Source organism: Nocardia sp. NPDC004654, from assembly GCF_040609595.1.
In the GTDB taxonomy this organism is placed as follows: Bacteria; Actinomycetota; Actinomycetes; order Mycobacteriales; family Mycobacteriaceae; genus Nocardia.
On record NZ_JBEXKI010000012.1, the window covers coordinates 1 to 56,131 of the forward strand.

The window sequence follows — 56,131 nt, forward strand, 5'->3', positions numbered from 1 at the left end:
TCAGATCTAAACTAGAGTCCGAAAACCTAGCAAAACAATCGCCAGCCGGAAATTAGCTGACTTAAATGTCCAGCCCTCCACACGGGGGGTGAAGAACCGGAACCAAATTTCAAAATTTGGCACTGACATTCATCGACACACTATTGAGTTCTCAAAGAACAGGCGCACACCCGTCCGCGCCGGTCTCACCCGGTGCTTCTGAGAGGCAACTTTCCCAGCCTAACCGGCCTCTCGTCTGGAGTCAAGTCCATTCGATTGTCCTGGTTCTTGCGGGCCGTCAGGCGCTCCTCGTCCTACCTCGTGTCCCGGTCCACGCTCAGCCTCTCGGCTTGGCGTCTCGGCTCCGGGTCGGTGTCCGTGTCGCTCTGACGTTGAATAAGTTACGCGGCGACGAACGCGGCGTCAAATCCGCACTACACCGATGTAATTCCGCAGGTCAGAGGCTTGCGATCCGGCAGAAAACGGGCTTGGGCCACACGAATGTGACCCAAGACACCAAGATCAACTGGCGGTGGCCCGCCGGACGCCCGCGATATTGCGCTTGCCCCTGCGCACCACCAACCAGCGTCCGTGCAGGTAGTCGCCCTCGGCGGGGGTCCATTCGAGGTCGGAGATCTTCTGGTTGTTGACCGACGCGCCGCCCTCGTTGACCGCGCGACGGGCGGCGCCGCGGCTCTCGGACAGCCCGGTGGCGACGAGCAGATCGACGATCGTGTCGGGCTGGCCGGGCCCGACCTCGGCCAATTCGCCGTCGACCGCGGCCTCGCGCAGGGCGGCGGCCAGCGTCGGCTCGTCCAGCTCGCGCAGCTCGCCGCGGCCGAAGAGGGCCTGGCTCGCCAGCTGGACGGCGCGGGTGTGCTCCTCGCCGTGCACCAGCGTCGTCATCTCGGCGGCGAGCCTGCGCTGGGCTTCCCTGGCGTGCGGACGTTCCTCGGTCGCCTTCTCCAACTCGGCGAGTTCCTCGCGGGTGAGGAAGGTGAACCAGCGCAGGTACCGGACGACGTCGGCGTCGGCGGTGTTCACGAAGTACTGGTACCAGGCGTACGGGCTGGTCATCTCCGGATCCAGCCAGAGGCTGCCGCCGCCGGTGGACTTACCGAACTTCTTGCCGTCCGCGGAGGTCACCAGCGGCACGGTGAGCGCGTGCACCGATTCCCCGTCGACGCGGCGGTTCAGCTCGACGCCCGCGATGATGTTGCCCCACTGGTCCGAGCCGCCGACCTGCAAGCGGCAGCCGTAGTTGCGGCGCAGCTGCAGGTAGTCGTTGGCTTGCAGCAGCATGTAGCTGAACTCGGTGTAGGAGATGCCCTCGCCGTCGAGGCGGCGCTTGATGGTGTCGCGGGCCAGCATGACGTTGACCGAGAAGTGCTTGCCGACGTCGCGCAGGAAGTCGACAGCGGTGAGCTGCCCGGTCCAGTCCATATTGTTGGCGATGACCGCGCCGGTGGGCGAATCGTCCAGGTCGACGAACCGCTCGAGCTGGGAGCGAATGCGCTGCGCCCACTCGGCCACCGTGTCGGTCGAGTTCATGGTGCGTTCGCCGACGTCGCGCGGGTCGCCGATCAGGCCGGTCGCGCCGCCTGCCAGGACGATCGGCCGGTGACCGGCTCGCTGGAAACGCTTCAACGCCAGCAGCGGGACCAAGTGACCGGCGTGCAGGCTCGCCGCGGTCGGGTCGAAACCGGCATACAGCGTCAGCGGCCCGTCGGCCAGCGCCGCGCGCAGGGCGTCGAGGTCGGTGGACTGCGCGATCAGTCCGCGCCAGGTCAGTTCGTCGATGATGTCGCCGCTCACGCCGTCCCATCTTTCCGCACCGCTGTCCTGCGCCGATGCGCAGGTACCGGGGGCGATTCTCCGCGACGCAGAGCGGCAGGGCCAGGGGATTACCGAGGACTATCGCGCCTCCACAGCCGAATCCAGACCCGCCCGCGCGCACTCGGGCACGAACACCGACTTCGGCACCTGTCCAACACAGCCGTTTCGGCCATGGCGTCTCCGGCGATATCCAGCCCGAGGCATCCGCGACTGCCGAGTCGGGCTCGCGGCGGAACCTGCTACGCCGCCCACACGACAATTCCGGCGATCGACAGGAGCATCTATGGATCGCCGAAGATTGTCGAATTGCTCAGCGGGACAACCGATCCCGCAGTGCGGTCAGGCTTTCGCGACGCTCCAAGGCCAGCCAAGCGAACACCGCTGCGAGAACGAGGGGGAAGACGGAGTACGAAGGCGCGTCCATGACGAACGCCTGGGTGGCCGCGGCGAAGACCATGGTGATCGACAGTCCTGCGGCGGCCGCTCCGGCAAGGCGCGGGACGAGCAGGCCGATGCCGCCCGCGACCTCGACCAGGCCTGCGAAGTACATGAACCAGTCGCCGAAGCCGATCGCGTCGAAGATCCGCACGGCGTCCGCTTGGGCGACGAACTTCGGGATGCCGGAAGCGAGGACGAAGAACAAGCCGAGCAGGATTTGCACGGTCCACAGGATGCGGTTGCGGACGGCGCCGGGACGGGTTGTCGGGGCGGTGGCGGTGAGGGCGGTCATGTCCGTGTCCTTCGGTTCGGTCGCGCCGGGCGCGGCGGGTTCTACCGATAAGACGGCGGGCTCGCGACCAATTAATCGCTGCCGGACGAAGTCCGCTGATTCAGCGCACCGCCGCGCCGAACCCGTCCACCCGCGCCGGGGACGACCGCGGGTGCCGCGGCGGCGAGAGGCGCGCGCGGACTGCGCCGGTACGCCGAGACCGCGGGCGAGGACGGCAGCCAGAACCGCCACGGACGATCGGCGGCCGTGCTGACGCCGACGCGCGGACCGCTGGCGATCTGGGCGTCGTCGACCGCGCCGTCGAGTTCCAGCCGGATCGGCGAGGCCGGATCGAACAGCGGCGTGCCGTAGTCGGCCATGGTGATGCCGAGGACAGTGCCCAGATTGCCCGGCCCTCGACCCAGGTCGCTGTCGGAGCGCGCCGCTGGCCGACGGGAACGCGCGACATCCAATCCCTCGACGACCTCGCCCGCCCGGACCAGTACCGCGCTGGCCGTGCCGTCGGGTCCGCTGGTCACATTGATGCAGGTGTGCATGCCATAGCTGAGGTACACGTAGAGGAAGCCCGCGGGGCCGAACATCACCGCGTTGCGTTTGGTCCGCCCGCGCCCGGAGTGCGAGGCCGAGTCCGGCCACGGCCCCGCCGGGTCGCCGCCGTACGCCTCGACCTCGACGATCCGGACGGCCACCGGCCCCGACCGCAGCGTTGCGCCGAGCAGGCGACGGGCGGCGGCGGGCGGTTCGACCACGAGATCATCGACAGACACAGCGGCCATTCTCCTCGACCGCACCGACAGCCGCCCAACCACTGGTCAACCGCCGCGCGGTGAACGCGGCCCGGACAGCAGCGGAAGCACTACACACTCGTTCGGCCGGAATCCCGCACGCCCACGCGGGCAAGCCGTCCGATCGGGTGCCGCGCGGAGGTCGTCGGCGCTGGGGCATCCCGCACCGCCACACCGCGAACTCGCCTAGGCCCTGTCTCGAAGTCCCATCCGGCACCCGGCCGGACTTCGAGACAGGGCCGAGCGGAACCTTGGCGCGCACCGCTACGACAGGCCGATCCGGGACCGCCGCGCGCTCACCGCGCACCGCTCAGCCTTCGCCGCCACCGAGCACTCCGGCACCGCCACACCGGGACTGCCCGGCGGAACCAGGGCATGTCGCCACAGCGAGTGGACGCAATCCCGCGGTTTTCCGACCGTCCGCGCTTCGATCGCTGGCACTGGTCCGAGTCGTGCAACCGACCCGGATGCCCCCATCGACGCAGTCGGCACCGTGGGGCCCGAGCAGCAGTCGGTCGACCCGCGACAACCTACGCGCTCAGCCCAGCGTCGACGTGCCCAACGTCAGTCCTTTCAACTTCCCCGGGTTGACCTGGAAGCGCAGGTTTTCGATGCGGCCGTCGATCAGGTCGTAGGTGAATGCCGCGACCGGGACGCCGCCGATGCGGGCCAGTGCGCCGACTTCACCGTTGATATGGGCGAGTTCGAGGGCGATGCCCGCCGACTCGGGTTTGGCGAGCACGCCGAGGATCCAGCGGGCGACGTGGTCGGGGCCGTGTAGCGGACGGCGGGCCGCGGTGACGACGCCGCCGCCGTCGGACCAGCACGTCACGTCGGGGGCGAGCAGGTCCATCAGGGCGTTGAGGTCGCCGCCCGCGCAGGCCGCCATGAACTGCTCGGTGACGTGCGCGCGTTCGGTCGTGTCGGTGTCGAAGCGCGGGCGCCGGGACCGCACGTGGTTTCGGGCGCGGTGCGCGATCTGGCGGATCGTGGCCTCCGGCCGGTCCAGGGTCTCGGCGATCTCGGCGTGGCTGTAGCCGAACACCTCGCGCAGCAGGAACACCGCGCGCTCGATCGGAGTCAGCGTTTCCAGGACCACGAGCATGGCGGTGGAGACGGTGTCGGCCAACTCGGTGCGCTCCGCGAAATCGGGTGTGGTGAGCAGGGGTTCGGGCAGCCAGGGCCCCACGTAGCTCTCGCGGGTGGCTGTGGCCGAGGTGAGCCGGTTGAGCGACAGGTTGGTGACGGTGCGCACCAGGTAGGACTTGGGGTGACGCACCTCGGACCGATCGGCTTCGTGCCACTTCAGCCAGGCGTCCTGTAGGACGTCCTCCGCGTCGGTGACGGTGCCGAGCATCCGGTAGGCGGTGCCGAACAGCAGCCGCCGGTGCTCGACGAAGGGATCGGATACCTCTGTCATCAGCCCATGCTCCTTGGTGCGGGACCGAGTCGGCAAACCGGTCAGTCTTTTGTGCGGGTCGACCGGCCACCGCGCGAGAGCTGCACGGCGACGGTCATCCTCTTGCTGAGCCGGAAGGCCATCGGCGGTGTGCTGCTGACGGTCTCCTTGTACAGCGCCGCGGCGCGTCCGGTGAGGTGGAATCGGCGCGGAGTGTCGTCGGCGTTGGTGAACTGGATGACCGCGTCGCGGCGGCCGAGGCTGACCGGCTGGTGGAAGTATCCGAAGCGGAACGGCCGAACCCGCTTGCCGCGCAGCTCTTTCGCGATGGCGTCGGCGGTGTAGGCGGCGGTCGGCATGCCGCTCTGGCAGGTGCCGTGGATCGTACCCCAGGCCTGGCGGACTGCGGCGGCGTCGCCAATAGCGCGAATGGCGGGATGCGACACCGACTTCAGCGTCGGGTCGACGACGATCAGCCCGCGTTCGTCGGTCTCGATGCCCGCCCGCGCGGCGAGTGGCGACACCCGCACGCCCGCGGTCCACAGCGTCAGGTCGGCGGGAACCAGTGTGCCGTCGGCCAATTCGACGGCGTCGGGCAGCACCTTGGTGACCGACTGGCCGGTGGCGCGGGTGATAGCGAGCCGGTCCAGCGCGCGGTGCAGGTAGACGCGGGCCCGCTCCCCCATCATCGCGCCGGGCTCGCCCGTGCTGATCAACGTGACCCGCAGACCGGGGTGCCGCTCGGCGATCTCGGCGGCGGCTTCGATGCCGGTGAGTCCTCCACCGCAGACGGCGACCGAACCGCCCTGGGCCGCCACCGCCGCGAGCCGTCCGGCGAACCGGTGCGCGGTGCGCGGATCGTTCAACGTCCAGGCGTGTTCGGCGACCCCGGGGACCTTGTCGGTGTCGGTGGCGCTGCCGAGCGCGTAGACGAGTTCGTCGTAGGGCAGCACGCGATCGCCGTCGACGGTGACCAATCGCGCCTCGGGATCTACGGAAGTGACCCAGCCACGGACGAATTCGACGCCGGTGCCGTCGAGCATCTCGGGGATCCGGTGGTCGGCCAGTTCCTGCCCGGCGGCGATCTGGTGCATGCGCAGCCGCTCGATGAAGCGATCGGACGGATTGACCAGCGTGATCCGCACGGGCAGGCGGCGGGTGCGGCGGGCCAGCCGCACCGCGGTCAGCATCCCCGTGTAGCCCGCGCCGAGGATGACGATGCGGTGTTCGGTGTTCATGGCGGTTGCTCCGATCCGTTGCACGGTCGCTGGTTGGTGACGACCATGGGACAGACGACCGGCGCCGAACGTGACACCCAAGCAAGTGACCTGTGTCACACACCGCTCAGGGCTGGATCCAGGGTCGAAATGGGGACGCTCCCCGATGTCGCCGCGAGCGTGAAATTCCTACCGTCGGTGCATGTCTTCGGTTTCCCGCCCGCGTCGATGGCGGCGGTTGTTCGTCGTTCTCGCGTCCTTCGTCGTCGTCGTGCTCGCCGCGATCGGCGGCTGCGTCAGCTGGGTGTACGTGGACGCGGCGGTCTCCACCGTCGGTCGCACGGAGTTTCGCAACGAGCTCGCGGTGCCACCGCTGGCCGAGTCCCGCGTCGAGCCCGACGGGACGCGCCTGTTCGAGCTCGACATGCGCGCGGGCAGTAGGGAATTCCGACCCGGCCAGGCCACGGAGACCTGGGGTTTCAACGGTGACTACCTCGGACCGACGCTGCGCGCCCGGCGCGGCGAACAGGTTCGGGTCCGCGTCCGCAACGGCTTGCCCGAGGCCTCGACGGTGCACTGGCACGGCATGCACCTCCCGGCGGCCATGGACGGCGGCCCGCATCAGATGGTCGAGGCGGGCGCGACGTGGACGCCGCAGTGGACGGTGGACCAGCCCGCCGCGACGCTCTGGTACCACCCGCATCCGCACGGCGCGACGGAGGATCACGTGCGCCGCGGCCTGGCCGGGATGTTCCTGCTGGACGACGAGCTGACCGAAACCCTGCCGCTACCAAAGAATTACGGCGTCGACGACCTGCCGGTCATCGTGCAGGACGTGACCTTCCGCGGCGCGCGCTTCGAGGACACCCACCGGATCTTCCGGGAGGTCGGCTTTCTCGGCGAGCAGACGATGATCAACGGCACATTGGCCCCCTACCGCGAGGTCGGCGACGAACTGATCCGGCTGCGACTGCTCAACGCCTCCACCGCGCGCGTCTACACCTTCGGCTTCGACGACGCCCGCGCCTTCTCGCTCATCGGCACGGACGGCGGCCTGCTCGAACGCCCCGCCACCCTGCACGAGCTGCCGCTCTCGCCGGGCGAGCGCGCGGAGATCGTGGTGCGCATGCGCCCCGGTGAGCGAACGGTGTTGCGCAGCAACAAGTTGAACGCGGGCCTCGGCTTCTGGACCCAGCGCTTCAACGGCGGCGACGACACGTTCGACCTGCTGGAACTGCGCGCGGCGGCGACTCTGCGCCCGTCCCCCGCGCTGCCCACGACGCTGGCGCCCGCCGCCACGCCCGACGGCGGCGACTCGGTGACCGAACGCCGCTTCGAACTCGACCTGAGCGGCATCAACGGACAGCCGATGGCGATGGACCGCATCGATTTCGCCGTCACCCGAGGTTCCACGGAGACCTGGATCGTGCACAACCGCGACGGCATGCCGCACAACTTCCACATCCACGACGTGCAGTTCCGGGTGCTCGCGGTCGGCGAGAACGCGCCGCCGCCGCACTTGACCGGCCCGAAGGACACCGTCTTCCTCGCGCCGAACGAGACCGTGCGGCTCGCGGTGCGCTTCGACGGCCCCGCCGATCCGGACACGCCGTACATGTACCACTGCCACCTGCTGTGGCACGAGGATCTCGGCATGATGGGACAGTTCGTCGTCGTGGAGCCCGGTGGCGTGCCCGGACGTCCCCCGCACCGGCACGGCCATTGACCCCCTTGCCGCGCCGGGTGCGTCGGCGGTAAATTCATCACACAGTGAATTCAACACTCGATGAATTGAGGCCGTCATGTCTCATCCCTCGTCGTCTCCGGCCGTCGAGATCCGGAACCTGACCGTTCGGCGCGGCAAACGCGAAGTCCTGCACGACATTTCGCTGACCATTCCGCGCGGCTCGATCACCGGGCTGCTCGGACCTTCGGGGTGCGGCAAGACCACGCTGATGCGCTGCATCGTCGGCACCCAGATCGTGGCGTCCGGCGAGGTCACCGCGCTCGGCCTGCCCGCGGGGTCCGCCGAACTGCGCAGGCGCATCGGCTATGTCACCCAGGCGCCGAGCATCTACCCCGACCTCAGCGTCCGCGACAACGTCGCCTACCACGCCGCGCTGTACGGCCGCGATCGCGACGACACCGACACCGCCATCGCCGCCGTCGGCCTGCTCGAACACGCCGACCAGCGCGGCGACGAACTCTCCGGCGGCCAGCTGACCAGGGCCTCGCTGGCGTGCGCGCTGGTCGCCCAGCCGGACCTGCTGGTGCTGGACGAACCGACCGTGGGGCTCGACCCGGTCCTGCGGGTGGATCTGTGGAAGCAGTTCCACGAGCTGGCCGCCAACGGGACGACGCTGCTGGTCTCCAGCCACGTCATGGACGAGGCCGAGCACTGCGACAAGCTGCTGCTGATGCGCGAAGGCGACGTCCTCGCCCAGCTCAGCCCCGACGAACTGCGCGAACAGACCGGCGAGCAGAACCTCGAACAGGCCTTTCTCACTCTGATCACGATGGGACGAGCCGCATGACCACCACCATCGCCCCGGCCCGCTGGACGCTGCGCCCGTACGCCGCGACCACCACCCGCATCCTGCGCCAGCTGCGCAACGACCACCGCACCGTCGCCATGATCCTGGTGGTCCCCGCCCTGCTGATGACGCTGCTGTACTTCATCTACGCCGAGGCGCCGACCGCGCCGCACCAGCCGCTGACGCTGTTCGACCGGGTCGGCATCAGCATGCTCGGCATCCTGCCGTTCATCGTGATGTTCCTGATCACCGCGATCGCCATGCAGCGCGAACGCACCTCGGGCACCCTCGAACGGCTGCTCACCACACCGCTGTCCAAGCTCGACCTGCTCGGCGGCTACGGCACTGCCTTCTCGCTGGCCGCGGCGGCGCAGGCGACCGTCGCGTGCCTGGTGTCGTTCGGACTGCTCGACCTGGAGGCGGCGGGCAACCCTGCCTGGGTCGTGCTGATCGCGGTCGTCGACGCGATCTGCGGTGTCGCGCTCGGCCTGCTGGCAAGCGCGTTCGCGCGCACCGAGTTTCAGGCGGTGCAGTTCATGCCGGTCGTCGTCGCACCGCAGATCTTCCTGTGCGGCTTGCTCGTTCCGCGCGACCAGCTGCCGAACTGGCTGGAACCGATCAGCAATCTGATGCCGCTGAGCTACGCGGTCGATGCGCTGCAACAGGTTTCGACCAACCCAGAGGCGACCGCGGAGATGTGGCGCGATCTCGCCATCGTCGCCGCCTTCGCCGTGGTGGCGCTCGCGCTCGGTGCGGCGACCCTACGCAGGCGGACCGCATGAGCGAGCGAATCACGTGGCAGCGCGCTTCGCGCACGCCGGAGCCGAGCGCCAGCGAGGCGCAGGTATGAGCGACGAAGGCGTCGCGGCGCACAGCCCAGACTCGAAACGGCGGGCCGCGCCCCGACGCCGAGCGTCGAAGAGCCCGGAAGGGAAAAGCGTCTCGCGGGACGACGCGGCGCCGCGATCACGCGACGAGTCCGGACGTGCCGATGCGATCGAAGCCGAAGAGCGGCAAGGGCGTTCGGGACGGCGGCCGGGCCGATCCGGCGCGCGGGAGGCGATCCTCGCCGCCGCACGCGCTCGATTCGCCGAGGCCGGCTTCGACAAGACCTCGATCCGGGCCGTCGCCGCCGACGCCGGAGTGGATCCGGCGCTGGTGCACCACTACTTCGGCACCAAACAGCAGTTGTTCGGGGCGGTGGTCGAGCTTCCGACCGACCCCGAAGTGATCCTGACCGTCATGGAGAACGCGCCGATGGACCAACTCGGCGCGACGATCCTCGGTGCGGTGGTCGGCGTATGGGACTCCCCCGCCGGGCCCGGCATCGTCGCCGCGGTGCGCGGCCTGCTCACCGGCGGCGATCCGGTGCTGGCCCGCACCTTCGTGCTGGAGGTGGTGCTCGAACGGGTTCGCAAGCGCATCGCCACCCCGGAGGACGACGGACGCGCGCGGGTGGCTCTGGCCGCCTCGCAGCTGATGGGTGTGCTGGTGGCGCGCAAGATCATCGGCGTCGAACCGCTGGCCTCGATGCCGATAGCGGAGCTCGTCGCCGCCGTCGGCCCGACGCTACAGCGCTACCTGACCGGCGACATCGGCTCGGCCGCGAACGAAGCCGCGCCGTGCGGCGAGACGGTCCCCGGGCGACTGCCCGCGACCCCGTCGTCGTGACGTGCGCTCAGGCGGTGAACGCCTCGTGCTCGGCCTCGGTGACGTCGCGCGCCTCGTCGATCAGCAGCACCGGAATCCCGTTCTCGATCGGGTAGGCGCGGCGCAGGCGCGGGTTGTAGAGCAGTGCGGCGCCCGCGGCGTCGCGGACCAGCAGCAGCGGGCCCTTGTCCTGCGGGCAGGCGAGCAGGCTCAGCAGGGTGGCGTCCAACGCGGTTTCCTCGGGCATGATCGAGAACCTACCCGACCGGTTCGCCCGCTTCGACGGCCGGGCGACGGCGGAACGAGATGTGCCGATGACCGAAGAAACTCGCCACCGCCACCAGTCCCATCACCACCACCGCGGAGGGCTGCGCGGGCAGGTGCAGCACCGTCACGGCCAGGTAGAGCAGCGCCGTGTTCAGCGCGAGCCCGCCGGAGTTGACCGCCACGAACCCCGCGAAATCGCGCGACACGTGGCCGCGCACCCGGAACACGAGGGTGCGGTGCAGCACGAACGCGACGGTGATGCCGAGGGCGTAGGCGAGCGGGACCGCGGCGAGCGGCGCCCATCCCGCGTCCGGCAGCACGGTCAGCCAGCCCACGGTCAACGCCATGCCGAAGACCGTGTTGAACGCGCCGATCAGCGCGAAGGCGACCTCCTGCCGCCGGACCAGCCGCAGCAGCAGACCCGAAGCGGCCGTGTCGGTCGTCGCGACCGAACCCTGGTCGGTGCTCACGCGTTCACCTCGCGCGCGCTCACGAGACCACGTCCGCGAGCTCGCGCTCCGGCTCGCCCGCGGGCCGTTCTTCGGTCTCCGCCTCGTCGTCGCGCCGCCGCGACCGCACGTACATCCACTGCAGCATGCCGAGACCCGCGAGCCCGGCCACCATGGTCGCGATGCCGATCTTCCAGCCCGGCGGACGCCAGGTCAGCACCAGTTCGGCGTCCTTCGTGCCCGCGGGAACCTCCACCGCGACGAAGGATTTGGCCACGGTGGTGATCGGAATCTGCTTGCCGTCCAGGGTGACTCGGTATCCGGGCCAGCCGAGGCGGGCGAAGACGACGCGTCCGCCCTGCTCCGAGCTCACCCGCACGCGGCTGGTGGTGTCGGTCTCCGCGATCGACGTGGCCGTCACGTTCTTCGTGTCCGAGACCCGCCCGTTCACGGTGGACGCCGGACCGTCGACGCGCTCCAGCACCGCGATGTAGCGCTCGTGGCCCGGGTAGTCCACCCACTTCCAGCCCTCGGGAGCGGCTTGGTCGCGCGCGTCGGGGTACAGCGCGCGCTGCAACACCACCCTGTCGAGCTTCATCAGGTCGACCAGCGGGCGGCCCGTGCTCGGCTCCGGCGCGAACACCCTGCGGTAGGCGTCCGGGCAGACGCTGCTGTCCCAGCGCATGCACAGCAGCTCACCGAAGTAGAAGTGCCCGGTGGGCGTGTAGCCGTTGACGTACTTCAGCTCCAGCGCCCTGGCGTAGTTGCCGAAGACCAGGGAGCCGTAGGCGGCGTCGATGTCGCGGTCGGCCGGTTGCAGCAGGCCGCGCTCGCCGAGCTGAAGGGTGGTGCCGGTGAAGTCGGGGTACTTCGCCATCGCCTCGGTGCGGTCGGCGGGCAGGTTCCACGGCATCGGCGTCGGCTGGGCGGCGCTCACCTGGAAGTAGGCGATCGGGAACATGGCGACGATGGTCAGCGCGCATGCCGCGGCGATACCCCGCTCGCGGGCGAGCCACACCACTGCGGCGCCCACCGCCGCGATGGCGAGCGCGGCGACCACGTGCCGGAGCGCGTGGTGCGGGTCGGCCGAGAAGGACCGCACCCACAGCGCCAGGATCAGCACACCGGCCGCGAGACCGCGGTTCTTCCAGTTCTGGAATGTCCCGTAGCGGCCGAGCAGGACGCACACCAGCACCAGCAGACCGATGGCCAGCATCGGCAGTACACGCACCGGCCAGCGCAGCGGACCGATCGAGCCCGGTCCCGCGGTCCACATCAGCATGATCATGGCGAACAGCGCGACGGCGCTCAGCTCGCGCCACGACTCACGGGCCCGCTTCCAGTCGACGAACGCCAGCGCCGGGATCAGGAACCACGCGATGTAGGTCAACGGCATCGGCTGCACGTAGCCCCACCAAGAGGTGAAGGCGGGCAGCGAACTGGGCAGGCTGGCGTTGAGCGATTCCGACCACGGCACGGTCAGGAACTGGTCGTTGTTGATCTGCGCCGTGCCGCGCCAGGTCACCTTGGCCGAGAGCATGCTGGGCAGGAAGGTCAGCAGTCCGGCCAGTCCGGCGCACAGCGAGACGGCCGTCAGCCGCGCGACGGGCTGCCACTTGCGTTGGTACACAAGCTCGCCGACCGCCACCGCCAGCAGCATCAGCGCCGCCTCCACGGCCGGGAAGATGTACTGCGTGGAGATCGTCAGGTACAGGAAGACGAAGACCGGAATCGGCCCGCCCAGCCCGCGGGTGTAGCGCACCGACGACGCCCACGCGTGCACCAACCAGGCGGTGCCGGTGAGCGCGGTCATCCAGCTGGCCTGGTCGAAGAACAGGAAGAAACCGGACAGCGGGAACGCGATACCGGCCACCGCCGACCAGGCCGGGCGCGCGCCGTAGACCAGGCAGATCCGGTAGACGCCGGTCGCGGCGACAATGGAGAAGATCAGTTTGACGACGGTCGCGTACACCGCCACGTTGTCCACCGAGGGCGCGATCAGATCGATCAGCAACTGCGGGGGATTGAACAGGCCCGCGTCGTCCATAGTGTTGTTGCCCGACATCCACTGTTCCGGGACCATCACCGGGAATTGGCCGTCGCGCAGCGCGCGGCCGAGACCCACCCACAGCGCGGTGTACTGGGATTCGGTGTCGTCGGTGAAGTAATGCCGGACATTGGCGAGCAGCACCGCCGCGTATCCCGCGATCACCCCGATCACGGTGATGGCGGCCCAGCGATGGACGTCCCGTCGCGAGTGCGGCCGCGAGTCGAGTACTGCACTGTCGGTCACGAGTTCCAGACCCTACAGCCCAAGGCAGCGCTTGGCATCGGCCGCCGAGGTGTTGATGATGGTCTGATGAACTGCAACGGAAGGCCTTGTTCGCACCGTGCTAGAGTTCACCGCGGCTCGGGGCCCGCTGTCCAGCGGGCAGTACCGGCACGCACCGTCATCGAAAGTTGATCCAGCTGATGCCGATTCCCTCCGCTCGCCCGTACCGCTCCGACCCCGTCGCGAACGGACGTCCCGGCGTCGACCGGCCGCACGGCATTTCCGTTGTGGTGCCGGTGTATCGGGGTGAGAACACCATCGGCGGACTGGTCGCCGAGCTGCACGCGCTCACCGCGGGCGCCGAGACGCCGGGCGGTATCGCGTTCACGGTCGAGGAAATCATCCTCGTGCACGACAACGGGCCCGATCGCTCCGATGTCGTCCTGCAGGAGCTCGAGCAGACCTACCCTGAGGTGCGCACCGTCTGGCTGAGCCGCAATTTCGGTCAGGACGCCGCCACCATCGCCGGAATGTCGGCCGCGCACGGCGACTGGATCGTCACCATGGACGAGGACGGTCAGCACGATCCGCGCTTCATCGGCGCGTTCCTCGACGCGGCGCTCACCGGACGCGCGGACCTGGTCTACTCCAAGCCGACCAACACCCGCCCGCACGGGTTCCTGCGCAATCTGACCTCGCGCGGGGCCAAGATCGTGCTGGCGACGCTGTTCGCCTTCCCCGATTCGACCAGGTTCGAGAGCTACCGGCTGATCCGCGGCGACATCGGCCGCCAGCTCGCCGAGGTCGCCTCCAACGGCGTGTACCTCGACGTGGCGCTGACCTGGGTGGTCGGCAAGGTCGTCCAGGAGCCGGTGGTGCTGCGCGCCGAGGGCCGCGAGGAGTCCGGCTACAACTACCGCAGGCTGTTCTCGCTGTTCTGGAAGATGGTGCTGTGCAGCGGAACACGCGGCCTGCGCCTGGTCAGCATGCTCGGCGTGACGCTGGCGCTGGCCGGTGTGGTGATGGCCGCCGTCGTCGTGTACGAGGCGCTGACCACGGACGGCTGGGCGCCGGAGGGCTGGGCCTCCACGATCGTGGTGCTGCTGCTGTGTTCCGGCGCGATCCTGTTCTCGCTGGGCCTCATCGCCGAATACCTCGGCGTCGCCCTGCACATCCTGGTGGGCAAACCGCTGTACCTCACCGTCGACTCACCGACGCCGCGCCCGCGAGACGCGCGGGAACTGACCGCCACCACGAGCAGGGGGACCGACCGGGTTGAGCACTGACCGCGTCATCTTCAGCCGCCCGTTCCGGGCGCGCCGGGAACTGGCCAATCTGGAGGCCGTGCTGGCCTCCGACCACAGCCATGGCGACGGGCAGTTCACCGCGTCGGCCACCGCGAAGCTCAAGGCCATCACCGCCGCGCCGCACGCGCTGCTGACCACCTCGTGCACCTCGGCGCTGGAAATGGCGGGTCTGCTGCTCGAGCTCGGCCCCGAGGACGAAGTGATCGTGCCGAGCTTCGCGTTCACCTCGACGGCCACCTCGATGGCGCTGCGTGGGGCGACTTGCGTCTTCGCCGACATCGACCCCGCCTCGGGCAACCTGGATCCGGAATCGGTGGCCGCCTCGGTCACCGAGCGCACCAAGGCCGTGGTGGTCATCCACTACGGCGGTGTGGCCGCCGACATGGAAGGGCTGCTCGCGCTCGCCGCCCAGCACGGCTTCGCCGTCGTGGAGGACAACGCGCACGGGCTCGGCGGCCGCTGGCGCGGACGCCCGCTCGGCACCATCGGCACGCTCGGCACGCTCAGCTTCCACGACACCAAGAACGTGCACTGCGGCGAGGGCGGCGCGCTGCTGCTCACCGACGAGATCCTGATGGCGCGTGCGGAAATCATCCGGGAGAAGGGCACCGACCGTGCCCGCTTCCTGCGCGGCGCGGTGGACAAGTACTCCTGGCAGGACATCGGCTCCAGCTACTTGCCGAGCGAGCTGAACGCCGCGGTGCTCGACGCGCAGCTCGACGAGTTCGAAACGATCCAGTCCGGCAGGCATCGGGTGTGGGACACCTACGCCGCGGGGCTTGCGGACTGGGCGGCGCGCAACGACGTCCGGCTCATGACCGTGCCCGAGGATCGCGCGCACACCGCGCACCTGTACTACCTGCGCACACCCACCGAGCAGCGCCGCGACGACCTGATCGCGCATCTCGGGAGTCTCGGCATCTCGGCTCCGTTCCACTACGTGCCGCTGGACTCCAGCCCGGCGGGTCTGAAGCTCGGCCGCACGCCGCGGCCCTGCGTGCGCAGCGCGGAGTTCTCCGGAACCGTTGTGCGCCTTCCGCTCTGGCCTGATCTGCGCGACGAGCAGGTGGCCAGGGTGATCGAGGCGGTCACCGCCTTCACCGTCTGACCCACCCGCGCGCTGCCGTCACCTCGACTGGTCCGGCACAGCGCCTTTCGGTAGTCGGTCTCAGGCGGACAGCACGTACAACTTTTCGCGGCCGCCCGCGATCAGCGATCGCTGGGCGATCCGCGGCTCGTAGCGGCCGAAGAACTCGTCCAGGGTCGCCTCGGTGAACCGGTGCGCCTGGCGGCCGTCGCCCGCGTTGGTGAACCGTCGACCGACGGTGGCCAGGATCCGGTTGCGGCTGGTCGCGAGGTTGCGGACGGGTTCGGCGACGATCACGGCCTTGCTCGCGGCCGCGAGCATCCGGTCCAGCACCGGACCCGGTTCGGGTAGGAAGTGGTAGAGGCTGGCCTGCATGATGACGTAGTCCGCCTCCGGCAGCGGAGTGTCGGAGCGCATGTTCCAGACCAGTCCGCGACCGCCCGCGCGGGCGACGCCTGCGACGAAACCCTTGTTGAGGTCGAGCCCTGTGTAGTCGACCGACTTGGCGCGCAGGTAGCGGGTGTACAGCGTGGCAGGCCCGCAGCAGACGTCGACCACCTCGGCGCCGTCGGGCACCAGCCCGGCGATCGCGCTGTACCTGGCCGCGTAGTGGCGGCCGTACAGCCCGCGCATCAGCAGCTCGTACACGGCGCGGTTGCGATAGATGAGGCTTTGACTCACCAAGTACCCCTGAACGGTTGTCGGACGTCGGGTGCGGCCTCCGGCGCCGCGCGGGCGGACCCGCGCACAAACTATGCCAGCCGACGCCGCGGCGCGAATTGTCCGGGTGCGCGTGCCGCGGCCAATCCGGCGGATCTACAACACGTTCCGGCCGCACCGGCGGGTCCGGTGCGGCCGGAACGGGCTCAGTTACCGAAAAGCGCGCGGGCCTCGGTCTCGGTGAGCACTTCGTAGTTCTCGGTCTCGCGGTGGTACCACCAGGTGAGCGGACCCGGTTCCGGCCGCCCGGCCGCCTGCACCGCCCGGGTGGACGGCCGGTAGCTGGAGCTGCGCGGAATCTCGTCGACCACGTACACCAGGTCCGGTCGCTGCTCGGTGTCGAGGGCGCGCATCGCCTCGGTGACGTCCTTCGGCTCCAGGTGGAAACCCACCCGCACCGACACCGCCGCCACCGCGAGGCAGTGGTCGCCAACCGGAAGGCCGTAGGCGACCTCCATGTCGACGGCGGTGATGTCGTTGAGCACGTCCACGATCGGCTGGCCGAACACCGGGCCGCGCGCGGTGTGGATCACCGTGTCCTTGCGGTCGACCAGCCAGTAGTCGCCGTCGCTGTCGCGGCGGAACAGATTCTCGGTCGGCATCCACGAGTCGCCCGCGGTGAACACCCCGCGCAGGCCGCCCTCGGAGATGTCGACGCCCTCCGAGGCCCGGCCGAGCAGCAGGCCGACCTCGTTGTCCGCGCAACGGCGGGCGAAACCGGCATCGTCGACCAGGATGCCGCCCGTGCTCGGGTCGTAGGCCACCAGTTCGACCTTGGCGGTGCCAGGCACCGGGCGGCCCTTGCAGCCCGCCTTGGCCCCGGTCACGTTGGCGAGCACCACATCGCCCTCGATGGACGCGTAGAACTCCAGCACCCGCGCCGGTTCGAACTGGTCGGTGGTGCGCCGCCACAGTCCGGCGGGCATGCCCGAGCCGATGAACAACCGGATCGGGTGCCGATGCCCGGCGGGGAACACTCCGGCGTCGAGGATGTCGCGCAGCATCGTCCAGGTGTAGGTCACCACCGTGACGCCGTAGCGGTGCACTTCCTCGGCGAACTGCTCCGGGTCGAGCGACCTGGCCAGCGCGATGCGGCTGCCGCCCGCGATGGCGCCACCGAGGCTGACCAGCAGTCCCGACGAGTGGTGCAGCGGCGCGAGGCAGTACACCGTGTCTTTGCGGTCGAGATCGGCGGTGGTCGCGGTGCCGAAGGCCGACAGCGCCCAGCGGTGGTTGGTGATGTGCTTGGTCTCCAGCCGGTCGCCGGTGCCGGTCACCAGCACGAAGGCCAGCTCGCGCGCCAAGCCCGGGTTGGGGCGGTACCAGGCGGGCACCCGCACCTGGGTGGGATCGATCTGCTCGAGGTCGATCACGTTGTCGCCCAGAGGGATGTCGAGTCCGCGGGCCTCGCCGCCGCCCAACACCAGGATTCGTGCGCCGCTCCCCGACGCCAGACGCAGGTTCTCCGGATCGACGATCACCGTCTCCGCGCCGGTGAGTTCGATGGCGCGGTTCAGCTCGCTGCCCGGCGCGAGCAGCACCGCCACCGCCCCGAGCCGCGACAGCGCCGCCACCGTCACCAGGGCGCTCGGGCGGGTCTCCATCAGCACGCCGACTCGGGTGGCGGGCCGGATGCCGACGGAGATGAGCCCGCGCACCACGTTGTCGATGCGGACTTGCACCGCCGCGTTGGTGTGCACCCGGTCATCGAAGAGGAAGCATTCGCGCAGCGGCGCCCGTTTGGCCTGCTCGGCGAGCAGCTTGCCGAGCGAGATGCGGGTGTTGGGCTGAATCATGCCCAACCGGGTCAACCTGGGCAGCGCCCGCGCCGCCTCGCCCGCCAGCTCGATCGAACCGCGCACGGTGTTGTTGGCGATGCCTTCCAGCGCCTTGCCCATGCCCGCGCCCGCCTCGGCCAGCGTCCCCGCGGTGTGCACCACCCGGGTGGCCGCCGAGCGCGGGCGGTTGGTCGCCACGTGCTCGGACATCCGGAAGATCTCCTCGGGCAGCGGCTTGCCGCCGTCCATCCACTCCACCCACTGGCGCACCAGCGGCCAGGTGTGGTTGGTGGCCATGCTGCCGGCGACCAGACCGAAGTGGCCCGCGACCAGGCTGGCCTCGAAGACCTCCGCGTTCGGCGCCGCGCGCACGATGCCCCGCACCGCGGCGGGCTGGCCGATGTCGTCCACCTCGCCGACGAAGGCGAGGATCGGGCACTTCAGCTCGGCGAGCGAGATCGGCTGATCGCGAATCACGAAACCGCCGAGCATCATCCGGTTGTGCGCGACGAACTGCTTGAGCAAGTCGGCGGCCGCGGGCCCGGCGTAGGCGACCCAGCCATCGCTGTTGAGGAAGCGGCGCTGGCGCTCCTTGGGCAGCAGCGCCTCGCGGTCGTGCAGCTGGCGCAGAAAGTCGATCCTGGCCTTGGCGGTCTTGACCGGGTCGAGCATCTGAAAGCCGAACCGCACCATCGAATCGGTGATGGGCAGCCGCGTCACGACGTGATCGGCGAGGAAGTCCGCCACATCGGAGACCAGCCCGTACGGCAGTCCGAACGGTATGCCCGCGACGATGTCGACCGGGCTGCCGAAGGTCACGATGCTCTCGACGCCCTTGCCGAAGCGGTAGGCGGTGGTTTGGTAGGCGAACATGCCGCCCTGCGAGTAGCCCATCAGGTGCACGTCGCTGCCGGTCGCCTCGCAGACCGTGTCGATGGCGCTGCTCACCGCGAGCACATGGTCGGCGAGATCACGCTCCCAGCCACCCTCCTCGCTCGCCGGGGAACCGAAATCGACCACCCAGCAATCGATTCCGCCGCGATGCAGAATGCCGACGGCGCCGCCCTCGGCGTTCACGTCCCAGATGTCGGCGTTGACCATCAGCGGCGGCACCAGTACCGCGACCGGACGACCGGGCGTGGCATCGTCGGGGAAATAGTGGCGCAGCCGATACATCCTGCGCCGCTCGACCACCTCGAAGGGCGACGACTCGACATCGTGGGTGAGTCCACCGAAGCGGATCACCTCCAGGCCGTTCTGCGCGGTCGCCATCAACCGCTGCACCGAACCCACCAATTCCTTACCGAAGTTCACCATCGCTCCTGGCCCTACCCTGCAATGTGCCCACACGACCTCCGCGCGCTCGGCGCGAAGAGACACCTTCCGACCCCCGGAGAAGTATGCCGTCCACGCGTATAGACGAGCTTCCCACATCGGGGTGACCTCATGTGTCGGCTGTGACAGGTTCCATGGCAGGTGAGCGCGGTCACCGCCCCATGACGTGGATATACATGCTCTCGAACGGCTCGGGGCTGACGCTGAGATCACCGCGGAACGGATAGTCCATCGCCGCGATCAGGAAGATCATCGCGCCGAGGAAGAAGGCGAACAAGCCGCCGAGCATCAGATGCGCGCCGCGGCTCAGGCTGAACATGCACAGCAGTACCAGGTTGACCGCGCCACCGACCAGGATGACCCACCACAGCACGTCGGGCATGCCGCCCGCGGTGGCGTTGATCCGGTGTCTGCGGTCGGAGTCGAAGCGCGCGAACTGTTCGATGGTCGCGGCGTGCACGATCTCCTGCGCGGTCGTCCGCGGCTCGAAAGCCAGCAGGTTCACCTGGAATCGGGTCACCAGAGCCGTGCCGCCCATCGGCTCGCGCCCCTCGCGCAGCGCGGGCCACGCCTCGGTGAGCACGTTGTCGGCATAGTCGATCAGATCCCGCTGGAGTTGGGTGCGCTGCGGCTCGGGGTAGGCGCCCACCTCGCGGTAGAGCGTGCCGAGCGCGGCGGCCTCGTCTGCGACCAAGGACTGTGCGGTGTCGTAGGACTCGTAGGTCGCCGCCGCGATCAGGCCGAGTAGCAGGCCGTAGAACACGCCGCCGACGGTCAGCACCATCGTGACGGTCTCGTTCTTGCCGGGTTCGGGCCCGAAGATCCGGATCACGTACTTGCGGGACACCAGGATGCCCGCGGAGGTCAGCAGCACTGCGGTGCCGGTGATGATGAGGAAAACCAGCCAGATGGGCAACACGTAGATCCACGTGAACATGGGACAAGAAGATAGCCAGCCGCCCGCGAATCGTCGGCGAATCAATCATTCATCCCAGGATGTTCGCGCGCGTCGCCGTGTCGTTATCTGTCGTTACTCGATCGAACGCATGTCGTAACCATCCGAATCCGTCGGGCGAATTCCGCGAATTTTGCTGCGCCGCAACACTTCCGCGACCTACCATCAATGCCGTCTGGAACACCCTGTCGCGCAAGTGTTTTCCACGCGAATGTCTCTTCTTTCGCAGGCCTTTCCCGGTCTGCTGATCTGCCGTGCCCAAGAAACACCATCGACCGTCCCGGTGACCCCTCGAGGTGAGGACCACGCATGACCATCGAAATGCCAGTCCAAACGGAAAACAACGTTCGCAAGAGCCTGAGCACGGGCGCCGCGCACCAGCTGGCGCACACCACCAAATCCGAACCGCAGATGCAGGGGATCAGCTCGCGCTGGCTCACCCGCACGCTGCCCTGGGTGCAGGTCAACGGCGGTGTCTACCGGGTCAACCGGCGCCTGACCCACACCGTCGGCAACGGTGAGGTCGAATTCGCCGTCGACGGCGGACAGGCCCGCGTGATACCGCTGGAACTCCAAGAACTTCCGCCGTTGCGCGGATTCGACGACGAGGAGACGCTGGCCGCGCTCGCGCAGCGTTTCGAACAGCGCGATCTCGAACCCGGAACTGTCGTCACTGAATTCGGCAATCCAATGAATCAGGTCATTCTGATCGTGCACGGCAAGCTGGCCAAAATCGGCGTCGGTGAATTCGGCGAGCAGACCAAGGTCGGCATGCTCGGCGCAGGTGACTATTTCGGTGACGAAACCCTGCTCGATACGTCCGCCATCTGGCCGGTGACCGTCAAGACGGTCACCAAAACCACCATGCTCGTGCTGCCCCGGCAGGCGCTCGACGAAATGGTCGACAGCGCACCGGCATTGCGCGAGCAACTCGAACGCGTCGCGGCCGCGCCCGCTCATCGGCAGAATTCCAAGGGCGAGGCCGACATCGAGATCTCCTCAGGCCACGACGGCGAGCCGCTGCTGCAAGGCACGTTCGTCGACTACGACGCCGCTCCACGAGAATACGAGCTCAGCCTGGCGCAGAGCGTGTTGCGGGTGCATTCCCGCGTCGCCGATCTGTTCAACGATCCGATGAATCAGGTCGAACAGCAGTTGCGCCTGACCATCGAGGCGCTCTACGAACGCCGGGAACACGATCTGGTGAACAATCCCGATTTCGGCCTGCTGCACAACTGCGACCTCAAGCAGCGCATCTACACCGAGTCCGGCCCGCCGGCCCCGGACGACATGGACGAGCTGCTGAGCATGCGCCGCAGCACGAAAATGTTTCTGGCGCATCCGAAAGCGATCGCCGCGTTCGGCCGCGAATGCACCAAGCGCGGAATCTATCCCGACCCGGTGGATGTCGACGGACACCGGGTGCCCGCGTGGCGCGGCGTGCCGATCTACCCGTGCGGCAAGATCCCGGTCAGCGAGAACGGGACCACCTCGATCCTCGCCATGCGCCTCGGCGAAAAGGACCAGGGCGTGATCGGACTGCACCAGACCGGAATTCCGGACGAGTTCGAGCCCAGTCTGAACGTGCGCTTCAAGGGCATCGACGACCAATCGATCATCTCCTACCTGGTCAGCTGCTACTACTCGGCCGCCGTGCTGGTCCCGGACGCCCTCGGGGTGCTCGACAATGTCCTGGTCGCCCGGCAGGCGGACTAGCCGGGGTGATGACCGATGTCGGTGCTCTCCCGCGCCGCCGCGCCCGCCGCCACGCACGATCTGGCCGCCGACGTCGTGGCGCTGCTCACCAGCACGGACAGCGCGGCGCCCGCCGAGCTGTTCGCCGAAGCGGTAGCGACATCCGCTGCGCCGCCCGATGTTTCGAGCCAGCCATCGCCAGCAGCCGGGTTCACGCCGGCCCGGCTGCTCGGCCCGAGGGGGCTCGGGTCGGGCGCGCTGCGGCTGCCCGTCGATCGCACCGCCGGACCGACCACGCCGTACCTGGCGCCGGACAGTGTGGCGATCGGCCCCTCCACACCTGACGCCGCTCCGGTCGCGGACGGCGTCGACGAGACCCCGTCCGGTCCGCCGGACGGGAACGCCGCGGACTCCGTCGGCCCGGCGCAGGGGGCCGGTCCGGCGGAGTCGCGGCGCCCACCGATTCCGTCCGGCCCTGCGGTACGGGTCACCGGGCGGGCCGCCGCACCGGCAAGCAACGGGCATGCGCCAGCCACACCGGCGTCCGAGCCGGACCGGCCATGGGCTCGCATTCCTTTGGGGCCGACGGGTTTGGGTACCGCGTCCGCGGCGGTGCGTCCCGCGACGGCCGCGCCGCCGCGGGCGCGGATCGGACCGTCCGGGCTCGGCACCGCCTCGACGCAGGTCGGCAGCGGCTCCCGCATTCCGCCGCTCTACTGCCCGCCTCCCCTGCGCGACGATCCCGTGCTCGCGGAGGCGGTGAACGAGGGCCTGCTGGCCTGGGCCGAGGACATCGGCCTCTACGAAGGCAGGCTGGACGACCTGCGCAAGGCCGACTTCGGACGGCTCGTCATGCTCGCCCACCCCGACTGTTCCCACGCCGACCAGTTGCTGGCCGCGGCCAAATGCGCGGTCTCGGAGTGGTCCGTGGACGACTACTACTGCGAGGAGGATGCCGACGACCGAGCTCCCGACGGCACCCCGTCCAGCCCCGAGGCCGAGCTCGGTCCGCGACTCGAACTGTGCATGGCCGTCATGGATCCCGCGCATCTGCCCGCGCGCTACGCACCGCAGCTGGAGCGCGCGCTGCAGGCAGATCCGATCCTGCGGGCCTTCCGCACCTCGTTCGAGCACCTCGCGCAGTACGCCGGCCCGGCGCAACTGGCCAGGCTGCGCACCGAGATCGGCGGCTGGTTCATCGCACTTGGCGCCGAGGCGGGCTGGCGGGGCGCGGGCCGGATGCCACCGGTCTGGGAATACCTCACCAACCGCCAACCGCACAGCTTCCTGCCGTGCATGGCGCCGATCGACGTGCTCGGCGGCTACGAGCTGTCGGCGGCGGAATACACCCACCCGGCGATGCGGCGGGTGACGACCACCGCGGCGCTCGCCGCCCAGATGGTCAACGATCTGTACTCGATGGCACGCGAAGACCGTTCCAACGGAAGGGAATTCAACCTCCCCACGGTGCTTGCCGCCGAAGAGCGGTGCTCCCGTAGAGAGGCGGTGCTGCACACCGCGGCGGTCCACGACGAACTCGTGCACCGCTTCGAACGCGAGGCCGCGCCGCTGGCCGCCGGCGGATCGCCGGAACTGCGACGCTTCCTCGTCGGACTGTGGGCATGGATGGGCGGCAACCGCGCCTGGCATGCCGACAGTCGTCGCTACAAAGATGTCGGATAGCCGGTACCGCAACGAGAGAGGATGATCACGCATGACCATGCTCAACCCCCAGGCCGAGGCCGTGCTGCGCACCAACTACCAGAAATCCGTTGCGGCGTACTGGAACGACAACCCCAACGACGACCGGGTCAACACCAAGCTCGGCGAGGTCGACGGGCTCTACCACCACCACTACGGCATCGGCGACCCCGATCTCTCGGTGCTGGAAGGTCCCGAGAACACCCGCCAGGAACGGATCGTCGAGGAACTCCACCGGCTCGAGACCGCGCAGGCCGATCTGCTGCTCGACCACCTCGGTGACGTCCGCCCCGGCGACCGATTGATGGACGGCGGATCCGGCCGTGGCGGCACCAGTTTCATGGCCAACCAGCGCTTCGGCTGCCAGGTGGACGGTGTCACCATCTCCGAGTACCAGGTCGGCTTCGCCAACGACCAGGCCGCGCACCGCGGCGTCGCGGACAAGGTGAAGTTCCACTTCCGCAACATGCTCGACACCGGCTTCGACAGCGGCGTGATGCGCGGGATCTGGACCAACGAGACGACCATGTACGTCGACCTGTTCGACCTGTTCCGCGAGTTCTCCCGGCTGCTGGAGCCCGGCGGGCGCTACGTCTGCATCACCGGCTGCTCCAACGACGTCACGGGCGGGCGCTCGTCGTCGGTCAGCTGGATCGACGCGCACTACGGCTGCATGATCCATCCGCGCAGCGAGTACTTCCGGGCGCTCGCCGAGAACGGCCTGGTGCCCATCGACGTGGTCGACCTCACGGCGGCCACCATCCCGTACTGGGATCTGCGCACGAAATCCGAGCTCGCGACGGGTGTGGAGAAGCCGTTCCTCACCGCGTACCGAGAGGGCAGCTTCCAGTACCTGCTCATCGCCGCCGATAAGGTGGGGAGGTGACCGAGACCCTCGCCCAGCCGTTGACCGACCGCGAGGCCCTGCCCGTCGAGCTCGTGGACGAGGCGGGCCGCGCGGTCGGCGCGTGCCCGGTCTCGGAGGCGCACCAGGCGCCTGGGCGGCTCCATCGCGCGTTCTCCGTACTGCTCTTCGACTCGGCGGGACGGGTGCTGCTCCAGCAGCGGGCCGCCGTGAAGACCCGCTTTCCGCTGCTGTGGGCCAACACCTGCTGCGGACATCCCGCGCCCGGCGAGCCGGTGGCGGCCGCGGCGGCGGTGCGGCTCGCCGAGGAGCTCGGGCTGGCCACCACGCTCACCGAGGTCGGCGTCTTCCGATATCACGCGCGGGACAGCGCCACCGGCCGCGTCGAGCACGAGTGGGACCACGTGCTCATCGGGCTACTCGACGCCGGCGTGCCGCGGCCCGACCCCGCCGAGGTCGCCGCGTACGCGTGGATCCAGCCGGAGGAACTGCGCGCGGCGCTCGCGGAGGATCCGACGAGCTACACGCCGTGGTTGGCGGATGTGTTGGAGATCGCCGACGCGGCGCATCACGCGGGGCGCGCGGCCTCGCACTGATCGAGGAGTAGCCGCGCCCACGTGCGGCGAAGTCATGGCCCAGCCCGCAAGTCGTCGGGCTGGGCCTTTCCATTCGTCGACCTTCCCGAAAGGGAGTCGAGCAGTTGGATGAGCGTCTGGCGGTCGTCCGCGGCTAGACGGTCGGTATAGGGCGCGAGGGCCGCGCGGATCTCCTCCTGCACCCGTTGCGCGAGTTCGCTGCCCGTCGGAGTGATGAACACGTCGACCACCCGGCGATCCTGCGGCGACTTGCCTCGTGCCACGAGGCCTCGGCGCTCCGCCCGTTCGACGAGGCCGGACATCGTCGACTTGTCCAACCCCAGGAACGCCGCCAGATCGGTCATGCGCGGTCGGCGGTCACGCAGCAGGCCGAGCAACCGCAGTTGGGTGAGGGACAGATCGTGCTCCGAACCGATGCGGGTGAGCACGGCCATCACCCGGAACGACGTCCGGACGAGAGCGTCCTCGAGCGCGTCCTCGGATTCCATACGGGCATCCTACTTGACATGGTTTGTATTACCAACCAAACTCGATTTAGTTTGTAATACCAATCAAATACGAGGAGTTGCCATGCACGCCGCCGTTGTCACCAGCTTCGACGCCCCGCCGCAGTACGGGGAGTACCCCGACCCGGTCGCCCAGGGGGACGAGATGGTCGTGGATGTTCTCGCGGCAGGTCTGCACCAACTGGTCAGGGCTCGGGCGAACGGCACGCACTACAGCAGCACCGGGACGTTCCCGTTCGTCCCCGGCGTCGACGCCGTCGTACGGGACCAGCACGGAAATCTCAGGTACACGGTGGTGGACGACGGCGACCTGGGCACGCTCGCCGAGCAGACCGTCATCGACCCGCGCCGCAGCGTGCTACTGCCGGACGACGCCGACCCGGTGCGCATCGCCGCCGCGATGAACCCGGCGATGTCGTCCTGGGTCGCGCTGCGCCGCCGCATCGCGTTCCAGAAGGGTCGATGCGTACTCGTTCTCGGCGCCACCGGCAGCGCCGGCAGCATGGCGGTGCAGATCGCCAAACGGTTCGGCGCCGCGTACGTGATCGCCGCGGGACGCGACGCTTCCCGGCTCGCCGCACTGCACGACCTCGGCGCGGACGAAACGGTGAGCTTCGAGGAGCTCGACCGCGCCGCCGAAGTCGACGTCGTCATCGACTACGTGTGGGGAGAACCGTCCGCCCGAGCGATGACCGCGATGATCACCGCCCGCCGCGACCGCAGCGCTCCGCTGGACTGGATCCAGATCGGATCTATCGCCGGTCAGACGATTCCCATCGACTCCGCGCTGCTGCGCGCGTCCCGGCTGCAGATCTGCGGCAGCGGAATCGGCTCGGTACCCGCACGCGACTTCCTCGCGGAGTTGCCGGAACTCGCCGTCGCGGTGCACAGCGACGCGATCGCCGTGCGGGCCCGTCCCGTGCCCCTCGCCCAAGTCGACGAGACGTGGAACGCCCAGACCGACGACCGCATCGTCTACGTCCCGTAGCGCACCAGGACACGCACACCCGGCCGAAGGCCACCGCCGGTCGGCCCACCACGACGAAGGTCACCCCTCGGTCGGCACCCCGGACAGGTAGGTCGGGTGAACGAAGGTCACCTTCGATCGGTCTGGGGCGGCATGAAGGTGGCCTTCGGTCGGTTTCCGCGCCGACCACCGTGGATGCGGCACCGAGCCCGATCCCGCGAGACCGTTCGCCTTCCTTGCCGATCTCGAGATGCTGAACGTTGTGGCAGGTGCGCACTTCGAATCAACATGCGTTGATGCGCATATCTACGTAGCGGCATCTTCTCAGTTTCGGGTGCGGCTGCCGGGTCCTGATTGGAACTCGTCTCAGGCGGCGCCGAGGCTCCGGTCCAGAAGCTTGGGGAAATCACAGGATCGGCACAGGGTCAGTCCAGGGGCGGGCCCGATGCTGGAGGCGTACGGAAATACGGGGGCGATTGCGAGGTACGCGGCATGGTGGAGATCGAGGTCACGGGAACGACAGTGACGGTCAAGGTGCTCGGCGGACATCGACTGCTCGCACTGCGCGACCAATTCAGTTTCGACCTGCGCGATATCACCGAAGTCGCGCCCGCCGAGGTCGATCTGCGGCCGCCGTGGGTGCGCGCGCCCGGCACCTTCTTCCCCGGCGTGATCGCCGCGGGCACCTTCCGCGGCAAGGGCCGCAAGGAATTCTGGGACACCCGTTTCGACGGCTCTGGCGTGCGCGTCGAGCTCAGGGGCTCGGAATTCACCCGGCTCGTCCTCGATGTCGCCGAGCCCGCCGACATACTGGGCGCGCTGCGCACCGCCGCGGCGGCCTGACCTACTCCCCTCCCCCGCCGGTTCCCGAGAGTGGGAACCGGCGGGTTCGAATCGTTGATCGCCGCCCGATCGCGTAGCGGTCCGGCGGCGTGCTGTGCTCGAGGCACGATGGGCGCGCCAGATGGCCGTGTTCCGGACCCTTAGTCTGGGTAAGGAGCAGAAAAGGAAACCTCGATGCCGACACCTTCGACAACGCAGTTCGTGGACCGGCGCTTCGTCGGCCTCGTCGCCGAATTCGACCGGCTCTTCCGCCGTCCGAGCGACGGCGGCGGCGCGCTGACCGTCTATCTGCACGGCGAGCCCGTGGTCGACGCCTGGGCCGGGTTCGCGCGACCGGGCGTTCCGTGGCAACACGACACGCTGGCCGTCGCGTATTCCACCGGCAAGGGTGTCGCCGCCACGTTGCTGCACCGCCTCGCCGAACGCGGACTGCTCGACTACGACCATCCGGTCGCCGAGTACTGGCCCGAGTTCGCCGCGGCGGGCAAGGAGCACATCACCGTGCGCGCGCTGCTCAGCCACCGCGCGGGACTGCACCGGCTGCGCGGTCTGCTGCCCGGTACGCCGGAGCGCTTCTTCGACGACGCCGCGGTCACCGCCGCACTCGCCGCCGCCGCACCCGACCCGCGGCACCGCACGACCAGCGGCTATCACGGCATCAGCTTCGGACACCTCGTCGCGGAGCTGGTGCGGCGGGTCGCGGGCGCGGACTTCACCGACGTGCTGCGGACCGAGATCGCCGAGCCACTCGGCGCCGAGGAACTGTGGTTCCGGGTGCCCGAGGCCGAGCGAGACCGCATCGCCGTCAACTTCCCGAAGCTGACCGTCGCGGGGATGAGCTGGGAGAGCGGCGCGCGGATCATGGGTCGCAGCCGCCGCCTCGCCGCCGCCGCCGAGACGACGCCCAGCGGTTTCGCCGAGCTGATGTCGGACCCGCGGCTGCACGATTCGGTCATGCCCGGCGTGAACGGCGTCTTCTCCGCGCGGGCGCTGGCCAGGCTGTACGGAGCGCTGGCGATCGGCGGCAGCCTCGACGGCTATCAGCTGCTCGGCGCGGAGACCATCGACCACATGCGCGAGCGCCAGGTCTTCACGCCCGATTACGTGCTCGCGTTCCGCATCCCGTGGGGACTCGGATTCCACGGCGTACCGATGATGCCGTCCAAGGCCGCGCCGATCTCGGCGTTCGGGCACTTCGGGCTCGGCGGTTCCGGTGCGTTCGCGGACCCGGCCACCGGGATGTCGCTCGGATTCGTCACCAACCGGCTCGGCGGCAGGCTCACCCCGCTCGGTGACGCCCGCTTGGCCCGGCTCGGCGCTCTGGCGCACAACCTCGCGAAGAAAGCGGACTGAACGCCCGGAATCGTAGGATGTCTCGCGGTTCGCGATGGCAGCATGGGGCCATGGAGCTGATCGGGCTGGAACGGATCGAGTCGGCCGCGGCGTTGTTGGCGCCGGTCATCCGCCGCACGCCGGTGGTCGCCTCGCGGGTGCTGTCCGAACGTTGCGGCGCGGACGTCTGGTTGAAATGCGAGAACCTGCAGCGGACCGGCTCGTTCAAACCGCGCGGCGCCTACAACCGGATCGCCAATCTGCCTTCCGAGGACCGGGCGCGCGGTGTGGTCGCGGCCAGCGCGGGCAATCACGCGCAGGGCGTCGCGTGGGCGGCCACCTCGCTGCACATCGAGGCCACCGTCTTCATGCCGATCGGCGCCTCGTTGCCAAAACTGGCTGCCACCAAGGCTTATGGCGCGCGTGTGCGGCAGGTCGGCGACACCATCGACGAAGCGCTCGACGCGGCATTAGATTTCGCCGCGCGCACCGGGGCCACGCTGATCCACCCGTTCGACCACCCGGACATCGTCGCCGGGCAGGCGACCGTGGGGCTCGAGATTCTGGAGCAGCTGCCGGATGTGGGCACGGTGCTCGTACCCACCGGCGGTGGTGGGTTGCTGGCCGGAATCGCGATCGCCCTGCACCGGCTGGCGCCCGACGTGCGGGTGATCGGGGTGCAGGCGGCCGAGGCCGCGGCGTGGCCGGAATCGCTGGCGGTCGGCAAACCGGTACGGGCGGAACGGATGTCGACCATGGCCGACGGGATCGCGGTGGGGCTGCCAGGCGAGGTGCCGTTCGCGCACGTCGCCGCGCACGCGCCGCGCATCGTCACGGTGGACGAGGAGGCGCTGTCCACGGCGCTGCTGCTGTGCTTGGAACGCGCGAAGCTCATCGTGGAGCCCGCGGGCGCGGCGGCCGTCGCAGCGCTGATGAGTTGCGCCGCAGTCGAACTCGAGCTGCGCGGGCCGGTCTGCGCGGTGCTCTCCGGCGGCAATATCGATCCCCTGCTGCTGACCAGGATCGTCAACCACGGCCTCAGCGCTGCGGGACGCTATCTCGCTGTGCGCGTGACGATTTCGGATCGACCCGGCGGATTGTCCGCATTGCTCACCGTGGTGGGCGGGACGGGTGCGAGTGTGGTGGACGTGGTGCACTCGCGCACCGGGACCTGGCTTGCCGTCGACGAAGTCGAAGTAGCGCTCACTCTGGAGACTCGCGGGCCCGACCATCGCGACGAGGTGCTCACCGCGCTCACCGACGCGGGATATACAGTGCGCGTTCAGGATTGATGCCCCCACGAAGGGACTCGCGGAGCTTTCGACTCTTCGCAGAGCTTCCCACTGTGCACAGCTTCGCAGAGGTCGGACCGCATGCGAGGCGGGCCTCGAGTCTGCGAAGACGGCGTCGCGACCACCGTCGCGGGATCCCCATAGGCGGTGGTGCATCGGCTGAAACCGGTGGCCTGGACCGGGTCAGTGCGACCCGCCGAGTTCGAGGGCGAGCACGCCCAGGATCACCATCGCGATGCCGCCGACCTGCACCAGGGTGAGTCGTTCGTTCAGGAAGAGAACCCCGATGACGGCGATGGCGGCGACCCCCACCGCCGACCAGATGCCATACGCCACCCCGATGGGCATGCCCCGCTTCAGCGCCTGTGCAAGGAAGAAGAACGCCGCGCCATAACCGATGACCACCACGATGGACGGAACCAGCTTGGTGAATCCCTCGGAGAACTTCAACGAAACGGTCGCGGTCACCTCGGAGGCGATCGCCAGCGCGAGCAGCAGCAAGGTCATGGCGGCAGCCTAGTGCCGCTGACCGCGCGGCGGCCCGGCCGTAATCTCGAAGGTCTCGGCACGACGCTGATCGGTTTCGCCTCTGATCAGAGGCGCAGAGCCCAAATGCGGCGTGTCCCAGGCGCCGCAGTGACGTGGTCGGTGTCGAGCTGTGCGCCGTCCGGGCCGGTGCTGTATGGGACGAGGAACTGTAGTGCGACGCCGTCGGCGTGTTCGATCAGCAGTTCGGCGGCGTCGTTGCCCTCGGGTGGGACGGTGACGTCGATTGCGATCAGGACGGCGCGGGAGTTGGTGGTGTCGCTGTTGAGTGTGAGCGCGTCGAGGATGGCTGTTTTTGTCGCGGCGGTCGGCGCCATTCGGAGGCTGTGATCGCCGGCATGACCGGTGACGATTGCGAACGGACTGAAGCCTTGATGGTCGGCAAGCTGTCGCCGGATGAGGGTGAGGGCTTGGCCGTAGAGATCGGAAATGTCGGTTTGGGCTTGCGGAGAGGCGTTATCGCGCCAGGAGATCGGCATCGGCATCTGTCCTGTCGTAGGTGTGATGGTTACTGTATTGAGTGGAGTTGCCGACAGCATTCGGGCGTCGGTGCGTTTGGTGGGGTCGTGATCATGTCTGACGAGTTGTCCGTTTCGCCGGATCGGCTGCGGGCTGGGGGTGAGGCCTTGCGGGGCATCCACAACAGCCTGGTCGCTGCGGCGGGCGACATCGACCGAGCACACGAGGATCTGCACGCGAGATGGCGAGGAAGTGCCGCATCCTCGCTGATGTCGATCTGGCGGACGGAGCACGAGGCACTGACCCCGTTCCTCGACCGGCTCGATGAACTGGCCGACAAGCTGATCGTCGCCGCCGACACATTTCAGCGGCAAGACGAATCCAGAGGTTCGGAGATCGAGCAAGCCACCGACACGATGCCGGAATCGTAATGGTCGGGCATTCTTTCGAATTGGACGATTTGGCGGCGTTCTCGAAGGCCTTGGACGGATTCATCCGGACTCTGACCGCTCAGATGCATGATGTGTCGCAAATAGCGGCGAAGCTCGGGGACGGGTTTGCCGGTGCGGTCGCCTCGGCGGTCGCGCAGGCTCACACCGAGTGGCAAGCCGACGGCGCGGCACTGATCGGAAGGTTCGCCGAGTACCGACTGATGATCGACAACTGTCATTACAACTATGCGCAAGCGCGTCGGGCGAACTGCGAGACCCTCGGCTTGCCGACCACCTAGCCGACCATGGGGGATGTCGATCCGGCCGCCTACTATGCGGCCGCAGCAAGGCTGATCCAGGCCAGTCTCACCATCGAAAAGGCTCTGCGAGAGCTGAACAAGCGTCTCGAGGACGTACTTCGCAGCGCAGGACATCACGAGGCGGGGGTGCTGTGGTCGACCAGCTACGACCAGTCCGCCTCCGACGTGTTCGAACTCGCCTCCTTCTGCGCGATGGCGGCCCGCGAACTCGGATATCAGGTCCACAATTTCGGGTTGACCCACGATTCGCACGAGCACGCCAACAACCCGACCGGTCCACCGTTCACTCCACCGGCGGAGCCGCAGGGCACGAGCCTGTCGGTAGCGTTGCATCCCAGCAAGATCTCGGCTGGCGGGACCGATGACAAGCCGGAGCACTGGCATTACATCGCTGAACTGGTGACCAAGAAATGGCCGGATGCCAAGGTGGCGGCGATCGCGGCGGCCGGAACGGCTTTCGAGTCGTTCGGCGCCGGTGCCGAGACGGACTCGTATGCGATGTTCGATGATGTCAAGGCTCGGCTGGCGGATCAGACCGAACCCGAAATCGACGGTGTCCTACAAGATTTGGTGTGGTTGGCCACTGCCTATCGCGACACCGGTGACGTGGCGAAAGCCCTGCGGGCGGCATGTGCGGAGGTGTCGTCGAAGACCGATATCGAACGACAGCAGGTCGAGGCGATCCTGAACTCGTTGCACGCGAGCCTGTTACTGCTCGAAGGTGCCGATATCGGCGCCGAGCTGAATCCCACACCAGCGGGAAAGGCCAGCAGCGTTGTGATCGAACTCCAGCGCAAGGAGTACCGCGAACGGGCGGCGTCGGACTTCGACACGTTGATGCGAGAGTTGGAGGGATTCGTGGCGAAAGCGATCGACTCCAACAAGGGCATCTATGCCACAGCCAGCACTTCCGCGGCTCTACTGCGGCCGATTCTGGGTAGGACGCCACGAAAGACCGACCCGATCCACAATGGCGGTGGCGGGCATACGAACGAGGAGACCGGTCGGCGGGGAGAGGAACGTGCGGACGTACCGCCTGGTCCGAAGCGGTCCATCCCGGTCAACGGGAGCGATCGTGAACCGGACTACCTGAACGTTCCCGATCAGCAACTGACCGAGGTAAAGAACAAGAACAAACTCGACAACTCGGATACCGAGCAGATCACCGACTACCTCACCTGGGCTGACGGCAGTGGGTATTCGGTGATCCTGGTCGTCGATCACCGCACGCAACTGACTCCGGATGTTCAGAAGTTGGTTGATGAAGGCAGGATCACCCTGATTCGGAAGGAGCTCGACGATGGCGACGGACACTGAACCCGGAGATCGACCCGCTGATCCGGTGCGGGTGGCACGGGATCTCGCGACGTTGGGTACCCGCGTCGGCGACCTCGCCCGGGCGATCGCCGCCGCGATAGCACGGGTCGAGCAAATGGCAAGCAATGCGCCCGACCACGCCGTGCAGCTTCGCGAATGGTGCCGGGAGATGGACCGGCAGCTGGATGGGCTTTATCAGTACCGCAAACAGCTGCTGGCCCGCAGCAGGCACGTTCTCGCAGAGAAGCATGCTGCCGACGCGCCGGCAGTGACTCTTCCGCCCTCGGCGACCAGCCAACCGTCGTCGGCAAGCTATGACGCGGCGACGATGGCCGACAGCCTCGGCAATCCCCCCATCGTGCACCGCGCCTACCCGGGAATGCCGGATCAGCATGATTGGCTCGAAAACCTCCCGTCCAGCCTCCACGACGGTCGCGACGGATTCGAGTTACGGCTCGTCCGCGACCTCGCCGCAGTCGGCGTCCGCGCATACACTCTCAGCCCGCTGAACAAGTTGAGGCCGTTGCCGCAGGCGATCCCGGTGTATCTCGACTGGCTCGAACATCTCGATGAACGAATCCCCGGCCCGGAAGGGCGCGGAGTTGCCGGGACTCGTGCACCCCACAAGCTGGCCATCCACACGGACCTGATCAGCAATCTCGACGACCGCTCCGGCCGGGGAAACGCCCATGCCATCCGACTGCTCACCGAGCAGTTGCGGCGCAGCCCAGCGCTTGATCACTTCCAGCGCTACAGCGCAGCCCGCGCGTTGGCCACCGTCTCCGGACCGCGCGAATTCGATCTGATCGCCGGCCTCATCGCCGAACAACCCGAACCAAACGAGATCGTGGCCGGACTGCTCACCTATTTCGGACGCGGCAAAGACCCCCGCGCGCTGGCGATTGTCACGTCTTACCTGCATGATCCGCAGACCCGGAACTACGCGATCGAAGTCCTCGGCCGGATCAAGGCACCCGGTACGCGCCAGCTGATCGAGCCGTTCCTCACCGACCCCAGCTCCTACACCCGCAAGCTCGCCACTCGCGTGATCAAGAAACTTCCCGAGGAGATCTGACTACGCCCAGCGGAGCACCGATGGCGACCGCTGCCATATCTCAGACGGCTGCGCGGCCTGAGTAGTCGGCGGACAATGGGAGGGTCCGTCGACCGAGGGATGTGATGACCCGTGGTGGAAGCGTTCCGGATCGGTCTGATCGTGTTCGTGGCCGTGCTGTTGGCGGCGGGTTTCGGGGTGTTGCTGCCGCTGCGCGTGCGCAGGAGGCGGGCTGCTGGTCAGACGTTCAGTGAGTGGGGTACGCCGCACGGCTGGCGGTTCGAGATGGCGCCGCTGGTGCCGTGGACCGCGCGGCTGCCGGGGCGCAATCCGACGGGGCTCGGTGCGACGCTGACCGGGGAGCTCGGGGGCCACCAGGTCACCGTGGCCGACTACTCCTACCAGACCAGCGCCTGGAACGGCCAGATCGTCCACACGACCACCCACCGCTTCGTTGTCGTGGTGGTGCTGCTGGAACGGCCCTATCCGCCGGTGGCGGTCGTCGATGTCGCGGCGCTCTCCGAGCCCGGCAGCGCCCTGTTCAGCGACGTACCTGTCACCACCGGTCATCGCGATTTCGACCACCGTTTCCGCGTGACCGCAGTGGACACGAACTACGCCCGCCTGCTCGTCGGCCCCCAACTGATCGCCGCCCATCTGGAGGGCGTAGTCCCCCGCTGGAGTCTCGCGGGCCACGAGCTCCTCAGCTACCAAACCGGCCGCCTCGGCGACCCCGACGCCATCCCGGACCTCGCCGCACCCGTCCTCCACCTGGCCACCCTGATCGAACGCCGCGCCCACTGACGGCGGCGAGGCAGTCCGCGTCTGACCACCCAGCGGGCCCATTCGTCCGAAGTCGCCGGTTCGAGTCCGGCCATCCACCGTCTGACTCGCAGCGCGGCGACCCGCCCGGGCAAAGCAGGGGCGGCATGCGATCCGCGCGCGGCTTCGAATCCAGCCCTCTCGAGGCAGCGTCGGACAGCGGCGTTCATGGCGGCCGCGTCGGCCCCGGGTCCGTAGACGAGCGCCGCACTGTGTTCAGGGCAGCCCTCTGTTAGAACAGTTTGGTGGTGGGAGAAACATGGTTCGAGCAGCGGTCCTTCGGCGTTCGCTGCGAATGGGGTGTGGCGGGGGCGCTCGCGCTGACGCCGGGCAGCGCGTGTGTGGTGGTCGTCGACGTGCTGTCGTTCACGACGTCGGTCAGCGTCGCGGTCGACGCCGGTACTCGCGTCTTTCCGTTCCCTTGGCGCGACGATCGCGCGACGGACTTCGCCGAAGCCCAGGACGCGGTGCTCGCCGTCGGCCGCCGCGTCGTCACCGAGCAGCGGCCCTGGTCGCTGTCACCCGCGGCGCTGCGCCGCGCCCCGACGGTGCCTCGACTCGTCCTTCCGTCTCCCAACGGTTCGGCCATTTCCGCTGCCGTCACCGGGATTCCAGTGCTTGCCGCATCGCTGCGCAACGCGACCGCCGTCGCCCGATGGATCCGCCGACAGGGTTGGGGCACAGCGGCTCGGCCCGTCGCCGTGATCGCAGCGGGCGAGCAGTGGCCCGGACGCAACGTGTTGCGTCCGAGCATCGAAGATCTGCTGGGCGCCGGAGCGGTCGTCTCCGCGTTGGCGAGCGCGGGCGCGGGACCGTTGTCGCCCGAATCGACCATCGCCAGAACGGCTTTCGAATCGACCGGCGACATCGGCGCCACCTTGGCGGACTGCTCGTCCGGTCGCGAACTCCGCGATGGTGGCTTCGCCGAAGACGTCGCCATCGCCGGTGAGGTCGACGTCAGCGACTCCGTCCCGCTCCGCACCGACGGCGCATTCGCCCGCGCCGACTGACCCGGCTACGGCGCAAAACCTCGAGCTGGCCGACGACGGGCTGGTGACGCGATTGCACGGGGCGTCGTCACACCGACACGACCTTTTCGTGAGGACACACCGGGTGTCGTGCACACCAGGGGAACCAGCAGGCGGCCTACCCCGTCCAACTCCGAGACAGAACAATCCCTGCTCGAGAGGAGTCCCCGTGGCGATCATCGCCGGGCACGAGTCGCGCTCCGACCGTCCCCCACCCCGTTATCCTGGGCACATGAGTATCCAGGACGCCGACGTGAGCCTTGCGGAGTTCGAGGTACTGGAGCGTGCGTCGTCGGAGGAGGTATCGGTCGAACTGATCAACGGAAGGATCTACGTGGTACCCGCTCCCGACGGCGAGCACGACGAGTTCGCCGCGACGATTCGCAACCAGATCCTCAGTTCGACCGGGCTCGAGTTCTTTCACGAGCGTGGCCTGCGTATCCCCGCATACCGCGAGGGCCGCTCGCGAGTCGACGGAGCGGTCGCGCCACGGGGCTATTTCCGGGCCGAGCCATCGTGGGCCGATGCGTCCGGCGTCCTGCTGATCGTCGAGATCACGTCCGGCCGCGACCGCGATGCCGAGGTCGATCGCGTCGAGAAGCGCGACGCCTACGCACAGGCGGCAATTCCGGTGTACCTCCTGGTCGACCGCCATCACGGCGAAGTGACCGTCTTCTGGGCACCCGATCACGGCCAGTACACTCAACAGGCAACCGCCAAATTCGGTGCGCCGCTACACCTTCCGGCACCATTCGACTTCGAACTCGACACGGCCGAATTCCTCTGAACAGCGACGGTGGCGGGCCGCTCACGACGCCCGCCGCTGGCCCCGCTTCCGACACGGGCCGACGCTCGGTTCAGCCATGTGCCGACGGGGGACGAACCGTCCGACTGAAGTAGACGTCAGCGAGGCCGTCCCGCTCCGCACCGTCAGCGCATTCGCCCGCGCCGACTGACCCGGCGGCCGGTCGGACGGCATGCCGATCGGCCGCCGGTCGAAACGCTCAGTGCAACCAGGTGCGAGCGGCGGCTGCTGCGGCGCGGACCTCGTCGAGCTGGAGGGCGACCTGGGTGCCCGCGGTGCCGCCGCGGGCATTGCGGGAGGCGATGGAGCCCTGGACGGTGAGAACCTCGCGGACCTGAGGGGTGAGGGCCGGGTCGATGGCGGCGAATTCCTCGTCGGTGAGTTCGTCGAGGCCGACGCCGCGGTTCTCGGCGGCGCGGACGCACGCACCCGCGGCCTCGTGCGCAACGCGGAACGGGACGCCTTGGCGCACAAGCCATTCGGCGATGTCGGTGGCGAGGGTGAAACCGGCGGGGGCGAGTTCGGCCATCCGGTCGGTGTGGAAGGTGAGGGTGGAGACCAGACCGGCGATGGCGGGCAGCAGCAGCTCGAGCTGGGCGACCGAATCGAACAGCGGTTCCTTGTCCTCTTGCAGGTCACGGTTGTAGGCCAGCGGCTGGGCCTTGAGGGTGGCGAGCAGACCGGTGAGGTTGCCGATCAGACGACCCGCCTTACCCCTGGTGAGCTCGGAGACGTCCGGGTTCTTCTTCTGCGGCATGATCGAGGAACCGGTGGACCAGGCGTCGGCGAGCGTGATGTAGCCGAATTCCGGTGTGCTCCAGATGATCACCTCTTCGGCCATCCGGCTCAGGTCGACGCCGATCATGGCGAGCACGAAGGCCGCCTCGGCGGCGAAATCCCGCGCGGAGGTGGCGTCGATCGAATTGGCCGCGGCCGCATCGAAATTCAGTTCGGCGGCGATCGCCTCGGGATCCAAGCCGAGCGAGGAACCCGCCAGCGCACCGGAGCCGTACGGCGATACCGCTGCCCTGCGGTCGAAATCGCGAAGCCGGTCGATGTCGCGCAGCAGCGGGTGCGCGTGCGCGAGCAGGTGGTGCGCGAGCAGCACGGGCTGGGCGGCTTGCAGATGGGTCTTGCCCGGCATCACCGCGTCGGGGTGGGCGGCGGCTTGGGCGACCAGCGCGTCGACCACGTCGAGCACGCCCGCCGCGATCCGGCGCACGCCGTCGCGCAGCCACATCCGGAACAGGGTCGCCACCTGGTCGTTGCGCGAGCGTCCCGCGCGCAGCCGGCCGCCGAGTTCGGCGCCGACGCGCTCGATCAGCCCGCGCTCGAGCGCGCCGTGCACGTCTTCGTCGGATTCCGCGGGACCGAAGGCGCCGGACGCGACGTCGGCGGCCAGCTGATCCAGACCGGTCAGCATCCCGGCGAGATCGGTCTCCGACAGCAGCCCCGCCTTGTGCAGCACCCGGGCGTGCGCCTTGGACGCGCGGATGTCGTAGGGAGCCAGCGCCCAGTCGAAGTGGGTCGACTTGCTCAGCGCCGCCATCGCCTCCGCGGGTCCGGACGCGAAACGTCCGCCCCAGAGGGCACCGGTGTTCGTGCTGCCGCTCTGCGTCATCGTGTGCTGTCTCCTCGGTGGGGTCGGTCGGGCGGTGCGGATCTCGAACACGTCGGCCCCTACGGTAGCCGGGGCCGACACCGCCGCGATGGGTGCGGGCCGCCGGACCGGGCGGGACGACAGACCCGCTCGCCCGCGGTGTGTGAAACGTCCATCAGGCGCGGCTGCGCGCCCGTGTTCACGACGAACGAGGGCCGACGCGTCGGCGTCGACCCTCGTTGCCGGGATGCTCGCTTACTTCTGGTTCAGGTCGCGGCGCGCGGCGACCTTCGAGGACAGGCCGTGGATCTGCACGAAGCCCTTGGCCAGCGACTGGTCGAAGGTGTCGCCCTCGTCGTAGGTGGCCAGGTTGAAGTCGTAGAGCGACTGCTCGGACCGGCGGCCGTTGACCACCGCGTTGCCGCCGTGCAGAACCATCCGGATCTCGCCGGAGACGTGCTGCTGGGTGTCCTGGACGAAGGCGTCCAGCGCGCGCTTGAGCGGGGAGAACCACAGGCCGTCGTAGGCCAGCTCGCCCCAGCGCTGCTCGACCTGGCGCTTGTAGCGGCCCAGCTCGCGCTCGATGGTCACGTTCTCCAGCGCCTGGTGCGCGGTGATCAGCGCGAGGGCGCCTGGGGCCTCGTAGATCTCGCGGCTCTTGATGCCGACGAGACGGTCCTCGACCATGTCCAGGCGGCCGACGCCCTGGCGGCCCGCGCGGTGGTTCAGCTCGACGATCGCCTGGAGCACACTGACCGGGCGGCCGTCGATGGCGACCGGCACACCCTTGTCGAAGGTGACGATCAGTTCGTCCGGCGCCTCGAAGTTGACGGTCGGGTCGGCGGTGTAGTCGTAGACGTCCTTGGTCGGCGCGTTCCACAGGTCCTCGAGGAAGCCGGTCTCGACGGCGCGGCCCCACACGTTCTGGTCGATGGAGAACGGCGACTTCTTGGTGACGTTGATCGGGAGGCTGTTCTCCTCGGCGAAGGCGATGGCCTTCTCGCGGGTCCACGCGTAGTCGCGGACCGGGGCGATCACGTTCAGGTCGGGCGCGAGCGCGCCGATGCCGACCTCGAAGCGCACCTGGTCGTTGCCCTTGCCGGTGCAGCCGTGCGCGACGGTGGTGGCGCCGTGGAACTTGGCGGCCTCCACCAGGTGCTTGACGATGAGCGGGCGGCTGATCGCGGAGACGAGCGGGTACTGGCCCATGTACAGGGCATTGGCCTGGATGGTGGGCAGGCAGTATTCGTCGGCGAACTCGTCGCGGGCGTCGACCACGATCGCCTCGACGGCGCCGCAGTCCAGCGCGCGCTGGCGCACCACGTTCATGTCCTCGCCGCCCTGGCCCAGGTCGATGGCGACGGCCACGACCTCGGCGCCGGTCTCCTTGCCGATCCAGCTGATCGCGACGGAGGTGTCAAGCCCACCGGAGTAGGCGAGTACGACGCGCTCGGACATGTCTGTGTGCTCCTCGGTTTCGTGCGGGTGTGTCTCGGGGCGCCGCGTCGGCGGCCCCCGGCCGGTCGCGCCGGCGCGCAGGTCAGGCGGCCCGCGCCCTTCTACAAATGATTATGCATGACGATGCAATCCCATTCAGAACCGGGGTGCCCGCGCCCTCACCGCAGGCATTCCCCGCCGTCGGGGACGCATTCCGTGTCACTCTGGAGGACGGTACCCAGCCGACCGGGCCGAAGGACAGACGACATGCTCCAGCTCATCGCGCAGGAATTCTCCACCCTCGGCAACGACGTGCTCGACATCGGTCGTGCCGTCGTCGACCTCGTCCAGGACATCATCGACATCACCACACCGAACCAGGGTCCCGGCACCGGAGGCGGGCAGTATCCCTTCGCCTGACGGGCGGCGGAATTCCGCATCCCACCAGGGGTGACGCGCAGGTGATCGCCTCGCCCGCCGCGGGTGATGCGCGCGGCCCCTCGGCTGAGGCAGTGTCGCGGGAGGCGCAGTCGGCCGAGGAAGGAGCCGAACCATGGCGGCGGCGAACCAGGAAGACAACGCGCACACCGATCCGGCCCCGGCCGCCGATCCGCTTCCGAGCTGGCGCGACGGCCACGTCGAACAGGCCATCCTGGATTTTGTCGGTCGGGTGACCGCCGGGCCCGACGCTGTTCCGGCCGAGGATCGGGTCGCCGTCTTCGACAACGACGGCACGCTGTGGTGCGAGAAGCCGATGCCCATCCAGCTCGACTTCATCCTGCGCCGCTTGGTCGCCATGGCCGAGCAGGACCCGGAGTTGCGCGGTCGCCAGCTGCTCGGCTTCTTGGCGGCCAATGGGTTCGCCAATTACATCGCCTCGGGCGGGGGCCGCGACTTCATGCGACCGATCAGCCGGGAGATCTACGGCATTCCCCGCGAGCGCGTCATCGGCAGCAGCGTCTCGTTGGCTTGGGAGGGCGGAACGATCGTCCGCAAACCCGAGGCGGATGTCTTGGACGACGGCCCGCAAAAGCCGGTGCGGATCTGGAGCCGGATCGGTCGGCGTCCCCTGCTGGCGGCGGGGAACACCAACGGGGACATCCCGATGCTGCAGTTCACCGAGCAGCAGGACCGGCCGTCGCTGCGGATGTTGGTGCGCCACGACGATCGTGACCGCGAGTTCGACTACGTGGCGGGAGCCGAGCGGGCGCTCGAGCTCGCCGACGAGAGCGGTTGGGCAGTAGTCGGTATCAGGGACGACTGGGCGACCGTGTTCTGAAGCGTCGTACCGGGAGGCGCTTCGGTCTGGATCGCGGAATGCGAACAGCAGGATGCGCTGTCTCGGTGACGCGCGCTGATCACCCGTCGCGGGTGAGGCGATCTTCTTCGCGACTACCTAGGTTGGCGGCCGGGGGCTGTACCTGAGGAGAACACCATGGCAATTCCTTTCCGCGGTGTGGTCAACCTCGACATCCGCGACTCGATCCCGGATTGGGGACCGTACGAGCAGCCGAAGGCCCCCGCCGGTGCCCCGAATGTGGTCTACATCGTGCTCGACGACGTGGGTTTCGGCGCCATGGGTTGTTACGGCGGACCGATCGAGACACCGAACATCGACCGGATCGCCGCGAGCGGGCTGCGCTACAGCCAGTGGCACACCACCGCGCTGTGCTCACCGACCCGCTCCTGCCTGCTCACCGGCCGCAACCACACCACCAATGGCATGGCCTGCATCAGCGAATGCGCCGTCGGCTTCCCCGGCGCCAATGGCCATATCCCGCCGGAGTGCGCCACCCTCGCCGAGATCCTGGTCGAGCGGGGCTACAGCACCGCCGCGGTCGGCAAGTGGCATCTGTGCGCCGAGGACGAGATGAACTTGGCGTCCACCAAACGAAACTGGCCGGTCGGCCGCGGCTTCGAGCGCTTCTACGGCTTCCTCGGCGCGGAGACCAACCAGTGGTATCCGGATCTGGTGCACGACAACCATCCCGTCGAGCAGCCCGCCACGCCCGAGCAGGGCTACCACTTCAGTGTCGACATCACCGACCGGGCCATCGAGTACATCGATGACGTCAAGGCGATCGCCCCCGAGCGTCCGGTGTTCCTCTATTACGCGCCGGGCTGCGCGCACGCTCCGCACCACGCGCCGCGCGAATGGATCGAGCGTTACCGCGGCCGGTTCGACGCGGGCTACGAGGTGATGCGTGAGCAGATCCTGGCCAGGCAGCAGGATATGGGGCTGGTCCCGCAGAACACCGAGCTGCCGCCGCTGAACCCGATCGGCACCCCCGAGACCCGCAGCGGCCCGGACGGTCAGCCGTTCCCACCGCTGGACTACACCCGTCCATGGGACAGCCTCTCCGACGATCAGAAGCGTCTGTACTGCCGGATGGCCGAGGTGTACGCGGGCTTCCTCTCCCACTGCGACGACCAGATCGGCCGACTGCTCGCCTACCTGGAGAAGATCGAGCAGTTGGACAACACCATCATCGTCGTGGTCTCCGACAACGGCGCCAGCGGCGAGGGCGGCCCGGACGGCTCGGTCAACGAGAACAAGATCGCCAACAGCGTCCCGGACGACCTGGCCGAGAACCTCAGCAAACTGGACGACCTGGGCAGCACCAAGACCTACAACCACTACCCGAACGGGTGGGCGATGGCCTTCAACACCCCGTTCAAGATGTGGAAGCGGTACTCGTTCAACGGCGGCACGTGCGACCCGTGCCTCATCTCCTGGCCCGCCGGGATTCAGGCGCACGGCGAGACCCGCGACCAGTACCACCACGCGGTCGACCTGGTGCCCACCCTGCTGGACTGCCTCGGCATGGAGCTTCCGGACACGGTGAAGGGCCACGCCCAGACACCGATCCAGGGCGTGAGCATGCGCTACAGCTTCGACGCGGCCACCATCCCGACCGCCAAACACACCCAGTTCTACTCGATGCTCGGCGGCCGAGGCATCTGGCACGACGGCTGGAAAGCGGTCACCACCCACCCGACCCTCAGCGGGTGGAGTCACTTCCCCGATGACACCTGGGAGCTCTACAACGTCGACCGGGACCGCGCCGAGCTGCACGATCTCGCCGCGGAGGAACCCGGCAAGCTCGCCGAACTCATCGGCCTGTGGTTCTACGAGGCGGGCGCCAATCAGGCGTTCCCGCTGGACGATCGGTCCGGCGTCGAGATCCTGACCACCCAGCGCCCCCAGCTCGCACCGCCGCGCAACCGCTACGTCTACCGGCCCGGCGGCGCCGAGGTGCCCGAGTCGGTCGCGGTGAACATCCGCAACCGCTCCTATGCGATCGGCGCGCTGGTCGACCTGCCCGAACCGGGTGCGGCCGGGGTGCTGTTCTCCCACGGCGGCCGGTTCGGCGGACATGCCTTGTACGTCAAGGACAACCGGCTGCACTACGTCTACAACTTCCTCGGCAGCGACGAGCAGCGGATCAGCGCCGACGAAGACCTGCCCACCGGCCAGAACCTGATCCTCGCCGCCTCCTTCGACAAGGAGAGCGAGGATCCGCCCGGCACCGCGCGGGGCACGCTGAGCCTCTACTACGGCGAACGCAAGGTCGGCGAGGGTCGGATCAGAACCCAGCCGGGCAAGTTCAGCATCGCGGGGGAAGGGCTCCACGCGGGTCGTGACAGCGCGGAGGCCGTCACGGACGACTACCCCGGAACCTTCCCGTGGAAGTTCACCGGCGGCACCCTGCACCGGGTGGCCGTCGACGTCAGCGGCGAACCGTACGTCGACCTCGAACGCGAAGCCGTCGCCATGCTGTCCCGCGAGTGACAGCGGGAGACCGGTGCCCGTCCAGATCGTCTAGACACGCCGCCTGCGCGCCGGGCTCGCCCCGCTGGTGTTCGTCGCCGCCGGGGCGGGCCAGGGCCTGGCGGTGCCGGGCATCGACCGCGAACCACAGATCCCGCTAACTCCTACTCACCCATTCCATGGGTCGATTACCGGCACGCCCATCGGGCCGAAGTCCTTGACGTTTCGCGTGACGACCGTCATGCCGTGCTCGCTGGCCGTCGCGGCAATCATGGCGTCGCGTTCGGGGCGAGGGTCCGGCACGTGCAGCTGCGCGGCGCGGCGCGCGGTTGCCAGGTCCAGGTCGAGAATCCGGCCCGCGAATGCGTCGAGCACCTTGTCCTCCAGCCACATTCGCAGCCGCTTTCCCTGGGTCGAGTCACGTCGTTCGACCCGGCCGATGCCGACCTCGATTTCCATCACAGTGATGACGCTCAAATACAGCTCCGATGGCCTTCGCCCCGCGACCCAGGCCCGAACCGACTGATCCGCCACCTGCGACGATTTCCGCAGCTCACTGATGACGTTCGTGTCGAGCAGGAATGTCACAGCGTCGGCGCCTTCAGCTCGATACGCAGCGGAGCCGGATCGAAGTCGATATCGTCGTCCTCCATGCTCAACCGAGTCACCAGGTCCTGACTGTCCGCCCGCAACCTCCGATACTCCTCGATCGAGAGCAGCACGAAGGCATCTTCGCCGCGGTCGGTGATCACGACAGGACCATGGGACGCAGCGCGCTTGGCCGCACTGACGTCGCGGTTGAACTCACGAGCACTCATCGTGGTCATCGACACCATCCCTAGGTAGGTACATACCTACATTAGGGGATATCCCTTCGATACACCAGATCGTCATCCGCGGGACAGCGCTACCCGATCGAGCGGAGCGGAAGCGGCACCTCGGTAGCGCTGTGCCAGATCCGAACGCAGCGCGCCGGGAGATCAGCGGGGCGGGTGGCTACCCGAGCGAACTTCTTCGACGGTGCGGCCGATCATCTCGTGCACCGTCGCCGTCATGCGTTCGCGAGTGGTGGGTTTGGCGATGACCATGCGTGTGCCGAAAGTGACGTAGCGGCCGTCACCGTCGAAGTCCGTGATCTGGAAGTCCTTGCGGCCCTTGATGTGCCGGTTGTCGGCGCTGCCCCACGGGTAGACGCCGACGTGGACGGTCGCGCGGACGGGGCGAGCGAAGAACTTCTCGAACTCCTGGCGCGGTGTCGGCCGCCACGCGTCGCGCACCGCGGGAGGCGGGCCCTCCAGTTCTTCGACCGGGATCGTCATCGGTTCACGCTGTCCCGCAGGGTATTCCGGCAGCACGTCGACGACCGCGCGAGCCACTCGGGCGGCGGGCAGGAACGTCAGCGTCACGTCGCCGTACCCCTCGCCGCTGTGTTCCTGCACGGCCAGCGCGCCGTGCTCGTCGTGCACGCCGGCGTGGGCGCGCAACTCACGGTCCCGCCGGACGCCGAGGTACCCCGCCAGCTCGATGCGCGCCTCGGGCGCGAACAGCACGTGCACCGCCCGCACCAGGTCGTCGTCGAGCTGCGGCCGCACCGCCAGCGCGGCCGCCTGCCGCAACCGCAGGCTGTCCGAGCGGTACTGGGTGGTGAACTGGTGGCGCAACGGATAGGGCAGCACGTCGCGGCCCGTGGATTCCCACAGCGTCCGGAATTCGAGCGCGGTGAACCGCCACTGTCGCACGGTATTCATGATCTCGCCCCATTCGGCCGCGTCGTCCGTGACTGTGCGGCCTGTCGAAAAACGCTCGTGCACAGGCGAACAGCGCTTCGTCTCACTCCCCGATCACCGGGGGCACCACCTTGGGCAGGTCCTTCAGCCCGGTCAGTTCCTCACCGTGTTCCCTGCTGATCAGGTAGTCGGGTATGCCCTTGCTCGACTCCTCCTCGGAGCGCCCGCCGCGCGCGCCGGGCGCTCCGAGACCGCCCAAACCACTCATCGCCGCGCGAGTCGCCGGACTCGCCGCCGACGCCGGAGCGCCGGTGGTGGCCGTGAGCGGCACCCCGCGGATGGAGCCGCCGGGCGAGGGCACCCCGGGCGTGCCACCCGGACCTGGCGAACCCGGGGTTCCCGGGCCCGGCCCGGGGCGATCGGGCAAGCCGGTCGGGTTCGTCGTGGGCGTGGACGCCGGAGTGGTCGACGCCGGATTCGTGGACGCCGGATCGGTTGCGGTCGGATCGGTTCCGCTCGGGTTTGTTTGATCCGAGTTGTCCGGGTCGTCGGTGGGGGTGTCCGGGTCGGGTTCCGGTTGGGTGCCGCCGCCCGGGCCGGGGCCGCCGGGGCCTGGTCCAGGGCTGCCCGGGCCGGGACCGGGACCGGTTGGCGGCGGATTATCACCGGGTTGCACCGGGTTGTACGGCTGCGGAAGGACCGGCACATTCGTGTCCGATTCCCGGATGACCGGAGCGAACACCGTCGTCAGCACCCGCAGCGCCTCGGCCTTCGCGGTGTCCTGCGCTTCGGAGTTGCTGCGCCAGCCGCGACCCGCGATCCACGAACGCGCGTTGTCGGTGAAGGACCGGTCGTCGGGCGGATATGGGACCAGCAGCTTCGTCGGTTCCAATCCCGTTTTGAGTTCGGCGAGTTTGTTGCTGGTGAGTGCCGCCGCGTTCGGCAGTTGCGCACCGTGGGTGGCGTAGTCGCGGACACCCGCGACGGCGGCGTCGCTCGACGCGCCGCGCCACACCCCCTCCTCGGTCAAACGGGTGATAGCGCCGGTGAACGTCTCGAGCGATTCGCGCGCACGCTCCCCGACCTCCTGCCAAGCGGCGATCAGGTTGCCGACCGCCGTCAGATCGATCGCGTCGGCCTTCCTGCGCAGAGTGGCGACATCGTCGTCCTCGAATTCGTCCTCTTCCAGCACTTCCCGCGGATGGAAAGCGCCATCGAAACCGACATCGTCGGCTTTGCCCCGGACATCATCACGCTGCCGGTTGAATTGCCCCTGAATATCTCCCGGCCTGATGCCCGGTTTCCGCTCTTCCCCGGCGATCCAATCGGTCAGGCCTTCCAGCATGGCGGAGCCCATATCGCCTGCGCTCCAACTGAACATGCCGACGTTCATGCCCGTCACTGTGGTTCCCCTACGGAATCGATGATCGCGGTGATCGTCGCCGAATTCGTGTAGTCCTGGTTTTTGAGACGCGCGATGGAGATTGCCATGATGTCGCGCATATCTTTCACGACTTCGATGTCTTTGGTGATGATCGAGTCGATCGAGTTGTCGGTGCCGGTCGCCTGCTTGAGGAACTTGTCAGCCAGTACGTCAGCCATATCGAAATCGCCAAAACCAGATACGTTCTCACACCGAGTGGCAATAATCCGGAGCCGATCGAGGTCGTCGAGACGTTGTTTGCAGGCGGCTATCACTTGGCGTGCCGCCGCCTCGTCGTCGAGGTACAGCTCCCCGGCCCGAGCCTGCTGGGCGAACGACCGCCACAGCGCTACATTCTGCTCACTCATCCCTGCCCCCTCCCCGGATCAGGCCGGAAGAACCGGAACGATTGATTCACCGACTCTATACAGCACCGTGCACGGATCTTCCGGGTCATCGAGCGAAGCCCTGTTACCGATCTGCAACTGCAGGACTCCCCCCTGCGACGCAGGGAACAGGACGCTGCAGTCCAGATTTTTTGAAGCCCCTTCGACCTTGAACTGCCGCCCCTGGCGTCCCGCGACTGTTACGTCCCGGAAATCGACATTGCCCGGCTTCTGCTCGAACTCCGCCACGGTGCGCCGCGTCGAATACACCGTGATCGCATACTTTTTCCCTATCCACCCGCAGATCTCCCACCCATGCTGATGCACCCCCGCGACCCCGCTCTCCTCCGTCGCCGGATCGACCCCAGCCGACCTCAACACATCATCGGGAATCCCAGTGCACGGGTTGAACAACGGCGCCTCCGCCGCGCTGATACTGGTCGACGGCGACCCTTCGGTCATCCCATCACAAGCAGCTACAACAGAGACGATCGCCGCCGCGACAACGACTCCCGCAATCCTGCGCGCCATGCCCTCCCCTTCGACCGCCGACTTCGACACCCGACTCTAGCAGCCGACCAGCCCCACCCCTGACGGCCCGAACCTCCCCCTCCGTGGCCGCCGCGGCAAGACAGGGGCCGAACCACTACCGGATGGACCAGACTCGCACGGCACGGCTCGAGGTCAGCGCGATGGCACACAAGGGGAATCAAGCAACTGGTCGCTACGGCTGTTCCAGTACATCGAAGGGAATGGTCGCCTCGACCGGGTCGTCGAGGAGCAATACACGTCGGTGGACCGTGTGGGCAGCGTAGCGCCGACCGGACCAATCGAGACGGTACTCCTCAACCTCTTCGATGCGTTCTTCCTTCTGGTCCAGCCGGACGATCAGATACCGAGGAATGCCTGCGGTCGCGTATTGAATTCGCTTGTCGTTGATATCGGCGTCGATGGTCGATTCGGAGGTGACCTCGACCACCAGGAGGATGTGATCACGCACCGTGTTGACGTCGTAGGGTTCGCAGTCCCGAATCCAGATGTCGGGGTAGCGGACGTTCAGCCGCCGATCAGCTGTTGCGGAATCCGCATCGGCGAATCGCGCGGCAACGTCGGAGTCCACCACCATGCACGGCCCGCCGTCGCGCCGGGCTGCCTCCAGCATCCCCGCCAGCCGTCGAACCACGCGGCTGTGCACCGGGCTCTGAGCCATGAGTCGCACCACGCGCCCATCGACGATCTCGATGTCGCCGAGTTCGGCAGTCGCCCCTTCGGCGAACTCCTCGGCCGTCACACGCAGTACCTGTTGCTCATCGGGCGCGCTCATACCGGACATCATTGCAGTTCGCATTGGAACCGACTACGGACCCGCCCTCCGTGGTCGCCCCGCCTGTGCTGATTGGCGTCCGGCCTCCCCAGGGCTGCGCTATTCGATCTCGCCTCGTCATTCGCGTCGCGCGTACCCCAAGTTCCGGTGAGCAATCGTCATCGGTTGTCGTGCTCGTGAATCTGGCATCCTTAGGTCGCCGACTCGTCCACTCACCCGAAACCTGCCCCCGCCCTTCGATACCTCATCGCCATGATCACAGGGGCGGCCCGCTGGACGTGCGGTGGCAGCTCGCCGAACGTCTCCGGGTGGAAGTGGCGAGCATAAACACGCGGAACGTGGAAGCGCAAAGAACTGCGGCACGTCGATAAGTTCACCGATCCGAACAGCTGGGACATCGCCACCCCCGAGGTCCGCGTCGAGGTCGGCAAGTTGGCCGGCCTGCACACCCAGTTCGCCGACGACGACTCCAGCCCGGCGGCGAAGCGATTCGATCTGCTCGCGCTGCGCGTGCAACTGGCGCACCTGACCGCCGACACCACCTACGACGGACTGCGCGAGAAAGTCCAGGAGGTCGCGAGCGCGCTGCTGGACCCAAGCCTGAACAACATCACCGCCATCAGGCAGCGCCACGCGTTCATAGAAGACGTGGCCGGCGACGCATGGTGGGAGGACGTCACCGTCCCCATGCTTGAGACTCTGCGACGACGGCTGCGGGGGCTCGTCAAAGCGATTCCGTCGAAGGGCACCCAGAACCCGCTCTACACCGACTTCCGCGACGAACTCGGCGAAGTCATCGACGTGGAGATGACCGTGCTACCCGGCGCGGGCAAAGGCATGGCGCGCTTCGAGTCGAAGGTCCGCACCTACCTGCGCAGCCACGAAGACGTGCTCGCAGTGCAGAAGCTGTTGCGCAACAAGCAGATCACCTCGACAGACCTCGGCGAACTCGAACAGATCTTCCTCGACAACGGTTTCGGCACCCTCGAGGACATCGAGCACGCCGCCACCACCCACGGCGGCCTCGGCCTGTTCCTGCGTTCGCTCATCGGCCTCGACGCCGCCGCGGCCACCGCCGCCTTCGACGAGTTCCACACCGGCCGCACCCTCACCGCGAACCAGCTCCACTTCCTGACACTGCTGATCGACTACATCACCAAGAACGGGGTGATCGACGTGGGCGCGCTGTATGAGCCGCCGTTCAAGTCGGTGGCGCCGACCGGACCGGAAGACATCTTCTCCGAGGACGACGTGGACCGAATAGTCGCGATTGTCAAGAACATTCGCACTACGGCGCTACCCGATCGAGCCGACCAGGCCGCGGCGAACGCGTAGCGCGGCAGCGTTCGTCCGAATTCCCACCGGCACCGCGCTGCTGGGGTCTAGCCCTCGCCGCATGCGAATTGCGCAACCAGCACTTGCTTTTCGCCGCGGGACACCTCGTCGCGTTGGGCGTCCGACAGCCCGTCGGCGGTGCGTAGGGCGAGCCCTCCGACTACACGATCGACGCTGATGTAACAGCCGTCTGCGTAGTTGCCGTGGACAAGCCAGGCGCCGCCATCCGGGCGAAGGGCGCCGCCCATGTCTTTCAGCGTCGTGCCCGGGGAGACGATTCGGTCCTGTGGCCGGTCTACCACGGGACCGATAAAGACCTTCCAAACGGCCAAACGGTCGATATGCGCCTCGGTGGTGGAGACGTTCTCGTATCCGGCGACTTCGGTCGCGGATGCATGCCGCATCGCCGGGGGCGGGTTCAGCTTTGCACTGATCTGGGCCCAGATGACCATGCCGATGAAAACCACTGGCAGGAGTATGACGACGGCAAGGGCGCTGTATGCGGTGAACCGCCCAAGCTTACGCCTCCATCTCGTTATCGGCATGTGGAGGCTCCGTCTATCAATTCGGAAGCCTTTGCGTAGAGCACCTATCAGGTTCGGTTGCGGAGTCTTCGCCAGCAGATGAGGGCGGCGGCGAGGTCGAGGAGTCCTTGGTGGATGTCGGTGCGTCGTTCCCAGCGGGTGGCGAGGCGGCGGTACTGGTGCAGCAGGGCCAGGGATTGTTCGACGATCCATCGCCCTGTCACCTTGTCGTGGGTGCCGCGGCGGGGGATGTAGCCGGTGATACGCCGTTGCCGCAGTTCGTCATACACGCGCGGATAGTCGTAGCCCTTGTCCGCGATCAGTGCCTTGATCCGGTGGCGAGGCCGCCCCGTTCTGCCGCGCAGCGGCCGGACCCGGTCGAGCAACTCCGGCAGCATCAGGTGGTCGTTGACGTTGGCGCCCGACAGCGCGACCGCGAGAGGTAGACCGTTTCCGCAGGTCAGGATGTGGTGTTTCGATCCTGTCTTGCGGCGGTCGACTGGGCTCGGGCCGGTCGCGGCGCCCCTTTTTTCGCCCGCACGTGCGAGGCGTCGGCGATGACCCGGTCGAAATCGATCAACCCGGCGCTGTTGGCGTGGGCGAGCATCGCCTGGTGTATCGCCTCGAACACCCCGGCCGCTTGCCAGTCCCGCACCCGCCGCCAGCAGGTCATGCCGGACCCGAAGCCCAGCTCCTGGGGCAGGTCTTCCCACCCGATCCCGGTGAACAGCACGAACAAGATCCCCTGCAACACCAGCCGGTCGTCCATCCGCGCCGGCCCCGGCGTACCCGGCGCCCGGACCGGCAGTAGCGGTTCGATCACTGCCCACAACTCGTCATCCACGACCCACGGTGCCGCCACGACGAAACATACTGCACTGCAACAGGAATCAACGCCACCCGGCCGAACCTGTTAGGAGCTCGTACGTGCCTCGTTCATCGCGAGCTATTCACACGGACCTAACCCTCCCCGCACGCGAATTTCGCAACCAGCACCAGCTTTTCGCCGCGGGATACTTCGTCGCGTTGGGTGTCCGACAGTCCGTCGGCTGTGCGTAGGGTGACTCCGCCGGCCACGCGATCGACGCTGATGTGACAACCATCTGCGTATTTACCGTAAACAAGCCAGTGGACGCCCGGCGGACCAGGCCTGTCCATGTCGTCGAGTCTCGTACCAGGGGAGACTATGCGGTCCTGTGGCCGGTCGATCACGGGACCGATGAAGACCTTCGAAACAACTAAGCCGCCGCTGAGATCCTTCTTCTCGGTGGAAACGGTCTCATATCCGGTCACTTCGGTCGCGGTGGCATGCCGCATCGCCGGAGGTGGGTCCAGCTTCGCACGGATCACTAGGCCGATGAAAACCAGCGGAACGATTATGACGACCGCGAGAGCGCCGTAGGCGGTTAACCGCCCGATCTTACGCCTCCATTGTGTTATCGACATGTGTAGGCTCCGTCTATCAATTCAGAAGCTTTCGCGTACGACCGCTCGTTCATCGCAAGATAGTTTTTGACCTGCGGGCCGAGATCTGCTTGTTGCAGATAATCTTCCATTGCGAGTTCCGAGTTGTATCCGGCGGCCATGAACTCGTTGGTGCTATATTTCTCTTTCATCTCGTCCGGAACCCTCGGGCCGTATTGTTCCTGGATGCGCTTCAGGCTATATGCGGCCGCCATGATCGCCACCGAGTCATCGTACTGCACCCGCGCCCACGGGATCGAACCGAATTCCTTGGGGTACGCCTTCTGTAATTCTTCGTAGGTATTTTCTTTGATGTTGGTCAGCCCCAGCGACATTCCCATATCCACCGGACTGGTTACCTCACGGATCGGGTTGAGGATTTCCCTCGCCGCGTCCCAAAATCCGCTGCCCGCTTGTTCAAGCGGCGTATCCGCACGGTTTCCGCCCTCGTTGTACACGATGGCCAGCACCAGCTTGGGATCGACACCCGCGGCGTTGCCGTACTTCACGGCGTCGTCGATCCAGCCTTTCACGATGTCGTTGGACCCTCCGTAGTCGCGATGGCCTTCCGGGTTGAGCTCGCATTTGGGGGCTGAGGACTTCCAGGTGGCGCGGTTGGTGAGCTCGTCGATGGGCGAGGTCATGATCTCTTCCAGCTTCGCCTTCAGTTGCGGAAGAGCGTCGGCACCGGCGATTTCAGGCTTTGCGAGCAAAGCGTACAGCGGGTGACCGGAGATGGCGGACGCGAGCGTCGCGGCGCCGGACGTCAGAGTCGCGTCGTCGGGTTCCTCGGTGAAAGCGATGGTGACGGCGGTATTCGAGCTGGACGACGACGTTCCACTCTCGGGAAAGGCAGAACCGGCGTTCGATACCAGGGCCGATCGCAGACTGACGAGCTCAGTGGCATGCGCCTCGGCGGCCGAGGCGAACCCCTTGGCCACCTCGGCGATGACCGTAGGAGCACCGGCCAGAATGCCCAACATATCGGTGACGTCGCTCTTCTCGGGCGACGCCACCGTGTCGAAGGAAGCGATTACCGCTTGGATGCGCGCCGGTCCGCCCATCCAAGCGTCCTGTTCGCTGAAAGCACGCCAACCAGCGCTCGCCACCGCGAGGGCATCGGTGTCGCCGGTCGGCACCGGCGCGTTGTTCTGCCGGAGCACGGTGGTGACCTTGTCGCGCAGTGTGTTCGGGTTCGTCAGCAAACCGCGATCGGGGGTGGTGTATGGGGCGGGCATCGGATCGGGGATGTCGATGCTCTTGTCGTCCCATGATGGCCCGATCCGCGGGGGCGGCATGGCGGGTTCGACGCCCTTGTTGGTTACCGGGTTCGCGTCGTAGTTCGCTTTGGCCCAGGTGTATCCGGCGAGGTTGAGCATGTCGCCCATGGTGAGAAGCGCGTTGCCGTAGGCGACGAGCACCCCTTCGAGATCGGCGGCGACGTAGGAGTACCTGGTTACCCACGGCGCGACAGCCGGATAGTTTCCCGCCATCCCTTGGCTCGCGGCGAGGCCAGGATTCAGGCTCCCACTGACGGATTCGATGACCGACGTGTACTCGCGGAAAACGGCTTTCGCTGCGGCGTAATACGCTTCGGGGTCAACTGTGATCGGCGACAATCCGGCTCCTTATTTACTGCGGAAGAGTCGGGTATTCACGTTGCCCGCGTCGGTATACGAACTGTGCGCGGCTTTGGCTGCCGCACTCATATCGCGAATACCTTCCACGAATTCACGAGCACCTGCCGACCATTGCTGCTGCAAGGTGTCGTACGCCTGGGCGGCAACACCTTCCCAGCCCGTGCCGGCCAACGTTGCCGCAGCCTTGTCATCGATCTGATCGACATGATCGGCGATGAAACCGGCGAGAGCCGTCAGTCTCGCAATGATGTGTTCGACCTGATCGAGGTCGACGGAAAACGAATCGCTCATAGCAGCTAGGGAAGGTCGAGCCGGTTGAACTCTCCGGCGGTGGATTGGTCGCCCCGCACATAGGTCTCGGCGGTGACGCCGAGCTTTTCGGCCATGGTGGTCAAGGCCGCGAAGATCCGCTGCCCACCCGACTGGACCTCGCCCCAGCCCTCGCTGAAGCCGTCCGCTGCCGCACCGACCCAACCGCTCGAGGTGAGCGTGGAAACATCGCGTCCGGCCGAGTCGAGGGCCGTCCGGAGCGCGTCGGCGATGCTGTACACGTAGTTGCCCAGCTTCGCGACTTCATCCGGCACGACTGACAACGACTCACCTGAGGGCCCTGTCACCGCGGCTCCACCCCGAACAGCCGCCCCGAAGCCGACCCCAGACATGGAATGTCGATGGAACCCATCAACCACATCGACTGTCTATCCCCCCAATTCGCCATGCGCCCAAGCATCTCGAGATCTGCGCCCTCGACTCTACCAGGAGTTGCCATCGGAAGATCTGCTTGTGAGCTGGGCCCCGATACGGGACCCTGCGATCGCACAGCCATCCGATGTCAACCGAGGGCGATTCACTCGTCGTAGTGATAACGGCAGGAGATGATGACAACGACATCGTCATCAGCTCGGCACACCAGGCGGTGCTCCTTGGTAACCCGACGAGACCACCACCCGGACAGGTTCTGTCGCAACGGCTCCGGCTTGCCTATTCCTTCGGCATTGCCGTTGCGGCGAATGTCCTCGCTCAACCGGTTCACTTTTTCAGAGTGGCTCGGTCCTCGGACTGCCAGTGGAGGTAATCCTCCCACCCGTTGGCGTCGAACAGAACCTTGCGGCTCATGCCTCGACACTTCCGTCATCGGTCAGGGGGCGCGGTTCGACCAGGCCGCGCTCCACGTTGTCAATGGACTCCATCAGACGACGAGCATTCGCCCGACTACCAGCAAGTAGGCCGTCTCTTTCAGGGCCTCGTATTCGCGCGGACTGATGACGACAGCAGGCTCTCTGTCACCACTGCGGGTGATGACGACCTCGTCGTTGTCCTCGGTGGCCGCATCGAGCACTGCCGCGAAGTTGGCCCGCGCCTCGGTGGCGTGCATAGCGCGCATGATGACCTCCACTCTGCGGCTCTGCCTGCGAGCAGACCCACCACGTACGCAATTCGGTACAGACTTCGCCGTCTTCCATAGTTCGAACGGGTGCACTACTACTACGACGATGATCACGCCGCGGGGCCGATCAGCCGAGCCTGTCCAGGTCGACGAGGTCGGCGTTGCCGTGCTTGCGCAACTCCGACTCGGCGGTGCTGGTGCGCCGAAACGGATCCCCCTCCCCGGTGGTGAGCAGCCCACGCAAGCTGCCGGTGACATAAGCACCCCAGGCGTTGGAACAGACCTCGTAGCATTCGCCCGTCGGCACCAAACCCACATGGGTGAAACGCAGTTCGGTGCCCTCGGGGGTTTCGGTGATGTCGAAGACGACGTCGGTGTTCTCCCACTCGGTGGTGTCGGCGACGAACGCGAGCCACGAGTCGGTGACATGCCAGACCAAGCGGCGGCCAGGCACGGATTCGGTGGTCGTCATTGTGCAGCGATGGATGCCGGGTACCTCGAAAAGGTAGCTGTCGCCGACGGTTCCGGTACTGCCCTCGATGGTCTCCGACCACCAGGCCCACACATCGTTGATGGCGGCGAACACCTCCGCGGGCGTCTTGTCGACAGTGATGGTGACGGTGAAATCGTTGTCGCTCATTGTCTTTCCTTCCCGCTCAGCCGTCCAGATGCCGGCGGAGCGCGTCCAGCGGGCCGTCCCAATCGCGTGCCAGGGCGGCCAGGAATTGTTGTGCCACCTGCATCGGTGCGGAGTCGAGGCGATAGCGCACGCGGCGCCGTTCACCGGGTTCGGCGATCACCAGACCCGCATCAGCCAGCAGGGCAAGGTGTTTCGCGATCGCCTGACGGGTGATGGGCAGACGATCGGCGAGGTCGGTCGCGGTGGCCGGTCCGTGCGCGGCGAGCGCGGCCAGCACCGACCGCCTGCTCGGATCGGCCAGCGCGACGAAGACCCGTTCGGCGGTGGCCTCCAGTTCAGGCCGCATCGAGGTACTCGACGAGCTCACCCAGCTCGCTCTTCCAACCATCGACGTTGCCCTCGAACGCCACCTTGTGCGCGTCGTCGGGCAGCTGCGCGAACCCGGACTCCACGACGGTGAGGCGGGTGCCGTCGCCGTGTGGTTCGAGGGTGAACTCCACGTAGGTGCGCCGCGGGTCGTCGTCGGGCAACCCGTGGATCGGCCAGGTGTAGCCGAACACCGTCGGCTCCTCGACCCGCTCCACCCGCATGTG

At 67.6% G+C, this 56,131-nt stretch carries 58 protein-coding genes and 1 pseudogene (1 of these 59 cut by a window edge); 25 read left to right on the forward strand and 34 right to left on the reverse strand.

Features of this window, described 5'->3' with window-relative positions; all coding sequences use genetic code 11:
- Positions 1-501 precede the first annotated feature (501 nt).
- The 5 genes from tyrS to ABZV58_RS32225 all read right to left on the reverse strand — a co-directional run bounded on the left by tyrS (position 502) and on the right by ABZV58_RS32225 (position 5,967).
- Complete coding sequence (gene tyrS, locus ABZV58_RS32205; RefSeq protein ID WP_355003967.1) at positions 502-1,794, reverse strand: tyrosine--tRNA ligase; 1,293 nt, start codon at positions 1,792-1,794, stop codon at positions 502-504.
- 331 nt (positions 1,795-2,125) lie between these two features.
- The gene (locus ABZV58_RS32210) at positions 2,126-2,545 is read right to left on the reverse strand and encodes a DoxX family protein (protein ID WP_355003968.1); all 420 of its coding nucleotides are present in this window, start codon (positions 2,543-2,545) and stop codon (positions 2,126-2,128) included.
- 71 nt (positions 2,546-2,616) lie between these two features.
- Positions 2,617-3,321 (reverse strand): DNA-3-methyladenine glycosylase, encoded by a 705-nt coding sequence (locus tag ABZV58_RS32215; protein ID WP_355003969.1) that lies wholly within the window; start codon positions 3,319-3,321, stop codon positions 2,617-2,619.
- A 547-nt stretch (positions 3,322-3,868) separates the two neighbouring features.
- Positions 3,869-4,750 carry an RNA polymerase sigma-70 factor gene (locus ABZV58_RS32220; RefSeq protein ID WP_355003970.1) on the reverse strand — a complete coding sequence of 294 codons (882 nt, stop codon included), beginning with the start codon at positions 4,748-4,750 and terminating at the stop codon, positions 3,869-3,871.
- A 41-nt stretch (positions 4,751-4,791) separates the two neighbouring features.
- Positions 4,792-5,967 carry an FAD-dependent oxidoreductase gene (locus tag ABZV58_RS32225; RefSeq protein ID WP_355003971.1) on the reverse strand — a complete coding sequence of 392 codons (1,176 nt, stop codon included), beginning with the start codon at positions 5,965-5,967 and terminating at the stop codon, positions 4,792-4,794.
- 181 nt (positions 5,968-6,148) lie between these two features.
- Here ABZV58_RS32225 and ABZV58_RS32230 point away from each other — a divergent pair, with 181 nt between their 5' ends.
- From ABZV58_RS32230 to ABZV58_RS32245, 4 genes are all read left to right on the forward strand, one after another.
- Entirely contained in the window at positions 6,149-7,672 is a 1,524-nt protein-coding gene (locus ABZV58_RS32230; protein WP_355003972.1) for a multicopper oxidase domain-containing protein, read from the forward strand.
- Between the two features lie 76 nt (positions 7,673-7,748).
- Complete coding sequence (locus tag ABZV58_RS32235; RefSeq protein ID WP_355003973.1) at positions 7,749-8,480, forward strand: ABC transporter ATP-binding protein; 732 nt, start codon at positions 7,749-7,751, stop codon at positions 8,478-8,480.
- On the forward strand, positions 8,477-9,262 hold the full coding sequence (locus ABZV58_RS32240) for an ABC transporter permease (RefSeq protein WP_355003974.1): 786 nt from the start codon (positions 8,477-8,479) through the stop codon (positions 9,260-9,262). Before ABZV58_RS32235 ends, ABZV58_RS32240 begins: the two co-directional genes overlap by 4 nt.
- 214 nt (positions 9,263-9,476) lie before the next feature.
- Entirely contained in the window at positions 9,477-10,151 is a 675-nt protein-coding gene (locus ABZV58_RS32245; protein ID WP_355004161.1) for a TetR family transcriptional regulator, read from the forward strand.
- Positions 10,152-10,158: 7 nt separating this feature from the next.
- Here ABZV58_RS32245 and ABZV58_RS32250 read toward each other — a convergent pair whose 3' ends face one another.
- From ABZV58_RS32250 to ABZV58_RS32260, 3 genes are read right to left on the reverse strand one after another with little or no spacing between them, the layout of a single operon-like run.
- Positions 10,159-10,377 (reverse strand): Trm112 family protein, encoded by a 219-nt coding sequence (locus ABZV58_RS32250; RefSeq protein ID WP_067793020.1) that lies wholly within the window; start codon positions 10,375-10,377, stop codon positions 10,159-10,161.
- A gap of 10 nt (positions 10,378-10,387) precedes the next feature.
- Complete coding sequence (locus ABZV58_RS32255) at positions 10,388-10,867, reverse strand: GtrA family protein (protein ID WP_355003975.1); 480 nt, start codon at positions 10,865-10,867, stop codon at positions 10,388-10,390.
- Between the two features lie 19 nt (positions 10,868-10,886).
- Positions 10,887-13,139 carry a hypothetical protein gene (locus ABZV58_RS32260; protein WP_355003976.1) on the reverse strand — a complete coding sequence of 751 codons (2,253 nt, stop codon included), beginning with the start codon at positions 13,137-13,139 and terminating at the stop codon, positions 10,887-10,889.
- 179 nt (positions 13,140-13,318) lie between these two features.
- On the opposite strand from ABZV58_RS32260, the gene ABZV58_RS32265 reads away from it, so the two are divergent.
- Together ABZV58_RS32265 and rffA are read left to right on the forward strand one after the other, a co-directional pair.
- Positions 13,319-14,404, forward strand: coding sequence for a glycosyltransferase family 2 protein (locus tag ABZV58_RS32265; RefSeq protein WP_355003977.1), 1,086 nt, complete (start codon positions 13,319-13,321; stop codon positions 14,402-14,404).
- A complete protein-coding gene (rffA, locus tag ABZV58_RS32270) occupies positions 14,394-15,533 on the forward strand; it encodes a dTDP-4-amino-4,6-dideoxygalactose transaminase (protein ID WP_355003978.1) in 1,140 nt (379 codons plus the stop codon). The genes ABZV58_RS32265 and rffA overlap by 11 nt, the downstream gene beginning before the upstream one ends.
- Positions 15,534-15,593: 60 nt before the next feature.
- On the opposite strand, the gene ABZV58_RS32275 is transcribed toward rffA, so the two are convergent.
- The 3 genes from ABZV58_RS32275 to ABZV58_RS32285 form a co-directional block, all read right to left on the reverse strand.
- Positions 15,594-16,193: a methionine biosynthesis protein MetW gene (locus tag ABZV58_RS32275; RefSeq protein WP_355003979.1), complete on the reverse strand. Its 600-nt coding sequence runs from the start codon at positions 16,191-16,193 to the stop codon at positions 15,594-15,596.
- A 185-nt stretch (positions 16,194-16,378) separates the two neighbouring features.
- The gene (locus ABZV58_RS32280) at positions 16,379-19,324 is read right to left on the reverse strand and encodes an acyl-CoA synthetase (protein ID WP_355003980.1); all 2,946 of its coding nucleotides are present in this window, start codon (positions 19,322-19,324) and stop codon (positions 16,379-16,381) included.
- A gap of 172 nt (positions 19,325-19,496) precedes the next feature.
- Complete coding sequence (locus ABZV58_RS32285) at positions 19,497-20,282, reverse strand: hypothetical protein (protein ID WP_355003981.1); 786 nt, start codon at positions 20,280-20,282, stop codon at positions 19,497-19,499.
- A gap of 327 nt (positions 20,283-20,609) precedes the next feature.
- On the opposite strand from ABZV58_RS32285, the gene ABZV58_RS32290 reads away from it, so the two are divergent.
- From ABZV58_RS32290 to idi, 4 genes are read left to right on the forward strand one after another with little or no spacing between them, the layout of a single operon-like run.
- Positions 20,610-22,016 carry a family 2B encapsulin nanocompartment shell protein gene (locus tag ABZV58_RS32290; RefSeq protein WP_355003982.1) on the forward strand — a complete coding sequence of 469 codons (1,407 nt, stop codon included), beginning with the start codon at positions 20,610-20,612 and terminating at the stop codon, positions 22,014-22,016.
- A 15-nt stretch (positions 22,017-22,031) separates the two neighbouring features.
- Positions 22,032-23,678, forward strand: a complete 1,647-nt coding sequence (locus ABZV58_RS32295; RefSeq protein WP_355003983.1) for a family 2 encapsulin nanocompartment cargo protein terpene cyclase — start codon at positions 22,032-22,034, stop codon at positions 23,676-23,678.
- Positions 23,679-23,709: 31 nt separating this feature from the next.
- Positions 23,710-24,582: a geranyl diphosphate 2-C-methyltransferase gene (locus ABZV58_RS32300; RefSeq protein ID WP_355003984.1), complete on the forward strand. Its 873-nt coding sequence runs from the start codon at positions 23,710-23,712 to the stop codon at positions 24,580-24,582.
- Positions 24,579-25,157, forward strand: coding sequence for an isopentenyl-diphosphate Delta-isomerase (gene idi / locus ABZV58_RS32305; RefSeq protein ID WP_355003985.1), 579 nt, complete (start codon positions 24,579-24,581; stop codon positions 25,155-25,157). Before ABZV58_RS32300 ends, idi begins: the two co-directional genes overlap by 4 nt.
- Positions 25,158-25,189: 32 nt before the next feature.
- On the opposite strand, the gene ABZV58_RS32310 is transcribed toward idi, so the two are convergent.
- A complete protein-coding gene (locus ABZV58_RS32310; protein WP_355003986.1) occupies positions 25,190-25,645 on the reverse strand; it encodes a MarR family transcriptional regulator in 456 nt (151 codons plus the stop codon).
- 82 nt (positions 25,646-25,727) lie between these two features.
- On the opposite strand from ABZV58_RS32310, the gene ABZV58_RS32315 reads away from it, so the two are divergent.
- The 4 genes from ABZV58_RS32315 (at position 25,728) to ilvA (ending at position 30,097) form a co-directional block, all read left to right on the forward strand.
- Positions 25,728-26,651: a zinc-binding alcohol dehydrogenase family protein gene (locus tag ABZV58_RS32315; RefSeq protein WP_355003987.1), complete on the forward strand. Its 924-nt coding sequence runs from the start codon at positions 25,728-25,730 to the stop codon at positions 26,649-26,651.
- A gap of 471 nt (positions 26,652-27,122) precedes the next feature.
- Positions 27,123-27,473, forward strand: coding sequence for a hypothetical protein (locus ABZV58_RS32320; protein WP_355003988.1), 351 nt, complete (start codon positions 27,123-27,125; stop codon positions 27,471-27,473).
- A 174-nt stretch (positions 27,474-27,647) separates the two neighbouring features.
- Positions 27,648-28,826: a serine hydrolase domain-containing protein gene (locus ABZV58_RS32325; RefSeq protein WP_355003989.1), complete on the forward strand. Its 1,179-nt coding sequence runs from the start codon at positions 27,648-27,650 to the stop codon at positions 28,824-28,826.
- A gap of 50 nt (positions 28,827-28,876) precedes the next feature.
- Positions 28,877-30,097 (forward strand): threonine ammonia-lyase, encoded by a 1,221-nt coding sequence (ilvA, locus tag ABZV58_RS32330; RefSeq protein WP_355003990.1) that lies wholly within the window; start codon positions 28,877-28,879, stop codon positions 30,095-30,097.
- A 183-nt stretch (positions 30,098-30,280) separates the two neighbouring features.
- On the opposite strand, the gene ABZV58_RS32335 is transcribed toward ilvA, so the two are convergent.
- Entirely contained in the window at positions 30,281-30,604 is a 324-nt protein-coding gene (locus tag ABZV58_RS32335) for a multidrug efflux SMR transporter (RefSeq protein WP_355003991.1), read from the reverse strand.
- An 86-nt stretch (positions 30,605-30,690) separates the two neighbouring features.
- On the reverse strand, positions 30,691-31,128 hold the full coding sequence (locus tag ABZV58_RS32340) for a hypothetical protein (protein WP_355003992.1): 438 nt from the start codon (positions 31,126-31,128) through the stop codon (positions 30,691-30,693).
- An 87-nt stretch (positions 31,129-31,215) separates the two neighbouring features.
- Between ABZV58_RS32340 and ABZV58_RS32345 the strand changes: the two genes are divergently transcribed.
- The 7 genes from ABZV58_RS32345 (at position 31,216) to ABZV58_RS32375 (ending at position 36,861) form a co-directional block, all read left to right on the forward strand.
- Positions 31,216-31,533, forward strand: a complete 318-nt coding sequence (locus ABZV58_RS32345; RefSeq protein ID WP_355003993.1) for a WXG100 family type VII secretion target — start codon at positions 31,216-31,218, stop codon at positions 31,531-31,533.
- A gap of 20 nt (positions 31,534-31,553) precedes the next feature.
- Positions 31,554-31,832: a hypothetical protein gene (locus ABZV58_RS32350; RefSeq protein ID WP_355003994.1), complete on the forward strand. Its 279-nt coding sequence runs from the start codon at positions 31,554-31,556 to the stop codon at positions 31,830-31,832.
- Between the two features lie 6 nt (positions 31,833-31,838).
- Positions 31,839-33,170 carry a putative toxin gene (locus ABZV58_RS32355; RefSeq protein WP_355003995.1) on the forward strand — a complete coding sequence of 444 codons (1,332 nt, stop codon included), beginning with the start codon at positions 31,839-31,841 and terminating at the stop codon, positions 33,168-33,170.
- Positions 33,154-34,245, forward strand: coding sequence for a hypothetical protein (locus ABZV58_RS32360; RefSeq protein WP_355003996.1), 1,092 nt, complete (start codon positions 33,154-33,156; stop codon positions 34,243-34,245). The genes ABZV58_RS32355 and ABZV58_RS32360 overlap by 17 nt, the downstream gene beginning before the upstream one ends.
- A 111-nt stretch (positions 34,246-34,356) precedes the next feature.
- Positions 34,357-35,028 carry a hypothetical protein gene (locus ABZV58_RS32365; RefSeq protein WP_355003997.1) on the forward strand — a complete coding sequence of 224 codons (672 nt, stop codon included), beginning with the start codon at positions 34,357-34,359 and terminating at the stop codon, positions 35,026-35,028.
- Between the two features lie 266 nt (positions 35,029-35,294).
- Positions 35,295-36,056, forward strand: coding sequence for a 2-phosphosulfolactate phosphatase (locus tag ABZV58_RS32370; RefSeq protein ID WP_355003998.1), 762 nt, complete (start codon positions 35,295-35,297; stop codon positions 36,054-36,056).
- A gap of 187 nt (positions 36,057-36,243) precedes the next feature.
- Positions 36,244-36,861 carry a Uma2 family endonuclease gene (locus ABZV58_RS32375; RefSeq protein ID WP_355003999.1) on the forward strand — a complete coding sequence of 206 codons (618 nt, stop codon included), beginning with the start codon at positions 36,244-36,246 and terminating at the stop codon, positions 36,859-36,861.
- A 217-nt stretch (positions 36,862-37,078) separates the two neighbouring features.
- Here ABZV58_RS32375 and argH read toward each other — a convergent pair whose 3' ends face one another.
- Together argH and ABZV58_RS32385 are read right to left on the reverse strand one after the other, a co-directional pair.
- Positions 37,079-38,500: an argininosuccinate lyase gene (gene argH / locus ABZV58_RS32380; RefSeq protein WP_355004000.1), complete on the reverse strand. Its 1,422-nt coding sequence runs from the start codon at positions 38,498-38,500 to the stop codon at positions 37,079-37,081.
- A gap of 234 nt (positions 38,501-38,734) precedes the next feature.
- The gene (locus ABZV58_RS32385) at positions 38,735-39,937 is read right to left on the reverse strand and encodes an argininosuccinate synthase (RefSeq protein ID WP_141812801.1); all 1,203 of its coding nucleotides are present in this window, start codon (positions 39,935-39,937) and stop codon (positions 38,735-38,737) included.
- Positions 39,938-40,183: 246 nt separating this feature from the next.
- On the opposite strand from ABZV58_RS32385, the gene ABZV58_RS32390 reads away from it, so the two are divergent.
- The 3 genes from ABZV58_RS32390 (at position 40,184) to ABZV58_RS32400 (ending at position 43,709) form a co-directional block, all read left to right on the forward strand.
- Complete coding sequence (locus tag ABZV58_RS32390; protein WP_355004001.1) at positions 40,184-40,336, forward strand: hypothetical protein; 153 nt, start codon at positions 40,184-40,186, stop codon at positions 40,334-40,336.
- 133 nt (positions 40,337-40,469) lie between these two features.
- The gene (locus tag ABZV58_RS32395; RefSeq protein ID WP_355004002.1) at positions 40,470-41,195 is read left to right on the forward strand and encodes a hypothetical protein; all 726 of its coding nucleotides are present in this window, start codon (positions 40,470-40,472) and stop codon (positions 41,193-41,195) included.
- 156 nt (positions 41,196-41,351) lie between these two features.
- A complete protein-coding gene (locus tag ABZV58_RS32400) occupies positions 41,352-43,709 on the forward strand; it encodes an arylsulfatase (RefSeq protein ID WP_355004003.1) in 2,358 nt (785 codons plus the stop codon).
- Between the two features lie 147 nt (positions 43,710-43,856).
- On the opposite strand, the gene ABZV58_RS32405 is transcribed toward ABZV58_RS32400, so the two are convergent.
- The 7 genes from ABZV58_RS32405 to ABZV58_RS32435 all read right to left on the reverse strand — a co-directional run bounded on the left by ABZV58_RS32405 (position 43,857) and on the right by ABZV58_RS32435 (position 48,548).
- On the reverse strand, positions 43,857-44,276 hold the full coding sequence (locus ABZV58_RS32405; RefSeq protein ID WP_355004004.1) for a type II toxin-antitoxin system VapC family toxin: 420 nt from the start codon (positions 44,274-44,276) through the stop codon (positions 43,857-43,859).
- On the reverse strand, positions 44,273-44,515 hold the full coding sequence (locus tag ABZV58_RS32410; protein WP_355004005.1) for a type II toxin-antitoxin system Phd/YefM family antitoxin: 243 nt from the start codon (positions 44,513-44,515) through the stop codon (positions 44,273-44,275). The genes ABZV58_RS32405 and ABZV58_RS32410 overlap by 4 nt, the downstream gene beginning before the upstream one ends.
- 153 nt (positions 44,516-44,668) lie before the next feature.
- The gene (locus ABZV58_RS32415; RefSeq protein ID WP_355004006.1) at positions 44,669-45,436 is read right to left on the reverse strand and encodes an ESX secretion-associated protein EspG; all 768 of its coding nucleotides are present in this window, start codon (positions 45,434-45,436) and stop codon (positions 44,669-44,671) included.
- Positions 45,437-45,518: 82 nt separating this feature from the next.
- Positions 45,519-46,808 (reverse strand): hypothetical protein, encoded by a 1,290-nt coding sequence (locus tag ABZV58_RS32420; protein WP_355004007.1) that lies wholly within the window; start codon positions 46,806-46,808, stop codon positions 45,519-45,521.
- Positions 46,809-46,813: 5 nt separating this feature from the next.
- On the reverse strand, positions 46,814-47,206 hold the full coding sequence (locus ABZV58_RS32425; protein WP_355004008.1) for a hypothetical protein: 393 nt from the start codon (positions 47,204-47,206) through the stop codon (positions 46,814-46,816).
- 18 nt (positions 47,207-47,224) lie between these two features.
- On the reverse strand, positions 47,225-47,755 hold the full coding sequence (locus ABZV58_RS32430; protein WP_355004009.1) for a DUF3558 domain-containing protein: 531 nt from the start codon (positions 47,753-47,755) through the stop codon (positions 47,225-47,227).
- 193 nt (positions 47,756-47,948) lie between these two features.
- Positions 47,949-48,548 carry a Uma2 family endonuclease gene (locus ABZV58_RS32435; protein ID WP_355004010.1) on the reverse strand — a complete coding sequence of 200 codons (600 nt, stop codon included), beginning with the start codon at positions 48,546-48,548 and terminating at the stop codon, positions 47,949-47,951.
- Between the two features lie 432 nt (positions 48,549-48,980).
- Here ABZV58_RS32435 and ABZV58_RS32440 point away from each other — a divergent pair, with 432 nt between their 5' ends.
- Positions 48,981-49,883 (forward strand): type I restriction-modification enzyme R subunit C-terminal domain-containing protein, encoded by a 903-nt coding sequence (locus tag ABZV58_RS32440; RefSeq protein ID WP_355004011.1) that lies wholly within the window; start codon positions 48,981-48,983, stop codon positions 49,881-49,883.
- A 47-nt stretch (positions 49,884-49,930) separates the two neighbouring features.
- Here the strand turns inward: ABZV58_RS32440 and ABZV58_RS32445 are convergent, their stop codons facing one another.
- The 11 genes and pseudogenes from ABZV58_RS32445 to ABZV58_RS32495 all read right to left on the reverse strand — a co-directional run.
- Positions 49,931-50,350: a hypothetical protein gene (locus tag ABZV58_RS32445; RefSeq protein ID WP_355004012.1), complete on the reverse strand. Its 420-nt coding sequence runs from the start codon at positions 50,348-50,350 to the stop codon at positions 49,931-49,933.
- Between the two features lie 125 nt (positions 50,351-50,475).
- Positions 50,476-51,269 (reverse strand): IS5 family transposase gene (locus ABZV58_RS32450; protein WP_355004013.1). Its coding sequence is split into 2 segments (ribosomal slippage): positions 50,476-50,924 and positions 50,924-51,269, totalling 795 coding nucleotides; the frame shifts between segments, so codons are not numbered across the junction.
- A 98-nt stretch (positions 51,270-51,367) separates the two neighbouring features.
- The gene (locus ABZV58_RS32455) at positions 51,368-51,853 is read right to left on the reverse strand and encodes a hypothetical protein (protein ID WP_355004014.1); all 486 of its coding nucleotides are present in this window, start codon (positions 51,851-51,853) and stop codon (positions 51,368-51,370) included.
- Positions 51,844-53,490 (reverse strand): hypothetical protein, encoded by a 1,647-nt coding sequence (locus ABZV58_RS32460; protein ID WP_355004015.1) that lies wholly within the window; start codon positions 53,488-53,490, stop codon positions 51,844-51,846. Before ABZV58_RS32460 ends, ABZV58_RS32455 begins: the two co-directional genes overlap by 10 nt.
- A gap of 9 nt (positions 53,491-53,499) precedes the next feature.
- On the reverse strand, positions 53,500-53,802 hold the full coding sequence (locus ABZV58_RS32465; protein ID WP_355004016.1) for a WXG100 family type VII secretion target: 303 nt from the start codon (positions 53,800-53,802) through the stop codon (positions 53,500-53,502).
- A 5-nt stretch (positions 53,803-53,807) separates the two neighbouring features.
- Positions 53,808-54,104 (reverse strand): WXG100 family type VII secretion target, encoded by a 297-nt coding sequence (locus ABZV58_RS32470; protein ID WP_355004017.1) that lies wholly within the window; start codon positions 54,102-54,104, stop codon positions 53,808-53,810.
- Between the two features lie 254 nt (positions 54,105-54,358).
- Positions 54,359-54,627, reverse strand: a pseudogene (locus ABZV58_RS32475) (Txe/YoeB family addiction module toxin).
- 73 nt (positions 54,628-54,700) lie between these two features.
- A complete protein-coding gene (locus ABZV58_RS32480; RefSeq protein WP_355004018.1) occupies positions 54,701-54,895 on the reverse strand; it encodes a type II toxin-antitoxin system Phd/YefM family antitoxin in 195 nt (64 codons plus the stop codon).
- Positions 54,896-55,025: 130 nt separating this feature from the next.
- A complete protein-coding gene (locus ABZV58_RS32485; protein ID WP_355004019.1) occupies positions 55,026-55,538 on the reverse strand; it encodes an SRPBCC domain-containing protein in 513 nt (170 codons plus the stop codon).
- A gap of 16 nt (positions 55,539-55,554) precedes the next feature.
- Positions 55,555-55,884: a metalloregulator ArsR/SmtB family transcription factor gene (locus ABZV58_RS32490; protein WP_355004020.1), complete on the reverse strand. Its 330-nt coding sequence runs from the start codon at positions 55,882-55,884 to the stop codon at positions 55,555-55,557.
- Positions 55,874-56,131, reverse strand: partial view of an SRPBCC domain-containing protein gene (locus ABZV58_RS32495; protein ID WP_355004021.1) — the 3' portion only. 174 nt of this gene lie beyond the right edge of the window; 258 of the gene's 432 nt are visible here — the last part of the coding sequence; its start codon lies off the right edge, out of view; its stop codon occupies positions 55,874-55,876. Before ABZV58_RS32495 ends, ABZV58_RS32490 begins: the two co-directional genes overlap by 11 nt.

Excerpts from the sequence above, each read along its gene's own strand:
- ABZV58_RS32220 (WP_355003970.1), bottom strand. The coding sequence starts at position 4,750 with ATGACAGAGGTATCCGATCCCTTCGTCGAGCACCGGCGGCTGCTGTTC.
- ABZV58_RS32210 (WP_355003968.1), bottom strand. The coding sequence starts at position 2,545 with ATGACCGCCCTCACCGCCACCGCCCCGACAACCCGTCCCGGCGCCGTC.
- ABZV58_RS32285 (WP_355003981.1), bottom strand. The coding sequence starts at position 20,282 with ATGTTCACGTGGATCTACGTGTTGCCCATCTGGCTGGTTTTCCTCATC.
- ABZV58_RS32480 (WP_355004018.1), bottom strand. The coding sequence starts at position 54,895 with ATGCGCGCTATGCACGCCACCGAGGCGCGGGCCAACTTCGCGGCAGTG.
- ABZV58_RS32425 (WP_355004008.1), bottom strand. The coding sequence starts at position 47,206 with ATGAGTGAGCAGAATGTAGCGCTGTGGCGGTCGTTCGCCCAGCAGGCT.
- ABZV58_RS32265 (WP_355003977.1), top strand. The coding sequence starts at position 13,319 with ATGCCGATTCCCTCCGCTCGCCCGTACCGCTCCGACCCCGTCGCGAAC.
- ABZV58_RS32240 (WP_355003974.1), top strand. The coding sequence starts at position 8,477 with ATGACCACCACCATCGCCCCGGCCCGCTGGACGCTGCGCCCGTACGCC.
- ABZV58_RS32490 (WP_355004020.1), bottom strand. The coding sequence starts at position 55,884 with ATGCGGCCTGAACTGGAGGCCACCGCCGAACGGGTCTTCGTCGCGCTG.
- ABZV58_RS32430 (WP_355004009.1), bottom strand. The coding sequence starts at position 47,755 with ATGGCGCGCAGGATTGCGGGAGTCGTTGTCGCGGCGGCGATCGTCTCT.
- ABZV58_RS32415 (WP_355004006.1), bottom strand. The coding sequence starts at position 45,436 with ATGAATACCGTGCGACAGTGGCGGTTCACCGCGCTCGAATTCCGGACG.
- ABZV58_RS32410 (WP_355004005.1), bottom strand. The coding sequence starts at position 44,515 with ATGACCACGATGAGTGCTCGTGAGTTCAACCGCGACGTCAGTGCGGCC.
- ABZV58_RS32225 (WP_355003971.1), bottom strand. The coding sequence starts at position 5,967 with ATGAACACCGAACACCGCATCGTCATCCTCGGCGCGGGCTACACGGGG.
- ABZV58_RS32485 (WP_355004019.1), bottom strand. The coding sequence starts at position 55,538 with ATGAGCGACAACGATTTCACCGTCACCATCACTGTCGACAAGACGCCC.
- ABZV58_RS32335 (WP_355003991.1), bottom strand. The coding sequence starts at position 30,604 with ATGACCTTGCTGCTGCTCGCGCTGGCGATCGCCTCCGAGGTGACCGCG.
- ABZV58_RS32420 (WP_355004007.1), bottom strand. The coding sequence starts at position 46,808 with ATGAACGTCGGCATGTTCAGTTGGAGCGCAGGCGATATGGGCTCCGCC.
- ABZV58_RS32390 (WP_355004001.1), top strand. The coding sequence starts at position 40,184 with ATGCTCCAGCTCATCGCGCAGGAATTCTCCACCCTCGGCAACGACGTG.
- ABZV58_RS32235 (WP_355003973.1), top strand. The coding sequence starts at position 7,749 with ATGTCTCATCCCTCGTCGTCTCCGGCCGTCGAGATCCGGAACCTGACC.
- ABZV58_RS32435 (WP_355004010.1), bottom strand. The coding sequence starts at position 48,548 with ATGAGCGCGCCCGATGAGCAACAGGTACTGCGTGTGACGGCCGAGGAG.
- ABZV58_RS32345 (WP_355003993.1), top strand. The coding sequence starts at position 31,216 with ATGTCTGACGAGTTGTCCGTTTCGCCGGATCGGCTGCGGGCTGGGGGT.
- ilvA (WP_355003990.1), top strand. The coding sequence starts at position 28,877 with ATGGAGCTGATCGGGCTGGAACGGATCGAGTCGGCCGCGGCGTTGTTG.
- ABZV58_RS32355 (WP_355003995.1), top strand. The coding sequence starts at position 31,839 with ATGGGGGATGTCGATCCGGCCGCCTACTATGCGGCCGCAGCAAGGCTG.
- ABZV58_RS32290 (WP_355003982.1), top strand. The coding sequence starts at position 20,610 with ATGACCATCGAAATGCCAGTCCAAACGGAAAACAACGTTCGCAAGAGC.
- ABZV58_RS32320 (WP_355003988.1), top strand. The coding sequence starts at position 27,123 with ATGGTGGAGATCGAGGTCACGGGAACGACAGTGACGGTCAAGGTGCTC.
- ABZV58_RS32230 (WP_355003972.1), top strand. The coding sequence starts at position 6,149 with ATGTCTTCGGTTTCCCGCCCGCGTCGATGGCGGCGGTTGTTCGTCGTT.
- ABZV58_RS32465 (WP_355004016.1), bottom strand. The coding sequence starts at position 53,802 with ATGAGCGATTCGTTTTCCGTCGACCTCGATCAGGTCGAACACATCATT.
- argH (WP_355004000.1), bottom strand. The coding sequence starts at position 38,500 with ATGACGCAGAGCGGCAGCACGAACACCGGTGCCCTCTGGGGCGGACGT.
- ABZV58_RS32360 (WP_355003996.1), top strand. The coding sequence starts at position 33,154 with ATGGCGACGGACACTGAACCCGGAGATCGACCCGCTGATCCGGTGCGG.
- ABZV58_RS32400 (WP_355004003.1), top strand. The coding sequence starts at position 41,352 with ATGGCAATTCCTTTCCGCGGTGTGGTCAACCTCGACATCCGCGACTCG.
- ABZV58_RS32250 (WP_067793020.1), bottom strand. The coding sequence starts at position 10,377 with ATGCCCGAGGAAACCGCGTTGGACGCCACCCTGCTGAGCCTGCTCGCC.
- ABZV58_RS32300 (WP_355003984.1), top strand. The coding sequence starts at position 23,710 with ATGACCATGCTCAACCCCCAGGCCGAGGCCGTGCTGCGCACCAACTAC.
- ABZV58_RS32295 (WP_355003983.1), top strand. The coding sequence starts at position 22,032 with ATGTCGGTGCTCTCCCGCGCCGCCGCGCCCGCCGCCACGCACGATCTG.
- ABZV58_RS32395 (WP_355004002.1), top strand. The coding sequence starts at position 40,470 with ATGGCGGCGGCGAACCAGGAAGACAACGCGCACACCGATCCGGCCCCG.
- ABZV58_RS32385 (WP_141812801.1), bottom strand. The coding sequence starts at position 39,937 with ATGTCCGAGCGCGTCGTACTCGCCTACTCCGGTGGGCTTGACACCTCC.
- ABZV58_RS32340 (WP_355003992.1), bottom strand. The coding sequence starts at position 31,128 with ATGCCGATGCCGATCTCCTGGCGCGATAACGCCTCTCCGCAAGCCCAA.
- ABZV58_RS32455 (WP_355004014.1), bottom strand. The coding sequence starts at position 51,853 with ATGTCGATAACACAATGGAGGCGTAAGATCGGGCGGTTAACCGCCTAC.
- ABZV58_RS32325 (WP_355003989.1), top strand. The coding sequence starts at position 27,648 with ATGCCGACACCTTCGACAACGCAGTTCGTGGACCGGCGCTTCGTCGGC.
- ABZV58_RS32315 (WP_355003987.1), top strand. The coding sequence starts at position 25,728 with ATGCACGCCGCCGTTGTCACCAGCTTCGACGCCCCGCCGCAGTACGGG.
- ABZV58_RS32310 (WP_355003986.1), bottom strand. The coding sequence starts at position 25,645 with ATGGAATCCGAGGACGCGCTCGAGGACGCTCTCGTCCGGACGTCGTTC.
- ABZV58_RS32215 (WP_355003969.1), bottom strand. The coding sequence starts at position 3,321 with ATGGCCGCTGTGTCTGTCGATGATCTCGTGGTCGAACCGCCCGCCGCC.